Annotated in this window: 58 protein-coding genes (2 of these 58 only partly in view); 10 read left to right on the top strand and 48 right to left on the bottom strand. The window is 62.7% G+C overall.

The features are described 5' to 3' along the window. From fliM to HU750_RS11505, 35 genes are all read right to left on the bottom strand, one after another. A protein-coding gene (fliM, locus tag HU750_RS11675) for a flagellar motor switch protein FliM (RefSeq protein WP_027593022.1) crosses the window boundary here: on the bottom strand, positions 1–380 show its 5' portion. It extends 589 nt beyond the left edge of the window; only the first 380 of its 969 coding nucleotides appear in the window; the start codon lies at positions 378–380; its stop codon lies beyond the left edge, outside the window. A 9-nt stretch (positions 381–389) separates the two neighbouring features. Then, positions 390–887, bottom strand: a complete 498-nt coding sequence (gene fliL / locus HU750_RS11670; RefSeq protein WP_099454932.1) for a flagellar basal body-associated protein FliL — start codon at positions 885–887, stop codon at positions 390–392. Between the two features lie 392 nt (positions 888–1,279). Then, on the bottom strand, positions 1,280–2,545 hold the full coding sequence (locus HU750_RS11665; protein ID WP_186679655.1) for a flagellar hook-length control protein FliK: 1,266 nt from the start codon (positions 2,543–2,545) through the stop codon (positions 1,280–1,282). Positions 2,546–2,617: 72 nt separating this feature from the next. Next, positions 2,618–2,965, bottom strand: a complete 348-nt coding sequence (locus HU750_RS11660) for an Hpt domain-containing protein (protein ID WP_027593025.1) — start codon at positions 2,963–2,965, stop codon at positions 2,618–2,620. 60 nt (positions 2,966–3,025) lie between these two features. Continuing rightward, the gene (locus tag HU750_RS11655; protein ID WP_186679653.1) at positions 3,026–4,717 is read right to left on the bottom strand and encodes a fused response regulator/phosphatase; all 1,692 of its coding nucleotides are present in this window, start codon (positions 4,715–4,717) and stop codon (positions 3,026–3,028) included. 8 nt (positions 4,718–4,725) lie between these two features. Then, positions 4,726–5,031, bottom strand: a complete 306-nt coding sequence (locus tag HU750_RS11650; protein WP_186679650.1) for an STAS domain-containing protein — start codon at positions 5,029–5,031, stop codon at positions 4,726–4,728. 118 nt (positions 5,032–5,149) lie between these two features. Then, positions 5,150–5,602, bottom strand: a complete 453-nt coding sequence (gene fliJ / locus HU750_RS11645) for a flagellar export protein FliJ (RefSeq protein ID WP_186679647.1) — start codon at positions 5,600–5,602, stop codon at positions 5,150–5,152. Between the two features lie 6 nt (positions 5,603–5,608). Further along, positions 5,609–6,967 carry a flagellar protein export ATPase FliI gene (fliI, locus tag HU750_RS11640; RefSeq protein WP_186679643.1) on the bottom strand — a complete coding sequence of 453 codons (1,359 nt, stop codon included), beginning with the start codon at positions 6,965–6,967 and terminating at the stop codon, positions 5,609–5,611. Next, on the bottom strand, positions 6,957–7,727 hold the full coding sequence (gene fliH / locus HU750_RS11635; RefSeq protein ID WP_186679639.1) for a flagellar assembly protein FliH: 771 nt from the start codon (positions 7,725–7,727) through the stop codon (positions 6,957–6,959). The genes fliI and fliH overlap by 11 nt, the downstream gene beginning before the upstream one ends. A 160-nt stretch (positions 7,728–7,887) precedes the next feature. Next, a complete protein-coding gene (gene fliG, locus HU750_RS11630) occupies positions 7,888–8,907 on the bottom strand; it encodes a flagellar motor switch protein FliG (protein WP_027593031.1) in 1,020 nt (339 codons plus the stop codon). Further along, a complete protein-coding gene (gene fliF, locus HU750_RS11625) occupies positions 8,900–10,678 on the bottom strand; it encodes a flagellar basal-body MS-ring/collar protein FliF (protein ID WP_027593032.1) in 1,779 nt (592 codons plus the stop codon). The genes fliG and fliF overlap by 8 nt, the downstream gene beginning before the upstream one ends. Before the next feature lie 15 nt (positions 10,679–10,693). Beyond that, positions 10,694–11,026: a flagellar hook-basal body complex protein FliE gene (gene fliE / locus HU750_RS11620; RefSeq protein WP_027593033.1), complete on the bottom strand. Its 333-nt coding sequence runs from the start codon at positions 11,024–11,026 to the stop codon at positions 10,694–10,696. A gap of 247 nt (positions 11,027–11,273) precedes the next feature. Continuing rightward, on the bottom strand, positions 11,274–12,638 hold the full coding sequence (locus HU750_RS11615; RefSeq protein ID WP_186679636.1) for a sigma-54-dependent transcriptional regulator: 1,365 nt from the start codon (positions 12,636–12,638) through the stop codon (positions 11,274–11,276). Continuing rightward, on the bottom strand, positions 12,638–13,855 hold the full coding sequence (locus HU750_RS11610; protein WP_238348891.1) for a sensor histidine kinase: 1,218 nt from the start codon (positions 13,853–13,855) through the stop codon (positions 12,638–12,640). The genes HU750_RS11615 and HU750_RS11610 overlap by 1 nt, the downstream gene beginning before the upstream one ends. Before the next feature lie 244 nt (positions 13,856–14,099). Next, positions 14,100–15,575: a transcriptional regulator FleQ gene (gene fleQ / locus HU750_RS11605; RefSeq protein WP_099454940.1), complete on the bottom strand. Its 1,476-nt coding sequence runs from the start codon at positions 15,573–15,575 to the stop codon at positions 14,100–14,102. Positions 15,576–15,743: 168 nt separating this feature from the next. After that, positions 15,744–16,037: a flagellar protein FliT gene (fliT, locus tag HU750_RS11600; protein ID WP_027593037.1), complete on the bottom strand. Its 294-nt coding sequence runs from the start codon at positions 16,035–16,037 to the stop codon at positions 15,744–15,746. A 16-nt stretch (positions 16,038–16,053) separates the two neighbouring features. After that, entirely contained in the window at positions 16,054–16,449 is a 396-nt protein-coding gene (fliS, locus tag HU750_RS11595) for a flagellar export chaperone FliS (RefSeq protein WP_027593038.1), read from the bottom strand. 78 nt (positions 16,450–16,527) lie between these two features. Beyond that, positions 16,528–17,883, bottom strand: a complete 1,356-nt coding sequence (fliD, locus tag HU750_RS11590; RefSeq protein ID WP_027593039.1) for a flagellar filament capping protein FliD — start codon at positions 17,881–17,883, stop codon at positions 16,528–16,530. A gap of 79 nt (positions 17,884–17,962) precedes the next feature. Further along, complete coding sequence (locus tag HU750_RS11585; RefSeq protein ID WP_027593040.1) at positions 17,963–18,313, bottom strand: flagellar protein FlaG; 351 nt, start codon at positions 18,311–18,313, stop codon at positions 17,963–17,965. A gap of 76 nt (positions 18,314–18,389) precedes the next feature. Further along, positions 18,390–20,078 carry a flagellin N-terminal helical domain-containing protein gene (locus HU750_RS11580; RefSeq protein WP_186679634.1) on the bottom strand — a complete coding sequence of 563 codons (1,689 nt, stop codon included), beginning with the start codon at positions 20,076–20,078 and terminating at the stop codon, positions 18,390–18,392. Between the two features lie 406 nt (positions 20,079–20,484). Continuing rightward, positions 20,485–21,414, bottom strand: a complete 930-nt coding sequence (locus HU750_RS11575; protein ID WP_186679632.1) for a ketoacyl-ACP synthase III — start codon at positions 21,412–21,414, stop codon at positions 20,485–20,487. Between the two features lie 294 nt (positions 21,415–21,708). Next, positions 21,709–23,274 (bottom strand): flagellar hook-associated protein 3, encoded by a 1,566-nt coding sequence (locus HU750_RS11570; protein ID WP_099428636.1) that lies wholly within the window; start codon positions 23,272–23,274, stop codon positions 21,709–21,711. 13 nt (positions 23,275–23,287) lie between these two features. Beyond that, the gene (gene flgK / locus HU750_RS11565) at positions 23,288–25,330 is read right to left on the bottom strand and encodes a flagellar hook-associated protein FlgK (RefSeq protein WP_186679629.1); all 2,043 of its coding nucleotides are present in this window, start codon (positions 25,328–25,330) and stop codon (positions 23,288–23,290) included. 10 nt (positions 25,331–25,340) lie between these two features. After that, complete coding sequence (gene flgJ / locus HU750_RS11560) at positions 25,341–26,495, bottom strand: flagellar assembly peptidoglycan hydrolase FlgJ (RefSeq protein ID WP_085272499.1); 1,155 nt, start codon at positions 26,493–26,495, stop codon at positions 25,341–25,343. 11 nt (positions 26,496–26,506) lie between these two features. Next, entirely contained in the window at positions 26,507–27,616 is a 1,110-nt protein-coding gene (locus HU750_RS11555; protein WP_099455884.1) for a flagellar basal body P-ring protein FlgI, read from the bottom strand. 12 nt (positions 27,617–27,628) lie between these two features. Then, complete coding sequence (gene flgH / locus HU750_RS11550) at positions 27,629–28,324, bottom strand: flagellar basal body L-ring protein FlgH (protein WP_016488460.1); 696 nt, start codon at positions 28,322–28,324, stop codon at positions 27,629–27,631. Between the two features lie 48 nt (positions 28,325–28,372). Next, a complete protein-coding gene (gene flgG, locus HU750_RS11545) occupies positions 28,373–29,158 on the bottom strand; it encodes a flagellar basal-body rod protein FlgG (protein WP_099454947.1) in 786 nt (261 codons plus the stop codon). A gap of 46 nt (positions 29,159–29,204) precedes the next feature. Continuing rightward, positions 29,205–29,945: a flagellar basal-body rod protein FlgF gene (locus HU750_RS11540; protein ID WP_186679627.1), complete on the bottom strand. Its 741-nt coding sequence runs from the start codon at positions 29,943–29,945 to the stop codon at positions 29,205–29,207. Between the two features lie 159 nt (positions 29,946–30,104). Further along, complete coding sequence (locus HU750_RS11535; RefSeq protein WP_186679625.1) at positions 30,105–30,296, bottom strand: hypothetical protein; 192 nt, start codon at positions 30,294–30,296, stop codon at positions 30,105–30,107. 158 nt (positions 30,297–30,454) lie between these two features. After that, entirely contained in the window at positions 30,455–31,777 is a 1,323-nt protein-coding gene (gene flgE / locus HU750_RS11530) for a flagellar hook protein FlgE (protein WP_186679622.1), read from the bottom strand. A 27-nt stretch (positions 31,778–31,804) separates the two neighbouring features. Continuing rightward, complete coding sequence (flgD, locus tag HU750_RS11525; protein ID WP_186679620.1) at positions 31,805–32,506, bottom strand: flagellar hook assembly protein FlgD; 702 nt, start codon at positions 32,504–32,506, stop codon at positions 31,805–31,807. A 12-nt stretch (positions 32,507–32,518) separates the two neighbouring features. After that, positions 32,519–32,962, bottom strand: coding sequence for a flagellar basal body rod protein FlgC (gene flgC, locus HU750_RS11520; RefSeq protein ID WP_027593052.1), 444 nt, complete (start codon positions 32,960–32,962; stop codon positions 32,519–32,521). Between the two features lie 2 nt (positions 32,963–32,964). Continuing rightward, positions 32,965–33,372, bottom strand: a complete 408-nt coding sequence (gene flgB / locus HU750_RS11515; RefSeq protein WP_027593053.1) for a flagellar basal body rod protein FlgB — start codon at positions 33,370–33,372, stop codon at positions 32,965–32,967. 346 nt (positions 33,373–33,718) lie between these two features. Continuing rightward, entirely contained in the window at positions 33,719–34,546 is an 828-nt protein-coding gene (cheR, locus tag HU750_RS11510) for a protein-glutamate O-methyltransferase CheR (protein ID WP_027593054.1), read from the bottom strand. A 51-nt stretch (positions 34,547–34,597) separates the two neighbouring features. Then, positions 34,598–35,527 carry a chemotaxis protein CheV gene (locus HU750_RS11505; protein ID WP_027593055.1) on the bottom strand — a complete coding sequence of 310 codons (930 nt, stop codon included), beginning with the start codon at positions 35,525–35,527 and terminating at the stop codon, positions 34,598–34,600. A gap of 77 nt (positions 35,528–35,604) precedes the next feature. On the opposite strand from HU750_RS11505, the gene flgA reads away from it, so the two are divergent. From flgA to HU750_RS11475, 6 genes are all read left to right on the top strand, one after another. Then, a complete protein-coding gene (gene flgA / locus HU750_RS11500) occupies positions 35,605–36,357 on the top strand; it encodes a flagellar basal body P-ring formation chaperone FlgA (protein WP_027593056.1) in 753 nt (250 codons plus the stop codon). Between the two features lie 156 nt (positions 36,358–36,513). Further along, positions 36,514–36,828, top strand: coding sequence for a flagellar biosynthesis anti-sigma factor FlgM (flgM, locus tag HU750_RS11495; protein ID WP_186679619.1), 315 nt, complete (start codon positions 36,514–36,516; stop codon positions 36,826–36,828). Positions 36,829–36,878: 50 nt separating this feature from the next. Beyond that, complete coding sequence (locus HU750_RS11490; protein WP_027593058.1) at positions 36,879–37,346, top strand: flagellar protein FlgN; 468 nt, start codon at positions 36,879–36,881, stop codon at positions 37,344–37,346. Between the two features lie 79 nt (positions 37,347–37,425). Continuing rightward, the gene (locus HU750_RS11485) at positions 37,426–38,169 is read left to right on the top strand and encodes a flagellar brake protein (RefSeq protein ID WP_099454954.1); all 744 of its coding nucleotides are present in this window, start codon (positions 37,426–37,428) and stop codon (positions 38,167–38,169) included. A gap of 180 nt (positions 38,170–38,349) precedes the next feature. Continuing rightward, positions 38,350–38,946: a hypothetical protein gene (locus tag HU750_RS11480; RefSeq protein ID WP_186679611.1), complete on the top strand. Its 597-nt coding sequence runs from the start codon at positions 38,350–38,352 to the stop codon at positions 38,944–38,946. Between the two features lie 108 nt (positions 38,947–39,054). Further along, entirely contained in the window at positions 39,055–39,633 is a 579-nt protein-coding gene (locus HU750_RS11475; protein WP_186679608.1) for a hypothetical protein, read from the top strand. A gap of 59 nt (positions 39,634–39,692) precedes the next feature. On the opposite strand, the gene HU750_RS11470 is transcribed toward HU750_RS11475, so the two are convergent. The 10 genes from HU750_RS11470 to HU750_RS11425 all read right to left on the bottom strand — a co-directional run bounded on the left by HU750_RS11470 (position 39,693) and on the right by HU750_RS11425 (position 49,576). Next, entirely contained in the window at positions 39,693–41,033 is a 1,341-nt protein-coding gene (locus HU750_RS11470) for an MFS transporter (RefSeq protein WP_027593061.1), read from the bottom strand. 130 nt (positions 41,034–41,163) lie between these two features. Continuing rightward, entirely contained in the window at positions 41,164–42,405 is a 1,242-nt protein-coding gene (locus HU750_RS11465) for a glutamine synthetase family protein (protein WP_186679709.1), read from the bottom strand. A 234-nt stretch (positions 42,406–42,639) separates the two neighbouring features. Further along, positions 42,640–43,659: a UDP-N-acetylmuramate dehydrogenase gene (gene murB, locus HU750_RS11460; protein WP_186679605.1), complete on the bottom strand. Its 1,020-nt coding sequence runs from the start codon at positions 43,657–43,659 to the stop codon at positions 42,640–42,642. After that, a complete protein-coding gene (locus HU750_RS11455) occupies positions 43,656–44,120 on the bottom strand; it encodes a low molecular weight protein-tyrosine-phosphatase (RefSeq protein WP_186679594.1) in 465 nt (154 codons plus the stop codon). Before HU750_RS11455 ends, murB begins: the two co-directional genes overlap by 4 nt. Beyond that, complete coding sequence (gene kdsB / locus HU750_RS11450) at positions 44,120–44,884, bottom strand: 3-deoxy-manno-octulosonate cytidylyltransferase (RefSeq protein WP_099453299.1); 765 nt, start codon at positions 44,882–44,884, stop codon at positions 44,120–44,122. The genes HU750_RS11455 and kdsB overlap by 1 nt, the downstream gene beginning before the upstream one ends. Then, on the bottom strand, positions 44,881–45,066 hold the full coding sequence (locus tag HU750_RS11445; protein ID WP_003247142.1) for a Trm112 family protein: 186 nt from the start codon (positions 45,064–45,066) through the stop codon (positions 44,881–44,883). Before HU750_RS11445 ends, kdsB begins: the two co-directional genes overlap by 4 nt. Positions 45,067–45,109: 43 nt before the next feature. Then, entirely contained in the window at positions 45,110–46,120 is a 1,011-nt protein-coding gene (gene lpxK, locus HU750_RS11440; protein ID WP_186679593.1) for a tetraacyldisaccharide 4'-kinase, read from the bottom strand. After that, on the bottom strand, positions 46,120–46,554 hold the full coding sequence (gene pocB, locus HU750_RS11435) for a flagellar polar localization protein PocB (RefSeq protein ID WP_186679592.1): 435 nt from the start codon (positions 46,552–46,554) through the stop codon (positions 46,120–46,122). Before pocB ends, lpxK begins: the two co-directional genes overlap by 1 nt. After that, positions 46,551–47,186: a flagellar polar localization protein PocA gene (pocA, locus tag HU750_RS11430; protein ID WP_003247132.1), complete on the bottom strand. Its 636-nt coding sequence runs from the start codon at positions 47,184–47,186 to the stop codon at positions 46,551–46,553. Before pocA ends, pocB begins: the two co-directional genes overlap by 4 nt. A 173-nt stretch (positions 47,187–47,359) precedes the next feature. Next, the gene (locus HU750_RS11425; RefSeq protein ID WP_186679591.1) at positions 47,360–49,576 is read right to left on the bottom strand and encodes a DNA internalization-related competence protein ComEC/Rec2; all 2,217 of its coding nucleotides are present in this window, start codon (positions 49,574–49,576) and stop codon (positions 47,360–47,362) included. 141 nt (positions 49,577–49,717) lie between these two features. Here HU750_RS11425 and HU750_RS11420 point away from each other — a divergent pair, with 141 nt between their 5' ends. Beyond that, a complete protein-coding gene (locus HU750_RS11420; RefSeq protein ID WP_157767026.1) occupies positions 49,718–50,344 on the top strand; it encodes a DUF2062 domain-containing protein in 627 nt (208 codons plus the stop codon). On the opposite strand, the gene HU750_RS11415 is transcribed toward HU750_RS11420, so the two are convergent. The 3 genes from HU750_RS11415 to HU750_RS11405 all read right to left on the bottom strand — a co-directional run bounded on the left by HU750_RS11415 (position 50,228) and on the right by HU750_RS11405 (position 52,693). Further along, complete coding sequence (locus tag HU750_RS11415) at positions 50,228–51,007, bottom strand: ABC transporter permease (RefSeq protein ID WP_016500910.1); 780 nt, start codon at positions 51,005–51,007, stop codon at positions 50,228–50,230. The genes HU750_RS11420 and HU750_RS11415 overlap by 117 nt on opposite strands. Further along, entirely contained in the window at positions 51,004–51,936 is a 933-nt protein-coding gene (locus tag HU750_RS11410) for an ABC transporter ATP-binding protein (RefSeq protein ID WP_186679589.1), read from the bottom strand. Before HU750_RS11410 ends, HU750_RS11415 begins: the two co-directional genes overlap by 4 nt. 133 nt (positions 51,937–52,069) lie before the next feature. Continuing rightward, a complete protein-coding gene (locus HU750_RS11405; protein WP_186679588.1) occupies positions 52,070–52,693 on the bottom strand; it encodes a glutathione S-transferase in 624 nt (207 codons plus the stop codon). A 283-nt stretch (positions 52,694–52,976) separates the two neighbouring features. Here HU750_RS11405 and HU750_RS11400 point away from each other — a divergent pair, with 283 nt between their 5' ends. The 3 genes from HU750_RS11400 to HU750_RS11390 form a co-directional block, all read left to right on the top strand. Continuing rightward, positions 52,977–55,424, top strand: coding sequence for an acyl-CoA dehydrogenase (locus tag HU750_RS11400; RefSeq protein ID WP_186679587.1), 2,448 nt, complete (start codon positions 52,977–52,979; stop codon positions 55,422–55,424). A 68-nt stretch (positions 55,425–55,492) separates the two neighbouring features. Then, positions 55,493–55,903 carry a PA2817 family protein gene (locus tag HU750_RS11395; protein WP_186679585.1) on the top strand — a complete coding sequence of 137 codons (411 nt, stop codon included), beginning with the start codon at positions 55,493–55,495 and terminating at the stop codon, positions 55,901–55,903. Positions 55,904–56,117: 214 nt separating this feature from the next. After that, positions 56,118–56,392: the 5' portion of a fimbrial protein gene (locus HU750_RS11390; RefSeq protein WP_186679583.1), read on the top strand. It continues 271 nt past the right edge of the window; 275 of the gene's 546 nt are visible here — the first part of the coding sequence; it begins with the start codon at positions 56,118–56,120; the stop codon falls past the right edge of the window.

The raw sequence follows: 56,392 nt of genomic DNA, 5'->3' as shown, positions 1-56,392 counted from the left end.
ACCAGCTTGAACACCAGCTTGGCGTCGAGGATGAACAACGAGGTGCCGCGCAGTGGCTTGATCTTGACCAGGTTGAGGCTGGTCGGCACATACAGCGAATGCACGTACTCGCCGAACTTCATCACCTGCACGCCACCCACCGCCACGTCCGCCGAGCGGCGCAGCAGGTTGAACATGCTGATGCGGGTGTAGCGGGCAAAGCGTTCGTTGATCATTTCCAGGGTCGGCATACGACCGCGGACGATACGATCCTGGCTGGTCAGGTCGTAGCTTTTGATACTGCCTGGCTCGGAAGCGCTCTCGGTCTGCACCAGACCATCGTCGACACCGTGCAACAGCGCATCGATTTCATCCTGGGACAGCAGGTCCTGTACGGCCATTGCGGACTCCTACTGCAATACGAAATTGGTGAACAGCAACTGGTCGATGACCGGCTTGCCGACTTCCTTCTGGGCGACTTCCTGCACCACGGCGGTGGCTTTCTGGCGCAGCATCTCTTGCCCTACCGGGCTGCCGGCCAGGGTGTCGAAGCCCTGCCCGGAGAACATCATCACCAGGTTGTTGCGAATCACCGGCATGTGCACCTTGAGGGCATCCAGGTCAGCCTGGTTGCGCGCTTGCAGGGTGATGCTCAGTTGCATGTAGCGCTGGCGGCCGTTCTGGTTGAAGTTGACCACGAAGGCCGGGGTGAGCGCTTCGTAGATGGCCACAGGCTTGACGTTGGCGGCGGCCGGGTCGGTGGCCGGCGCGGAGTCGCTCTTGTGCATGATGAACCAGGTAGCGCCCACCGAAAGGCCGATCGCCAGCACCAGGCCCAGCACCAACAGCAGGATCAGCTTGAGTTTGCCTTTTGTGGCGGGGTCTTTTACTGCTTCGGTTTTCGCCATGCCAATAATCCGTCGTCCATCGGGGGTTCAAAGGAGGATGACGTGGCTTGAGCAAGTGTTATGCCAGGTTTTGGGTGGGGGATGGAATGAGGTTTGGGTGGGTTTGGCGTTAGGGGGGCAGCGCCTGGGAGATCGAGCGCCGCCCGCGCGGCGCATCGCGAGCAACGCTCGCTCCTACGCTTGTTTCGGGCCAATTATTCCTGGGGCATACGCGCGCGACCGCCTCTGACGCATGGCGCGATATCGCGTCGAACAAACAAGGCAGTCGCGCGCACCTGTCACAGGCGTTATTGGCCGAAAACAAACGTAGGAGCGAGCGTTGCTCGCGATGCGCCGCGCGGGCGGCGCTCGTTCTCAACGGCACCAACAACCTAAAGACAGGCACCCCGCCCTCACGCGTAATAATCAACCGCACTGTCGCCAATCACCACCTGCTGCTCAACCGGCCTGCTGCTATCGACCTGCTCGGAGCCGCCCTGCCCGGCCTGTTGCCGCGCCGCGACGCCCGACAGATTGCTGCCCTGCTCCTGCGCCTGCTGATGCTGTTGCCCGCGTGACTGGTCAGCAACGTTGACGTCTGGCTGCGCCAGGCCCTGCTGGGTAAACAGCTCGCGCAAGCGGTGCACCTGGCTGTCGAGGGCATCACGCACACCGGCGTGGCCGCTGATGAAGGTCACCTGGGTCGACTGATCCGCCGCTACATTGACGCGAATGTCCAGCCGCCCCAACTCGGCGGGCTCCAGCTGGATGTCTGCCGACTTGAGGTTCTGGCTGGACAGGTACATGACCCGATTCACCAGGCCTTCGGTCCAGGCGTTCTGGTTCATCGGCAAGGGTTGGTGCAAAGGGCTGGCATTCGCCGGCACGGCATTGGCGGTTTTCGCCGTGGCCGCCTGGGTCAGGCTGGCCAGGCGATCGGCGAAATCGTCGACGCGCGTGTCGCTGCTGGCGCTCTTGGTGTCCTTCAGGCCCTCTTCAAGCAGTGCACCGAAGGCCTTGTCGCCTGGCTCGCCCGCCTCACCCTCAGCGGTATCGACCAGATTCGCCAAGGTATTGACGGCTCCTCGGCCTTCATCCCCCTGAGCCTGCGAGGGGTCCACGGCGTGTGCCGAGGTGGTGCCTTTGGCCTGGGCGCTCTGTTCCAGTGCCAGGCGCAAGGTTGGCAGGTTGGCCAAGGGGTCGGCGTCGGGGTCGAACGCCTCTTCGGCGGCAGGCTCCTCCGTCAGCGCTGCGCTGGCTTGCGACTGTGCAGTGGCAGCCTGAAGCACGGGCGCCACGGCCTCAGCCTGGGCTTGAATCAGTTGCGCGCCAGGCTGCGCATCGGTGACCTGGCCGGCCACCAGGCTGGCGTCGCGCAACCCTGTGTCGGCGGGGTCTGAGGCCTGATCGTCGGCTGGCAATTTGTTGCCGTCATCGGCAACCGATGGCTTGTCGGCAGCATCTTTCTTGCCGCCGTGTGCCACTTCTGGCTTGTCCTTGGGCTTGGCCTGGGCGACCTTGTCGTCCTGCCCAAACGCTTTCTGCTTGGCCATGACCTGGTCGAAGCCACCGCCCGCGTCACCCAGCGCCTGCGAGGGCTTGTCCACCATCGAGCTGGTCGCTCGCGACGACTTGCCAACGGCGTTTGCTTGCAACAAAGGATTGGGTGCGACAGGCATTGAGCGGTCTCCGCGCCAGAAACTGAAAAGTCATCCGGGCAAAGACAGGCAAGACTCGCGCCAAGTCGCGCATCAGCCCGCCGAGATACGGTGCTCCTCACCGCGGTAGAAGCGCCGAACCTCTACATATTCCAGGTCGATACGGTTGATCAGGTCCTCGATGCCATACAGCGGTGGCTGGCGCACGCGGTCTTCCAGTTGCTGGCACAGGCCAGCCAGCGCGACAGCCCCCATGTTGCTGCTGCTGCCCTTGAAGCTATGGGCCGCTGAGCCCAGCTCATCGGCGTTTTTGGCAGCGTGCAACTCGCTCAAGCGCCGCTCGGAGTCATCCAGGAATGTCTGCACCAGATGCAGGTAGCCATCCTCCATGACCTCACGCAGGTCGTTGAGCACCTTGTGGTCGATATGAATCTCAGTCACTTGTTCACTCCTTGATCAAGCCAGATTATGCCCGAGCCAGCCCCAGGGTCACAGGCGGGCTCACCATACAAACTCTACCCGGGCGCAGCGGCCGCCTTCGCACCATTGCGCATTACTGCCCAGCCGCGTTACCAGCTGCAGGCCACGGCCACTCAGGCCCTGCTCCGAGGGCGGCTGCGACAGCACCCGCTGCACATCAAACCCTGCGCCGCTGTCACGCACCTCGATCATCAGACGCCCGCCATCGGCGAGGGGTTCAACCTTCAAGTCGATGCGCACAAAACCGTCAGCCAATGCCGCCAAGCGCCGGGCACGCTCCCGGTAGTAATCGGCAAAGCCCTGCACATCGCGCTTGAGCCGCGAATCCAGGCCCAACACCCCATGCTCCAAGGCATTGGAGAACAGCTCGCTGAGCACACTGTGCAGGTTGCCGGTGCGCGCGCGCAGCGGGTGAATTTCCTGCAACAGCTGCACCAGGTACGGCACCGGGTTGGACTGCTTCAGGCTTTCGCCGCGCAGTTCGAACCCAAGCGACCAATCCAGCGGGCTGGGGCGACCGCGTTCAGCGTAGATCATCGGCGCCGGCACCCGCTCATCGGCCGCGAACATGCGGATATCGCACAGGCTGATGTCGTCCCGAGGCTGCCCGCCGAAATGTTCCAAGGCCTGCATCACCTCATCAAACAAGTGGGCCGGGTCTCGGTTGCCAGCCAGCACCCCTTGCAGGCGCTCGACGCCAAACAAGCGTTCCTGGTCATCGGCCGTGTCCAGCACGCCGTCTGACAACAGCAGCAAGCGCTCCCCCGCCGCCAGCGGCAGCACTTGCGTGCTGTCGTCGAAGCGCTCAGGGGCAAGAATACCCAGCGGCAAATGCCGCGAAGCCAGCGCCGACAGCACCTCGCCGCCTGCAGACAAGCGATAGCCGTCTGGCATGCCGCCGTTCCACACCTCCACTGAGCCGCGCTGCACGCTCAGGTTGAGCATCACTGCACAGCAAAACATGTCCACCGGCAGGATGCGTTTGAGCTTGGCGTTCATTTCGCGCAGTGTCTGCGCCAGGCCATACCCCTTGGCTGTCATGCCGTAGAACACTTCTGCCAGGGGCATGGCGCCAACGGCGGCGGGCAGGCCGTGGCCGGTGAAATCCCCCAGCAGCACCTGCATGTCCCCCGAGGGCGTGAACGCGGCCAGTAGCAAGTCACCATTGAACAGTGCGTAGGGCGATTGCAGGTAGCGAATGTTGGGCGCAGCCAGGCAGCCCGCATGGGCCACCTTGTCGAATACCGCCTTGGCCACCCGCTGCTCGTTGAGCAGGTGGTGATGGTGGCGGGTGATTTCGTCGCGCTGGGCGAGCACAGTGGCCTGCAGCCTGCGCAGGCGGCCCATGGCGCGTATCTTGGCGGCGAGAATCACCGGGCTATAGGGCTTGGCCATGAAGTCATCGCCGCCGGCCTCCAGGCAGCGCACCAAGGCATCCTCCTCGTTCAACGAGGTGAGGAATATGATCGGCACCAACGCTTCTCCGGCCAGGGCCTTGATCTGCCGGGCCGCTTCGAAACCGTCCATCACCGGCATCAGCGCATCAAGCAGCACCAGGTGCGGGCGCCGTTCGACAAACAGCGCCACCGCCTGCTCGCCGTTTTCTGCGGTGAACACCTGATGCCCCTGGCGCCGGACGATTTGCGCCAGCAACAAGCGGTCGGCGGCCCCGTCTTCGGCGACCAGCACGGTCAACGCCTGTTCGGCAGCCATCACGCGGCTCAACTGATATCGAACAGTTTTTCGAAATTGGAGATGGCGAGGATCTTGCGCACATCGGAGCTGGCGTGCACCACACGCACGTCCGAATCGTCGCCGCCCGCGTGATCGCGCAGCAGCAACAACATGCCGAGCGCGGAGCTATCGAGGTAGGTGGTGTCTTTCAGGTCCACGACCACCGAGTCCGGCCGACCCGGCTGGCGCTCGTAGGCTTCGCGAAACTCCTGGTGCTTGCCGAAATCGAAACGACCCTTGACCGTGATCGTCAGCTTTTTCCCGTCCTGCGAAAAATCAGTCTCGACTGCCATGCTAGCGATTCCTTCGATGATGGCGGATGCAACCTTTTAAGGTTTAGCAGCCTGGGGTGGGAGTGCAAGCGAGACGGCCACCAGATCGCCCTCAGCGGCGCGCGCCGGCGATTAAAAATCAGGGGTGACTTTGTCTGGGCAAGCGCTGCGACAGCTCATCCAGCAAGCGCTGCTCGCGCTTGTCTTCGGCGCGCCGCGCTTCATCCAGGTAACGCTGTACCAACTTGCGCAACCCCTCGACTCGGGCATAGGCCTGCTGCCAAGTGCCGCGGGCGTTGTTCAGGTTGTTCTGGTGCCAGGTCAGGCTCTGGCGCTGCTGGGTCATAGCAGTTTCCAGTTGCCCGAGAAAACGCTGGTAATTGACCAGCCAGCTGCCATTGACGCCCTGCCCGCCGCGGTTGATCCACTGCAGCTGGTAGTCCTCGCGAAAACGCTCCAGCTCAGCCAACTTGACCTGCGCCTGGGTCACCAGTTGCTGAAAATGCCCAAGGCGCTGGGCGGCCTTGCGCTCGGCCTCTTCGGCCATGTCCACCACCGGCGCCAGGCGCGCGGCACGTCCGGGCAGTGCCATGGCCTATCAACCGCCCGCCGGAGGCGTGAATATCGCCCCCAGCTGATCGCGGCTCTGCGCCATGCCGACGTTTTCGTCCAGCGCTTGACGTAGAAAGTCCACCAAGCGGGACTGCAAGGCGATCGCCAGGTCGGTCTCCGGGTCGCCACCGGCCACATAGGCACCGACGCTGATCAGGTCGCGGCTCTGCGACAGGCGCGACCACAACTGCTTGAATTTTTGCGCCTGGCGCAGATGATCAGCATCGACCACCTGCGGCATTACCCGGCTGATCGACGCTTCGATGTCGATCGCGGGGTAGTGGCCTTCTTCGGCCAAGCGCCGGGACAACACGAAGTGGCCGTCGAGCACCCCCCGCGCCGAGTCGGCGATCGGGTCCTGCTGGTCGTCGCCCTCCGACAATACCGTGTAGAACGCAGTGATCGAGCCGCCACCCGGCTCGCCATTGCCCGCCCGCTCCACCAGCTTCGGCAGCTTGGCGAACACCGACGGCGGGTAACCTCGGGTGGCCGGCGGCTCACCGATCGCCAAGGCGATCTCACGCTGAGCCTGGGCAAAACGGGTCAGCGAATCCATCAGCAACAGGACATTCTTGCCCTTGTCGCGGAAGTATTCGGCAATGCGCGTGCAATACATGGCCGCGCGCAGGCGCATCAACGGCGCGTCATCGGCGGGCGAGGCGACCACTACCGAGCGCTTGAGGCCTTCTTCACCAAGGATGTGCTCGATGAATTCCTTCACCTCGCGGCCCCGCTCGCCGATCAGCCCAACGACGATGATCTCGGCTTCGGTGAAGCGCGTCATCATGCCCAGCAACACCGACTTGCCCACACCGGTACCGGCGAACAGGCCCAGGCGCTGGCCACGGCCGACGGTGAGCAGGCCATTGATGCTGCGGATGCCTACGTCCAGCGGCACGCTGATGGGGTCGCGGTTGAGCGGGTTGATCACCGGGCCATCCATTGGCACCCAGTCTTCGGCCTTCATGCCGCCTTTGCCATCGAGGGCGCGGCCGGCGCCATCCAGCACCCGCCCGAGCATGCTCATGCCCATGGGCAGGCGGCCGCCGTCGTCCAGCGGTACCACCCGCGCACCAGGAGCGATGCCGACGATACTGCCAACCGGCATGAGGAATACCTTGGACCCGGCAAAGCCCATGACTTCGGCCTCGACCTGCACCGGGTGATAGCTGTCGTCATTGATCACCAGGCAGCGGCTACCCACCGCAGCGCGCAACCCTTCGGCCTCGAGGGTGAGGCCAACCATGCGCAGCAGGCGGCCTTCGACGATCGGCTGCACCGGCAGCTCGATCGCCTCGGCGTAACTGCCCAGGCGTTTGCCGAAACTGGTGCGGTCAAGGCGCATCGGGGCGGTCCAGGTCGATCGACACATCGGCCGGCGCAGGGTGCAGGGAATGGTCGTGAAGCTGGTCGAACAGCTGCGCCACGGCCTTCTCGATGCGCGTTTCCATGCTGGCGTCGATACGGCTGTGGGCGGTCTCGATGCGGCAGCCACCCGGCAGCAAGGCTTCGTCTTCGAGCAGCCGCCAATTTTCTTCGTGGCGCTCGCGCAGGGACTTGGCGAGTTCGAAGTCCTGGGGGTTGAGGTGAATGCGGATGTTGTCCGCGCCCATTGGCAGCAGCTTGAGGGCTTCGCGCAGCACCTGGGTAATCTGGCTGGAATCGCTGCGCAGCTCGCGGCCGATCACCTGGCGGGTCATGTGCGCGACCAGGTGCACCAGGGTTTTCTCGATCTGTGTGTCTTGCTCGGCGATGGGCGCCATCAGGTTGACCATCAGCCGCTCGAGGCTGCCGACCTTGGCCGCCAGGGCCTGCTCAGCCTCTTGGCGCACCTTCAGCTGGGTGCTGTGAAAGCCCTCGCGCTCGCCGGTGGCAAAGCCTTCGTTGTAAGCGTCCTGGCGAATGGCTTCGAGTTCTTCGAGGGTCAGCGGCTGGACTTCTTCCAGCGGCACTTCCTCGACTTCTTCCTCGATGACTTCGGGTTCCGGTTCAGGCTCGGGTTGCGGCTCGGGTTCCGGGTCGAAGCTGGGCAGCGCCCAGACATCGACGCCCTCGAGGTCGCGGGCGCGGATCAGGTCGCTGGGGTGATGTTCTTTGCTGGACATGCTGTGATGTTCTCAAACCACGTTCAGCCAACGCGATCCCTGTGGGAGCGGGCTTGCCCGCGAATGCGTCGGCAGGGACAACCTCATCACCCGATCTGGCGCCTTCGCGGGCAAGCCCGCTCCCACAGTGGGCTGCGCCAGTCGGCAGAATCCGGCAACGTTAGATCATTTCCTCGGCACCCTTGCCGCCGAGCACGATCTCGCCGGCCTCGGCCATGCGTCGGGCGATGGTGAGGATTTCTTTCTGTGCCGTTTCCACGTCGCTGACCCGTACCGGCCCTTTGGCCTCCAGGTCGTCGCGCAGCAGTTCCGACGCACGTTTGGACATGTTCTTGAAGATCTTGTCCTTGACCCGCTCGTCGGCGCCTTTGAGCGACACCACCAGCACGTCCGAAGACACCTCGCGCAGCAGCGCCTGGATGCCACGGTCGTCGACATCGGCCAGGTTGTTGAAGACGAACATGAGGTCTTCGATCTGCTCCGAGAGGTCGTTGTCGACTTCGCGGATCGAGTCCATCAGCGCACCTTCCACCGAACTGTCGAGGAAGTTCATGATGTCAGCAGCCCGCTTGATACCGCCCAAGGTGGTCCGCGCAGCATTGGAGTTGCCCGAGAACTGCTTCTCGAGAATCTGGTTCAGCTCCTTCAGCGCCGCCGGTTGCACGGTGTTCAGCGACGACACGCGCAGGATGATGTCCAGGCGCACCTTGTGGTCGAAGTTGCTCAGCACTTCACCGGCCTGGTCAGGGTCCAGGTAGGCGACCACGATGGCTTGGATCTGCGGGTGCTCGTAGCGGATCACATCGGCCACGGCACGCGGCTCCATCCACTTGAGGCTGTCCAGGCCGCTGGTGTTGCCCCCCAGCAGGATGCGGTCGATCAGGCCGTTGGCCTTGTCCTCGCCCAAGGCCTGGTTGAGCATCTTGCGGATGTAACCGTCAGAGCCCACGCCCAGGCTGGTCTGGTCGCCGACGATGTCGACGAACTCGCTCATCACCTGCTCTACCTGGTCGCGGTGCACGTTGCCCATCTGCGCCATGGCCACGCCCACACGTTGCACTTCCTTAGGGCCCATGTGCCGCAGTACCTGGGCCGCATCGGTTTCACCCAGCGAGAGCAGGAGGATCGCCGCTTTGTCGACGCGGCTCAGCTTGGCGGTAACGGCTCGGTTATCACTCATCGGCGTTGATCCAGTCTTTCACGACCTGGGCCACGCGGCCCGGGTCTTCGGCCACCAGGCCTTTGATTGCGTTGAGCTGTGCCTCGTAGCCCTCGCTCGGGCTTGGCAACAGAATGCTTGTCGGGCCACCCAGACTGACGCGGTCGTTGGCCAGTTCGCCATCCAGACCGATCATGCCGCCCAGCTCCATGTCGCTGTCTGAGGCAGCCTGCTTGCCGCCCCCTGTGATGTTGTTGAGCACCGGGCGCAGCACGCCGAACACCAGCACCAGGATGAACACCACGCCCAGCACTTGCTTGACGATGTCCCAGAACCACGGCTGCTGATAGAAGGCGATGTCAGCGATTTCTTCGCCACGATCGGCGGCAAACGGCACGTTGATCACCGTCACGCTGTCGCCACGGCTGGCATCGAAGCCGACCGCGTCCTGCACCAGGCGGGTAAAGCGCGCCAGGTCCTCGGTACCCCAAGGGGCACGCGTGGTCTCGCCACTGGTGGGGTCGATCTTGAGCTGGTCGTCGACCACCACCGCCACCGACAGGCGGGTCATGCGGCCCTGCTGCTGACGGGTGTGGCTGATGGAGCGGTCCAGCTCGAAGTTCTTGGTGCTTTGCTGGCGTTTGTCTGCCGGGTACGGCGCAAGCATCGGCTGGCCGGTGGCCGGGTCCATGATCTGCTGGCCGTTGGCATCCACCAGCGGCTGGCCGGGCTGGATGGCGGCGGCCGGGGTGGCGGCTGCACCCGTGGTTTGCGGCGCAGACGCCGCACCCGGTGGCTGGTTGCTCAGCGCGCCGGGCACGCCTTGCGGGCCCTGGCTGCTGGCGCGCTGTTCGTCCACCGACTGTTCGCTGCGCAGCGCCGGCTGGTCGGGGTTGAACTGCTCGGAGGTCGATTCGACCGCACTGAAATCCAGGTCGGCGGAGACTTCGGCCTTGTAGCGATCGTTACCCAACACCGGCTGCAAGATATTGTGCACACGCTGGGTAAGCATGCTTTCCATGCGGCGGCTGTAGTCGAACTGCTTGCCCGCCATGGTCAGGGCGGTGTCCTGCAGCTGTTCGGAGAGCAGGTTGCCCTTCTGGTCGACGACAGTGACTTGCGACTTGTCCAGCTCTGGCACGCTGGTGGCGACCAGGTTGACAATCGCCATCACCTGCCCGGCTTCCAACCCACGGCCTGGGTACAACTCGACCAGTACCGAGGCGCTGGGCTTGCGTTCGTCACGCACGAACACCGAACTTTTCGGAATGGCCAGGTGCACGCGCGCAGCCTTGACGTTGTTCAGGCTGGAAACAGTACGGGCCAGTTCGCCTTCCAGGCTGCGGCGATAACGGGTGGCCTCCATGAACTGGCTGGTGCCCAGGCCCTGCTCCTTGTCGAGCAGCTCGAAACCGACGTTGCCATCGCTCGGCGCCACGCCTGCGGCCGCCAGCTTCAGGCGCGCACGGGAGAGGTCGTCGGCCTTGACCAGCAGCGCGCCGGAATTGGGCTCGACGTTGTAGGGAATGTCTGCGGCGGCCAGGGTTTCCATGACCTGCTTGGTGTCCATGCCCGACAGGCTGCCATACAGCGGCCGATAGTCCGGCTGTTGCGACCACAGCACCACGGCGAAGCCGATCGCCACGCTCGCCGCCAACCCGACCATGAGGCCGACCTGACGCAGCATGGGCATCTGCGAAATGTTTTCCAGAAACGCCATGCCGAACAGCGGCGGTTTGGCCGCTGGCTGGCCGCTCTTGGCGGGGGCGTTATCGACGACTGCTTCAGCCATGGGTTACGTCCGTCCTCAAACCGGCATCTGCATGATGTCTTGATACGCCTGGACCAGCTTGTTGCGTACCTGGGTGAGTGCCTGCATGGAGACGCTGGCCTTTTGCGAGGCGACCATGACATCGGTCAGGTCGACGCCGGTCTTGCCAATTTCGAAGGCGTTGGCCAGCTGGGTGGAAGCCTGCTGCGTCTCATGCACCTTGCCGATGGCCTGGCCGAGCATGTCGGCAAAGCTGCTCTGGCCCGGGGCCAGTTCGGGGGCAGCGGACACCTTGGGCAGCGACATGGCATCAGCCTGCATCGCGCGCATGTCCAGCATCAGACGATTGAATTCAACACCTTGGCTCATGACCTTCTCTCTCCGGCGGCCGCATTTTTTTGACACTCATGCGGCGGATAGCTCGTGTAAAGCAACAAAGGTGCCAGCCTTGCCACCCTGTCCATTTGGTTTAGCGCGATCCCTGCAAAGCAGGCTTGGTGATGTTTGCTATGGAGCTGAAATCCAGGGGCTGCTTCGCAGCCCATCGCAGGCAAGCCAGCTCCTACAGAAAAACCCATAACCTGTTGATTTAGCGGGTGCCTGTGGGTGCGATGCATCAGCCGAAGAGGCTGGCCTCGACGTCGAACCCGGCATCGCGCATCTGCGCCAGCTTGTAACGCAGGGTGCGCGGGCTGATGCCCAGGCGCTCGGCGGCTTCCTTGCGGCGGCCGCGTTCGGCGCGCAAGGTGTCGATGATGGTCTGGTACTCATGGCGGCGCAGGTCATCGCCCAGGCCACTGGCTTCGGCAACCACGGCTGCCACTGACGGCGCCGCGCCGGCCGACAATGGAATGGCGCCCGCCAGACAGAAATCCGCCGCTTCGATCACCCCGCCCTGCTGCAGGATCAAGGCGCGCTGCAAGGCGTTGTCCAGTTCGCGCACGTTGCCGGGCCAGGCATGCGCCTGCAGGCAGGCCCGCGCATCGGTAGACAGGCGCACGGGTGCGTGCTTCATCTTGCTGACATGGCGTGCCAGCAAACGCTCGGCCAGCGGCAGGATATCGCCCTTGCGCTCGCGCAGCGCGCACCAGGCCAGGGGGAACACCGACAGCCGGTAATACAGGTCTTCACGGAAGCGGCCAGCCGCCACTTCGCCTGCCAGGTCGCGGTTGGTGGTGGCCAGCACGCGGATATCCAGACTGATCGGCTTACGCCCACCTACCCGCTCCACCTCGCGCTCCTGCAGCACCCGCAACAGCTTGGCCTGCAAGGCCAGCGGCATCTCGGAAATCTCGTCGAGCAGCAAGGTGCCGCCCTCCGCCTGCTCGAACTTGCCGGCCTGGGCCGCGATGGCGCCGGTGAAGGCGCCTTTCTCGTGGCCGAACAGCGTGGCCTCGAGCATGTTGTCAGGGATGGCCGCGCAGTTGATCGCCACAAAAGGCTCGGCCGCCCGCGGGGACTGCTGGTGAATGTAGCGCGCCAGCACTTCCTTGCCGGTACCCGACTCGCCAGAGATCAACACGGTCGAGTCACTGCGCGCTACCCGCGCAGCCAGTTCGAGCAACTGCCGGCTGGCCGGCTCGCAGGCCACCGGCCCTTCTTCTTCCGCTGCACTGACACGGCCTGCGGCGTGGCGCTCCACCAGGCTCAACAGCGCCTTGGGCTCGAAGGGCTTGACCAGGTAATCGGCAGCGCCTTGGCGCATCGCCTCCACGGCACGTTCGACTGCGGCATGCGCCGTCATCAGCAGCACCGGCAGTTGTGGCTGCTGGCGGCGCAATTGCGCCAGCAGCTGATGCCCATCCATGCCGGGCATGTTCACGTCGCTGACCACCAGGCTGAACGCCTCGGCCAGCACTGCCTCCAGCGCCTCTTCGGCACTGCCCACGGCCCGGTAGTCGAAGCCGCCGATTTCCAGGGTGTCGCCAAGCGCCTGGCGCAAAACGCGGTCATCCTCGACCAGCAGCACCTTGATCGCCATCAGCCCGCCTCCGCCAGTTGCCCATCGATCAGCGGCAGTTCGACCCGCACGCAGGTGCCGCGCCCAACCTTCGAACGCAGGCTGAGGGTGCCCTGGTGCGCCCGCACCACAGCCTTGACCACGGCCAGGCCCAGCCCGGTGCCGGTGGCCTTGGTGGTCAAGAACGGCTCACCCAGGCGGCCCAGCAAATCGGCGTCGATACCGCTGCCGGCATCACTCACGCACAGGTGCAACACCTGCTCACGACGGAACACGTGCACCTTGAGCCGGGCCGGCTCTTCGCTGGCTTGCAGGGCATTCTCGATCAGGTTGAGCAAGGCGCCAACCAGGGTGTCGCGGTTGCACAGCAGCTCGCCCAGGTGGCTGTCGCACTGCCAGCGCACGGCATGCCCTTGCACGTGCGACTGCGCCGCCTGCTGCAGGGCCTGGAACAATGCTTTCGGGGTCACACGATCACCCAGCGGCAGCTCGCCGCGGGCGAACACCAGCATGTCGCGCACCTGGTGCTCCAGCTCGTGCAGGCGTTCCTTCAAGGTACCGGCGAAGCGCTGGCGGGTTTCGGCGCTCAGGTCTTGCTGGCTGTCGGCCAGGTGGCTGGCGTAGAGCATGGCCGCCGACAGTGGCGTGCGAATCTGATGGGCCAACGAGGCGACCATGCGCCCCAGCGACGACAAGCGCTCATGGCGCGCCAGCTGGTCTTGCAGGCGACGGGTTTCAGTCAGGTCGTTGAGCAGCACCAGTTGGCCGGGTTCGGCATCCAGCGAACGGGTGGCGATGGACAAGCGGCGGCCGTCGCGCAGCGACACTTCATGGCCGTCATCCTTGCGCGGGGCGAAGCTGCGGGCAATGACCTGGCGCCACAGCTCACCGATCAGCGGCTCGCCGAGCAGTTCGCAGGCGGCCGGGTTGGCTTCGCGCACCCTGCCCTGGCCGTCGATCACGATCACCCCGCCCGGCAACAAGTCCAGTAGGTTCTGCAGGCGATTGGCCAGGCGTTCCTTTTCGTTCAGCTCGTCCATGCGCTGGGCACTGACCACGGCCAGTTCGCCCTTGAGCTCACTGACGCGGGCTTCGAGCAGGCTGTAGGATTGGCTTAGCTGGCTGGAGACCTGATTGAACAAGGCGAAAGCCTGCTCGACACCCTGTCGGCTTTCCTGCTCGACCGGGGTATGCCCCTGCAGATCGGGGGCTCGGGAAACGTGGGCGGCCTGGGGCATCGTGCTCTCTCGCGTGGCTGACCGTCATAAAAACGGTGTGGTGCCAGCGGTGTAGCAATAGCCGTGCCGAAGATGGGGTTTTACCAAACTGCGATGCGTATTGTGCAACCTGTGTAGGAGCAGCCTTGTGATGCGAAGAGGCCGGCGCATGCACAGAGCCTTTCTGTGCTGCCACCGGCCTCTTCGCAGCACAAGGCTGCTCCTACAAGGGTTTACCGACTGCCTGAAACAGGCGCAAAGGGGGTCAATCCTCCGCCTGTTCCTCGCCACCCTGACGGCTCATGCCGTACTTGCGCATCTTCTCGACCAGCGTGGTACGGCGGATACGCAAACGTTCAGCCGCGCGCGCAACGATACCGTTGGCATCGTCCAGTGCCTGCTGGATCAGGCCCTGCTCCAGGCTGCCCAGGTAGTCCTTGAGGTCAAGGCCTTCGGGCGGCAGCATCGCGGGGTTGGCGAAGTTGGGTGCATGGCCGTTGATGGCCACGCGCTCTTCGAGATCACTGCGCAGGTGGTCGACCATCTGCTCGTCTTCATCATCGACGTAGCGGAATTTTTTCGGCAGTTCGGACACGCCGATCACCCCGTACGGGTGCATGATCGCCATGCGCTCGACCAGGTTGGCCAGCTCGCGCACGTTGCCCGGCCAGCCATGCCGGCACAGCGACATGATCGAGGCAGAGTTGAACCGGATCGAGCCGCGCTTCTCGTGCTCCATGCGCGAGATCAGCTCGTTCATCAGCAGCGGGATGTCTTCCACCCGCTCACGCAGGGGTGCCATCTCGATGGGGAAGACGTTCAGGCGGTAGTACAGGTCTTCGCGGAAGGTCCCATCCTCGATCATGCTTTCGAGGTTTTTGTGGGTCGCGGCGATGATGCGCACGTCGATGCTCTGGGTCTTGTTGCTGCCCACGCGCTCGAAGGTGCGTTCCTGCAACACGCGCAGCAGCTTGACCTGCATCGGCAGCGGCATGTCGCCGATCTCGTCGAGGAACAGGGTGCCGCCGTTGGCCAGCTCGAAACGCCCGGCACGGCTGGTGATGGCACCGGTAAAGGCGCCCTTCTCATGGCCGAACAGTTCGCTTTCCAGCAGCTCGGCCGGGATCGCGCCGCAGTTGACCGGCACGAACGGCGCATCGCGGCGCTTGGAGTGGTAGTGCAGGTTGCGCGCCACCACCTCTTTGCCGGTGCCCGACTCGCCGAGGATCAACACGCTGGCATCGGTGTCCGCCACTTGCTGCATCATCTGCCGCACATGCTGGATGGCGCGGCTGGTGCCGACCAAGCTGCGGAACAGGTTCGGCTCGCGCTGGCGCCCGCGCTCGCGTGCTTGGTCGTACATCTCGCGATAGACCTGGGCACGGTGCAGCGAATCGAGCAACTGGCTGTAGCTCGGCGGCATTTCGAGGTTGGAGAGGACCCGACGGCGAAGCTCTTCCGGCAACTCTGCAGAAGAAATTTCACCTAAAAGCAGCACCGGAAGGAACTCATCCCACCCGGCCACTGTCTTAAGGAGCCCAAGGAGATTGCCCGGAGCATTCACGGCACCGACAAGTACGCACAGCACTTCCCGGCTCGAAGACAACGATTCCACCGCCTGCTGCCAGTCCTGGCTCGAGCACGCGAGGTTTTCTTCGCCTAGAAAATTCAGGACCACCGCCAGATCGCGGCGGCGGGCGCTGTCGTCATCGATCAGAAGAATCTTGGTTTCACGCCACATGCAATAGCAACTTCCCTAGTCATATCGGCGCCCTGCGGGGCGTGCTCGACATCATTCCGACTGAATGGTCAGTGTTCGGACGTCTGAAATTCGAAAACAGCCACTAGTAAAGTCAAAAACTTAGAAGCAGTCAAATTTATGGCGCCGAGCTTTGCGTTCTGCTCAGCGTCAGCTGAACAGATGGTATACCTTTGTGGCCTGTTTCGCTTGATTGATATTGGACATTTGCTGGACTAAAGATTGACGTTCGTCACTTGCAACGTCGATTAGTTGGCGATAAACGTCCATCAGCGCTTCGAGGTTCACCCGAACCGCCGCCTCATCCTCCACCGCCCCTTGCAGTAATTCGTCCATCTGCGCCCTGCAGGCCAGGTCTAGCTCGCCAATGGCGGCCCAGTCGCGCGCTTGCAGTGCCTCGTTCAGGGCCTGACGGGTGTCTTCGATTCGCTGCAACGCGTTCATGTGGCCTCCTGGCGTGTCACTGCTCGGCTGTGGCGATGGCATCCCAACCGCTTTTCACGGTGATCATCAGCTGGGCGACTTCGTCGATGATGGCGGGGTCGCTGTCCAGGTTGGCCTGGATCAGACGGGTGGCCATGTAGGCATACAGGCTGTCGAGACGGTCCAGTTCGTCTGGGTTGTCGGTCTTTTCCTTGTCCAGCCCTTCACGCAGGCCACCGATGATGTCGATCGCCTTGCCCAGCATCACACCCTTCTGCGCCACGTCGCCGCGGCTGATCGCGCCCTTGGCCTGGGCCATACGGTCCAGCGAACCCTCCATCAGCATCTGCACCAGGCGGTGCGGGGTCGCTTCGGAGATCTGGGCGTGGGAATTGACCTTCTGGTACTGGCGAAGGGCTCTCATCGGGTGCATGGGGGATCCTCAGTGAACGGGGCAGAACAGTGGCCGTATACCTAGGTAATCGGCCCTGGCCTGGATTTCTTTAGGCGATCAATCGTCGCTGTTGGACTTGTTGAGCGCGTTTAGCGTGGTCATCACGCTGTCGCTGGTCGCCTTGAGCTTGGCCACCAGGGTGTCCATGGCGTTGTACTTCTTGGTCAGGGTGTCGGTCAGCGACTCAATACGGCGATCAAGCGCGGTCTGCGACTCTTCCAACTGCTTGAGCTGGGTGGTCAGGCTCGCCTGGCGCGACGCGAGGATACCCCCTGTCTTGGCGTACTCTTCAGTGGCCGCGGTCATGCGGCTGAGCAGGCCTTCCTTACCGACGAACAGGCCACTGATGTCAGCGCCCATCGTTTTGACTGCGGCATCCCACTTGTCGTTGTTGAGCTCAAGCAACCCCGTCTTCTGTACGGTATTGATGCCTAGCTGCGACAGCGTACGCAGGCCACCGGTACCCACACTGCGGGTGAGCTCGCTACGGATTGAGCTGACCAGCGAACGCATGGTCGCATCCCCTGTCAGCGATGCACCCGAGGCGCTGCTGTCGTCGGCGCCCGTGGTGACCTTGGTCTGCGCATTGATGGTCGTCATCAAGGCGTTATAAGCGGTCACGAAGGACTGCACCGAGGTTTTCAGGGTGTCGTTGTTGCTCGCCACCACAAGGCTCGACTTGCCTTCTTTGACCAGGGTGATGTCCACGCCACTGACCGCACCGGTTACGGTGTTGGAAGCCGATTCCAGCTCGAGGCCGTCGAGCTTGTACTTGGCATTCTGCGGCTCTGCAATGGTCGTCACACCGGTGGCCATGTCGGCGGTGCCACCCAAGGTCAGCTCGGTGCCATCACCCATTTTGGTCGACGAGAAGATCAGCCGCGAACCACTGGCGTCAGTGACGATGTTGGCCGTGATGCCCTTGGATTGCAGCTGATCGTTGATCGAGTCGCGCGCCTGCTGCAGCGTTGCACCCGCAGCGATGGAAACGTTGTGCGTGGCATTGCCCTGGCTAATGGTCAGGGTTTGCGACTCGCCCGAATCGTTGACGATGGTCGAGGTGTTCTTGTAAACCTGAGTCGAAATCTTGGATGCCGTTGCCAGCTGCGTCACTTCAAGCGAGTACGTACCCGACGACGCGCCATCACCCAATTTGATCTTGGCGATGGCTTCGTCAGACGACGACCCAGACAAACCATTGAAGCTCGCTGCGGTATTAAGCTTGGTCAGCGCCGCGCGGTACGTTTCCAGCGCACTTTTGATCGTACCGATGGCCGACAAGGTGGTGGTGGCGGTGGCGGTCTGATTATTGATCTGGGTTTGCTTGGGTGCTTTTTCTGCACCCGCCAACGCCGCAACAAGCTCGTCGATCTTTAGACCCGAACCCAGTCCGGTAATAGTAGAACTCGCCATCTTCACACTCCTTATCGGTGACCGTCGAAAATCCGACGAAAACGCGTCCGTGCGGCTTTACAACAAAAGCCGTGCCAACTCAGGCCTGGGTATCGAACAACAGGCTGTTGGCATCCTTCAGGTTTTCCGCCAGCTTCAGTGCCACTTCGGAGGGCAACTGGCGGATGACTTCGCCGCTCTGGCGGGCGATGACCTTGACGACCACCTGGCCGGTGGAGTCATCGATCGAAAAATCGAGTTGTCGCTCTGAAGCCTTGACGAAGTCCTGGATGGCATTGACTGCGGTCTCCAGGGTTTCTCGGGCTACAGGCTGGGATTCTGGCTTGGCAGGCTCGTTGGCCGCCAGCTCGTTCTCTTGCCGCTTGCTCGCTGTTGCTTCGGGAGCAGCGGAGGCGGGATAGGACAGGCCCAGTTTCACGCTCATATCCATTTCTGGCACCTCTTGTTCTCGGAAAGACGAAAGGGTACGTCACCGTACCCTTCGTCAAACTACTTAGCGATCAGGATCAGCCCAGCAGTTTCAGCACCGACGACGGCAGCTGGTTAGCCTGGGACAGGATCGCGGTGGACGCCTGTTGCAGGGTTTGCTGCTTGGTCAGCTCGGCGGTTTCCGAAGCGAAGTCGGCGTCCTGCACACGGCTGCGGGCAGCGGTGGAGTTTTCCGAGATGCTGTTCAGGTTGGCAACAGTGCTGTCGAAGCGGTTTTGCACAGCACCCAGCTGAGCGCGCTGGCTGTCGATCTGAGCGATAGCGGCATCCAGAGCCTGGATGGCTTTCTGCGAATCGGCAGCAGTGGTGATGCTCAGGTTGGAAACGGTGGTTTCCTGGGTGATGGCTACGGAGCTGTTGGTGGTAGCCAGGCCCAGAGCGTCCAGACCGGTACCTTGGCTGCCGTCGGCAACGGTGATGTTCTCTTTCGAGAACAGCTTCAGGGTGTTGTCGGCGTTCTTGCTGGCGGTGACGCCGGTGCTCGCGGTGTTGATCGCCGAGATGATGCCGTCCAGGGTATCGCCCTTGGTGAACTTGACTTCAGTGCCGTTCAGGGAGATGGAGGTATCAGCGACCAGCTTGGCTTCGGTAGTACCGGCAGACAGACCGATTTTAGCCAGCGCGCCTTGGCCAGCGGCACCAGTGCCGTTGGTCAGGTTAATAGCTTTGCCATCAGCGGAGGTGAGTTCCAGGCGACCCTGGCTCAGGGTTGCAGTAACACCTGTTTTGGCAGTTTCATTATTGATGGCGTCAAGGACGTCATCCATATCTTGGCCAGCGGTAGCGCCTACGGCAGTACCATTGATATTGAAGGAAATGTCGCTTTCCAAGCCAGCAGCAACGGTAGCGGTAGCAGCGAAACCAGCCAAGCTGGCACCTGTGCCTGCAGCAGCGGTAGCAGTAAAGGTAGAGGCGGAGCTAAGTACGATTTGGCCAGTGCCATTCAACGACGCAGTGACACCAGTAGAATCTTTTTGAGCGTTGATTTTATCTGCTGCAAGCTGCGCGGTGGTCTCGGCATCGGTGAGCTCGATCATGGTGCCGTTCAGCGTCAGCTCAGTGGTATCGCCAGTCGCGTTCGGAGCATAAGTAACAGCGCCCGCACGGAAGGTACTGGCACCAGTAGCCACAGCACCAGTAACGACTGCAGACAAGTCAGTAGCCTTACCATCAGTCTTAGCTTCGCTGAACGAACCTTTCAGGCCAGTCGAGCTGATGTCGGTCATGCCGAACGAGATGGTTTCGTTGGCGCTGGAACCGATCTGGAAGCTGACGTTCTGGAACGAACCGTCGAGGATTTTACGACCACCGAAGGTGGTGGTGTTGGCGATACGGGTCAGTTCGCCCGACAGCGCGGTGAATTCTTGTTGCAGGGAAGTACGGTCGTCATCGCTGTTCGAGCCGTTGGCGGACTGCAGGGACAGTTCGCGCATACGCTGCAGGATGCTGGTCGATTCTTGCATCGCGCCTTCAGCGGTCTGGGCGATGGAGATGCCGTCGTTGGCGTTTTTCACGGCAACGCTCAGGCCTTTGATTTGGCTGGTCAGACGGTTGCCGATCTGCAGGCCGGCGGCGTCGTCTTTGGCGCTGTTGATTTTCAGGCCGGAAGACAGGCGGGACATCGAAGTACCCAGCGCGTCGGAAGCACGGTTCAGGTTCTTCTGAACGCCCAAGGAGGTGATGTTAGTGTTAACGGTCAAAGCCATGACGAATTCCTCGTTGAATGGATACAGCGGCTTCCGGCCCTGGCAACCGCCGGGTGTGGCCTAGAGAACCTTCGTAATGGTTATCGTCGGGTGCGCGGGTTGCTTGAGGGGTTTTTCAAAAAAAAAATGGTGGCACGCTGCCAGCCCAGTGAAATCAGGGGGTTAAGGGCGAATTTTTGACGTCAAAAACTGTGCAGAAAAAACCTGATGGCACTGCCAACCTGTGGGAGCGGGCTTGCCCCGCGAAACAGGCAACGCGGTGGATGGCACCGGCTTTGCCGGTGTTCGCGGGGCAAGCCCGCTCCCACAGGGGGGAGTTGAGGCAATTGGAGCCCTGTTTTAAGGCAGGCACAAAAAAAGCGCCGGGCGGTGGCCGCCGGGCGCTTTTTTTTGAGGCTGCTGAAGGTCAGTCGCGATAGAGAATCGCCGAGCCCCACGACAGGCCCACACCGAACCCGCTGATCGCCACACGCTTCCAGTTACCGTCGAGCATGTGCTTTTGCAGCAGCAGCGGCACGCTGGACGACACGGTATTGCCGGTCTCGAGCATGTCCTTGACGAACTTCTCCGGGTTTTCTTCCTCGAAGCGGCGCGCCACGGCATCGACAATCGCCGCGCTGCCCTGGTGAATGCAGAAGGCGTCGATATCCTTCGAGGTCAGCCCGCTGGCGTCGAGCAGCTCATGCAGGTGCGCCGGCACTTTGATCAGGGCAAAGTTGAACACTTGGCGGCCGTTCATGAAGAACTTGCCGTCGTTGACCTTCAGGTGCTCCGCGCCAGAACCGTCGGTGCCAAAACGCGCCTGGCCCAGGTTCCACACTGCATCTTCGCCCATCCAGGTGGCCGTGGCGGCATCACCGAACAACATGGTGGTGTTGCGGTCTTCCGGGTCGACGATTTTCGAGTACGGGTCGGCGGTGATCAGCAGGCCATTCTTCAGCCCTGCCGCTTCCATGAAGCCCTTGATCGCATACAGGCCATACACGTAACCCGAGCAACCCAGCGACACGTCGAACGCCGCCACGCGGGTCGACAGGCCAAGCTTGCTCTGGACAATGGCGGCGGTGTGCGGCAGGCCTTCTTCGTCACCGTTCTGGGTGACCACGATCAACGCATCGATCGATTGCGGATCAAGGTCAGGGTTGGCGGCGAACAGGGCCTGGGCCGCTTCGACGCACAGGTCCGAGGTTTCTTGGTCTTCGGCCTTGCGCGGCAGGAAGGACGCGCCGATCTTGCCGAACATGAACTCTTCGTCCTTGCCGAACTTCGCACCCTGGACGTAGTTGTCCAGGCCAGCGGTGGGCACGTAACTCGCGATGCTTTTGATGCCAATCATTCTGGCTTCCCAATGAAAACAGCCAAAGACCACCACTCGATGAATTGAGGGCGCCAAATACCGGAGCGTCACCCCACAGGGGGCGAGCAAGGCCTGGCAGCCTCGCTCGAATGCAAACCGGTAACAAAATGCTGCAACAGCTGCTGCATAGAATACAGGGAAGATGACCGTTTTGACTCATTGGTCACATTGAAATGCTACGAAAGCCTGGCGGGGGGTGTGGAGACTGGAGGGTTTTGCGGGGGGATTGAGGGATTTGGGGGCGCTTTGCGCCCCCAAAATCTCACAGCAAGATCAAAGCTTGTTGAACAGGCTCAACTGCGAAATCCGCGCAAACGCCAGCTGCGAGGCCTCGAGCATCGCCTGTTGCAGGGTCAGCTGGATGGTCGCCGACGCCATGTCGGTATCGCCAATGGCGCTCTGGGTGGTCTTGTTGGCCAGGCCCAGGCTGATGTTCTCCTGCTCCTGGATCTCCAGCGAGTTACCGCGCGCACCAATCGAACCGCGGGTAATGTCGATACGCTCACGGGCACTGGCCAGGTTGGAAATCGCCGAGTCGGTGGCCGTCTTGAGCGCTGCCTGCGCCTCCGGGCTGTCGACCGGCTTGCCCAGCGCCGTACGCAATTGGCCGAGGCTGTCGAGCACGTTCTGCGTGCGGTGCGTGTTGGCCGTCACCGCGAACTGGTCACCTTCGCCGGGCGCACTGTCGAGCTGGAAGGTCACGCCCGCCACCGTAACCGCATTACCCGCCCCGACCGTACCCGAGGCCACTGGCTTGCTGTCGGCACTGTACGGCTGCGCATACAGCGAATACTCGGTCGCACTGGTGAACTTGATCACCGCACCATTGCTGGGGAAGGTGCTGCGATAGGCATCGGCATCGGTGATGCTGCTGCCGGTAACCTGCGCGGTCGATGGGTTACCCGCACTGCGCGTGGCATTCAGGGTGTCGGGCTTGGCTTCGAGGGTGAACACATGGCCCGCCACCGCCGCGTCGGCATCGTCACCTTCCTGCAGGTTCAGGTTGATCTCGAAATCGACACCGCGCAGCGAAATCATCTTGCCGCCTTCGGTGTTGACGTCGAACTTGCCGTTGCTCGCGGTTTCGCTGGTGATGTCCTTGCCGGTGGCATCCTTGACGCTGTACTCGGTGGCACTGGTGAAGGTGATGGTGTACGGCTGGCCGCCGGCGAACTGGTTGTTGTAGGTGTTCGCCGAGGTCATCAGGCCACCGGACAACAGCACCTTGCCGTCATCCGGGGTCGGCGCCTGCAGGCTCGACTGCGTACGGCTGTTGTTGGTCGCCTGGTCAAAGATGCTGAAACCGCTGTCATTGGTCGCCAGGCTCAAGGTATCGGAAACCTGCAGGCTAAGCTGGGTCTGGTCACCCTGGTAGCTGTAGGTACCGTCGCTATTGCGCACGTAGGGCGGCGTTGACGACTTGGAGCCGCCGAACATGTAGTCGCCATTGGCGTCGCGGGAATTGAGCAGGCCGAAGACGTTCGCCTCGATCTCTTTGATCTCGCTGGCGATCGATGCGCGGTCGGCATCGCTCTTGCCACCGTTACCCGCCTCCAGCGCCAGCTCGCTGGCACGCTGCAGGGCATCGTTGATGGTCGAGAGCACGCTCTCTTCCTGCAGCAGGGCATTCTTGACCGTGGTCATGTTGCCGTTGTACTGGTCCAGCAGCGCGCTTTGCTGCTGCAGCAACAGCAGGCGCGCGGCACCGACCGGGTCATCGCCCGCCGTCTGGATACGCGACTTGGACGTGATCTGCTCGGTGGTCTTGGCCGTGTCCGAGAAGTTCTTCGAGTAGGTGTTGGCGCTGGTCTCATAAAACTGAGCAGTAGAAATACGCACGGCCAGCTACTCCTTAAAGGGCGTTGATCAAGGTCGAAAAGGTTTCTTGCGCCGCCTTGATGATCTGCGACGACGCGGTGTAGTAATGCTGGAACTTCACCAGGCTGGCCGCCTCGTCATCGAGGTTGACCCCCGACACCGCACTGCGGCTTTCGGCGGCGGACTTGAACACGGCCTGGGTCGCGGTGGTGTCGATGGCGGCCTGGCTGGCCTTGGCCCCCACGCGCTCGACCAGCGAGGCATAGGCCGAGGTGAAACTGGTGCCACCGCCAGAGCCGGTGGCCACGGTCGATTTGGTCTGCAGCTCCAGCAGCGAGGTAGCGTTGCGGTTATCGGCCTTGCCGTCGGCATTGAACGACAGGGTGAAGCTGTCGTTGGCAGACGGGCTGCCGCCGATGGTGGTCTCGACATTGAAACTGCGCGGCTTGCCGTCGCCATCAAGGATCGGCTGGCCAGCGGCATCGAGCATTGGCACGGCGATGGACAATTTGTTGTCCTGGCCAGGCACCACACTGCCGGTGCCGATCTGCGTGCCCTTGGCATCGAACAGCTTGTAGCCCTGGGAACCGCCGTTGGCGGCGTCGAACACCACGCGCACCGGCATCGAGTCACGAATCGCCTGCTGCACCAGCGCTGTATCGGCACCGCCGTAGATGTCCAGCGAGTCGCCCAGCACCGGCTGGGTGATGGTGCCGGTGCCACCGTTGCCGCTGCCCGCCGTGGCGCTGATCGGCCCGGCAAAGGCCAGTTTGTTGGCATCGGTCATGATGGTCGAGATGTTGCCCGCCGCGGAGCGGGTCGGGATCACCTTGAAGCTGTCCCCCGCTGCCAGGCCACCGCCCTTGAGCGCCAGGCTGAAGCCGTCGATCACCGGGGCCGGGTCGGCGTTCAGGTCGAAGCTGCCCATGTCGGTGCCGTCGGAGCGGCGCACGCTGTACTGGTTGGCGCTGGTGAACTTCACTTCGTAGTCGTAGGTGGTCAGCGCGCCGCTGTCGGCAATGGTCACATCGAGGTTGCCGGACCCAGCACTGTTGCTCGACGAAGCCAGGCTGCGCTGGGCCAATGCACTGGCGCTGTTGATGCTGGAGAACAGCGCGCTACCGAATTGGGCGTTGGCATCCAGGCCTTGGCCCAGCTGGCTGTTGATACTGTCAGCAACCACCAGGGCCACACGGCCGAGCTCGTTCATCGACGGCATCAGCACGTCCTGGCGGTAGCGCAGCAGGCCGCCGATCGTGCCACCGGTCACCACCGAGGTCACGTCGGAGCTGAACGACTCGTAGTTGATGCGCAGGCTGGCTTGGCTTTTGTCAGCCACACCCGGCTGCACCGACAAGGTGTTGGCCTTGACCCCGGTGACCAGTGACTGGCCACTGCCCAAGTAGACGTCGTAGTTGCCGTCGCGCTCCTGCACCGTGACCCCGACCAGCTCGTTGAGCTGGCGCACGGCTTCGCTGCGCGCATCCAGCAGGCTGTTAGGGGTATTGCCGGTGGCGGTGGCCGCGACAATCTGCTTGTTGTACTCGGCGATGTTGCTGGTGAGCTTGTTGACCTGGCCTGCGAGCGTGCCGAGCTGAGAGTTGATCGTTTCGTTCTGCTGGGTCAGCTGCGTGCCCACCGCATTGAAGCGGTTGCTCAGGGTTTGCGCCTGGGTCAGCAGCAACTGCCGCGAGGCGACATCACCCGGTGTGGCCGAAGCGGTCTGCAACGCCGAGAAGAACGCGGTCAGCACCGAGCTGATGCCGGTATCACGGTCGGCCAGCAATTTGTCGACGCTGGTGATCTGGTCCTGGAACGCCAGCGAGTCGGCCTGCAACGAGGTCGCGGTCTGCAACTGATTGTCCAGGTAGGCGCTGTAGATCCGGCGCACATCCGACAGCGTGGTGCCCGTACCCAGAAAGCCCGCGCCCATATTGTGCGAGGGGCCCGCAACCTGAACCGCTTGCTGGCGCGAATAGCCACTGGTGGCGGCGTTGGCAATGTTGTTACTGGTTACCGACAGTGCCGCCTGGCTGGCACCCAGGCCACTCAGACCGATCGAAATCAGACTCGACATGTTTTAGTCCTTATAGATTCGTAGTTCTGCCAGCCATGGCGTATTGCGGGGTTGCTTGCATTTGCTGGGCGATGCTGATGATCTTCTTCGCATAGCCCGGGTCGGTCGCATAACCTGCTTTTTGCAGCTCTCTTGCAAACTGCTCAGGGTTATCGGCCGCGTCCAGCGCACCTTGATAGCGAGAATTGCCCTGTAACAGGTTCACCAGGTCATGGAAGCTGTCCTGGTAGGAATCGTACGAGCGGAACGCTGCGGTTTCCTTGACGAACTGGCCATCGCGGAACTCGCTGGTGATCGCCCTCGCCTGCTCGCCCTGCCAGTTGCCACTGGCCTTGATGCCGAACAAGTTGTGGCTGCTGCTGCCATCGGTGTTGCGCATGACCGACTTGCCCCAGCCCGTTTCCAGGGCCGCCTGGGCGACCAGGTAACGCGGGTCGATACCGATGCGCTTGGCGGCCTGCTCGGCCATCGGCAGCATGGTGGCGACAAAGGCGTCGCTGTCGGCGAAGGCCTTGTTCGGCGCCAGCGGCGGCTGGGCCACGGCACGCCCGACAATGCGCAGGCCGTTTTCTGGCACGGCGAAGGCCTTGGCCACTTGCTGGCCGTCACGGGCCGGCACACTGGCGGTGTTGGTGGTCGCAGCCGACGGCACGATGCCTGCCAGCAGGCGGTCGGTGAGCTTGCTTGGTAAGGCCAGGCGCCGCGCATTGAGGGCCGCGACGTCATTGCGCGTTGCACTGGCCTGGGCGGCATGCGCGGGTTCGGCCACCTTGTTGCCCCACAGCGCCGGGCCACTGCCCTCGCTGCGCGGAAACGGGCTGGTGGCACCAGCCGTGCTCTTGCTCTTGGTCAACTGGCGCACCAGTACGTCCTGCAGGCCGATACCGCCCCCCTCGCGGGACATGCTCACGGCCAACTGCTGGTCATACATGTCGCGGTATTGCTTGACCGTCTCGGTGTTCATCGGGTTGTCGTCGGCCAGCACATCGCTGGCCTTGCGCGAGGCCTTGAGCATTTCGCTGATGAACAGCGACTCGAATTCCTGGGCCACCTTGCGCACGTTGGCTTCGCTGTCGCGGTCGCCGTGCTTGAGCGAACTCAGGCGGTTGAGGTCGGTGTAGGCGCCGCTGTCGGCACTGCCAGACACCAGGCTTTTGCTGTTCATGCGCGGCGTCCTCAGATCACGATCAGGTCGGCCTGCAAGGCGCCGGCCTGTTTCAGGGCTTCAAGGATCGCCATCAGGTCGCCGGGTGCCGCGCCGACCTGGTTCACCGCGCGGACGATTTCATCCAGCGTGGTGCCCGGGCCGAACTTGAACATCGGCTTGGCTTCCTGCTCGGCGTTGACCCGCGAACGCGGCACCACGGCGGTCTGGCCGTTGGAGAACGCGCCCGGCTGGCTGACGATCGGGTCTTCGGTGATGGTCACGGTCAGGCTGCCGTGGGTGACCGCCGCCGGCGACACCTTGACGTTCTGGCCGATGACGATGGTGCCGGTACGCGAGTTGATGATGACTTTCGCCACGGCCTGGCCCGGGTCGATTTCGAGGTTTTCCAGAATCGACAGGTAGTCCACGCGCTGACTCGGGTCCATCGGCGCACTGACGCGTACCGACCCGCCATCCACGGCCTGAGCAACACCTGGGCCGAGCAGTTCATTGACCTTGTCGACGATACGCTTGGCCGTGGTGAAGTCCGGGCGGTTGAGGTTCAGGGTCAGGCTGTTGCCCTGGTTGAACCCGCTCGGCACCGCCCGCTCGACGCTGGCACCACCGGGAATGCGACCGGCCGACGGAACGTTGACGGTGATCTTCGAACCGTCACGGCCTTCTGCATCGAAGCCGCCCACCACCAGGTTGCCCTGGGCGATGGCGTACACGTTGCCGTCGATACCCTTGAGCGGGGTCAGCAGCAGGCTGCCGCCGCGCAGGCTCTTGGAGTTACCGATCGACGAGACGGTGATGTCTACCACCTGGCCCGGCTTGGCGAACGCCGGCAGTTCGGCATGCACCGACACCGCCGCAACGTTCTTCAACTGCACGTTGCCGGAACCGGCCGGCACCTTGATGCCGAACTGCGACAGCATGTTGTTGAAGGTCTGCAGGGTGAACGGCGTCTGGGTGGTCTGGTCACCCGTGCCGTTGAGCCCCACCACCAGGCCATAGCCGATCAACTGGTTGGAACGCACGCCAGAGATGCTGGCGATGTCCTTCAAGCGCTCGGCCTGGGCCGCGAAGGCGCAGGACAGTAGCAGGGTTGCGGCAATCAGCTGCCTCACGTTGAACATGGTCATCTGTACTCAGAAAGGCCAAAGCGGGCTGATGAAGAAGCGGTCCAGCCACCCGGGCTGGCTGGCATCGGCAAACGAGCCGGTGCCCGAATAGGTGATGCGCGCATCGGCCACGCGGGTGGACGGCACGGTGTTGTCGGTGGCGATGTCATCGGCGCGGATCATGCCGGCAATGCGCACCAGCTCTTCACCGGTGTTCAGGGTCAGCCACTTCTCGCCGCGCACGGCGATGATGCCGTTGGGCAGCACTTCGGCCACGGTCACGGTGATCGAGCCGGTCAGGGTGTTACCCTGGGTGGCCTTGCTGTCGCCCTTGGTGGCGCGCTCGCCGTTGTAACCGGCCTCCAGCGACAGGTCACCGCCGCCGAACGGGTTGTTGGTGTTGGGCGTGCTGCCGAACAGCGAGGTCAAGCCGATGTCGGCCTTGCTGTTCTTCTGGATCTGCGAACCGGCGTTCTTGCTGGCCGAGGTCTTCTCGTTAAGGGTGATGGTGATGATGTCACCGACCCGGAAGGCCTTGCGGTCGCTGTACAGGTTTTGCTCGAACCCGGCCTGGTAGATCGAACCGTTGTTGGCCGCCGCCGGCAACGGGGTGCGCGGCAACACCGGCGCATAGTACGGGTCGTTGGGCTTGGGCGTCGGCCCGACGCAACCTGCCAACAACACCGCTCCCCCCAGGGCGAAGACGGACAACAGACGATTCATGACGCTTACCTCACGGTGTATCTGGGCTACGGGGCCGGGATCAGGGGCTTACAGCTGCTGGGTGACGAACGACAGCATCTGGTCGGCGGTAGAGATGACTTTCGAGTTCATCTCGTAGGCACGCTGGGTGGTGATCATGTTCACCAGCTCTTCCACGGTGCTGACGTTGGAGTTCTCCAAGGTCTGCTGCAGGGTGGTGCCGAAGCCGTTCAGGCCTGGAGTGCCGACTTGCGGCGCGCCGCTGGCAGCGGTCTCCAGGAAGAGGTTGTTGCCCATTGCCTGAAGACCCGCAGGGTTGATGAAGTCGGCAGTCTGGAGGTTACCAATGACCTGAGCAGCCGGGTTACCGGCAGTGGTGATCGACACGGTACCGTCCTGGCCAACGGTGAACGTCTGTGCATCATTCGGCACGACGATCGCAGGCTCCAGCGCCAAGCCATCGGCATTGACGATCTGGCCATCGGAGTTCAGGTGGAAGGTGCCGTCACGGGTATAGGAAACAGTGCCATCCGGCTGCAGAATCTGGAAGAAGCCACGCCCATTGACCGCCATATCCAATGGATTCTCGGTGGTCTGCAAGCTGCCGGCGGTGAAGTTCTTCTGGGTGCCGACAATGCGCACACCGGTACCCACTTGCAGGCCCGAGGGCAGCTCGCTGTCTTGGGTCGACTGGGCGCCGGGTTGACGCTTGATCTGGTAGAGCAGGTCCTGGAATTCGGCGCGATCACGTTTGAAGCCGGTGGTCGAGACGTTGGCCAGGTTGTTGGAAATGACCGTCAGGTTGGTGTCCTGGGCGGACAGGCCGGTTTTAGCGACCCAAAGAGCCGGAAGCATGCTGTTCTCCTCGTGCGCCTGTTTTACGGCACCCGTTCAAATGTGATTAGCCGATTTGCAAAACCCGAGCCATGGCTTCGTCGCCTTCCTTGGCCGTGTTCATCATCTTGACGTGCAGTTCGAACTGACGGGACAACGCCAGGACCGATGTCATTTCCTCGACGGCGTTGACGTTGCTGCCTTCCAGGAAACCCGACACCACGCGCACGTTGACGTCGGCATCTGCCGGTTGGCCATTGGTGGTGTGGATCATGCCGTCCAGGCCCTTGGTCAGGCTTTTAATGTCGGGGTTGACCAGCTTGATGCGGTCGACTTCGGCCATCATGCGCGGGTCTTCGCCCATGGCGCGGATGCTGATGGTGCCGTCTTCACCCACTTCCACTTTTTGCTCTGGCGGAATGGCAATCGGGCCGCCGTTGCCGATCACCGGCATGCCGTTGCCGGCACGCAGCACGCCCAGGGCGTCGATGTTCAGGCTGCCGGTGCGCACGTAGGCTTCGCTGCCATCCGGTGCCTGTACAGCGATGAAACCCTTGCCGGTTACGGTCACGTCCAGCTCGCGGCCGGTCTCGACCATCGGGCCTTCGCTGAAGTCGGTGGCCGGGCGCTCGGTCATGGCAAAGGCGCGCGCCGGAAAGCTGTCGCCAAACACCGGCATCGAGCGCGCCTGCTCCAGGTCGCGCTGGAAGCCGTTGGTGGAAATGTTCGCCAGGTTGTTGGCATGGGCCTTCTGCGCCAGCGCGTTCTGGCTGGCGCCGGTCATGGCCACGTAAAGCATCTTGTCCACAGCATCTCCTATGCGCGTACCTGCCGCGCTGTCACTGAGCAGGGATAAGCAATAATCGAACCAGGTCCGCAAACCAATGAATTCAGGGGTTGCAGCGCGCCGAGAGGCAAAAACCGTCAGTTTGTCGGCGGATGTTTGCCGCGAGCGGCAAGGCAGTGTTCAGTACGTCCGGCAACCGGCGTTGTTGTAGGGGCCGGAAAAGCGCACCCAGCCTTCGCCTGGGTTGGTGGCCGAGCACATGAAACGGCCGGTGGTCAGGCTTTGCCATTGGTAGAAGGGGGCGGGGGCAGCGGCGAGCAAGGGGGCCATGGCGAGGACGGGGAGAATCGCTAGTAGCAGCAGCCTTTTCATGGGGTAAACCTTTGGGATTTTGGGGCCGCTTTGCGGCCCTTTCGCGACGCAAGGCCGCTCCTACAGGGATCGCGTCGACCTGTAGGAGCGGCCTTGCGTCGCGAAAGGGGCGCGAAGCGCCCCCTATTGCAGACAACACTCCACCAAACCAACCACCATCAGCTCATCTGGATGATGGTCTGCATGATGGTGCTTTGAGTGGAAATGGTCTTGGCGTTTGCCTGGTAGTTGCTCTGCGCCTTGATCAGGTTGACCAGCTCGCCGGTCAGGTCGACGTTCGAGTCTTCCAGCGCGCCGCCGGTGATCTGCCCCAGCGTCCCGGTATCCGGCTGGCCGACAACAGGCACGCCCGATGTGTAGGACTCTTTCCAGGCAGTGCCGCCCACCGGCGTCAGGCCTTGGAGGTTGGCGAAGTTGACCAGCGCGACCTGGCCGATCACCTTGTTCTCACCGTTGGTGAAGTTGGCGAACATGTTGCCGCTGGCATCGATGCTCAGGCCAGACAACTCACCCGTCGCAAAGCCATCCCCGCTCTTGGCGGTAGTCGCGGACGCGGCGTTGTATTGCGTGGTGGCGATCATGTCCAGCTTGACCCCGGAGGCATGCGCGTTGGCGCCGTTGGCCGCCCACACACCTGCAACTGTCTTCTGCGCCGGCACCCAGCCGTCCAAGTTGAAGGTCTTGTCGGCGTTGATGCTGAGCCCACCTGCCACTGCACCCTCGTTCATGAGCGCCGTGTCCAAGGTGCCGTCACTCTTGAATGGCAGCGTGTTTGCCAGCGGGGTGGTCGACGTCGGGTCGGCTGGGTTGCGGCCGTCGATGGTGGTGTACATGGTCCAGGAGTTAGTACCCTCATCCTTCATGAAGTACTGGTTCATCTGGTGCAGGTTGCCCTGGCTGTCATACACATCGGTGTTGAAGGTGTAGTTGTAGGTCTTGACGTTACCCGGGTCGAACGGCGACTCGGCCGGGGCGGTATCGCTGGACTTGAGGTTGAGCGTCTCCGTGATGCGCCCGGTAGGGTTGGGCGTCAGGTTGGACGTGTCGATCTTCAGGTCAGTCAGCGCGCCTGGGACGACATTGCCATTGCCATCTACACCATACCCTTGCAGCTTGGCGCCCGACGAGCTGATGACATTGCCTTCCTTGTCGCTGTAGAACATGCCGGCACGGGTGTAGATCTTCGAGCCATTGTCATTCAGGGCGAAGAAGCCGTTGCCGTCGATCGCCATGTCCAGGGCTTGGCCGGTGCCGTTGATATTGCCCGGCGTGAACATCTGCGACACCGATGCGGTTCTCACACCAGTGCCGACGACCGTCTTGCCGCCACTGGTGCCGCGAATGGAGTTGGAGTACTGATCCGCGAACTCGGCGCGCGAAGCTTTGAAGCCGGTAGTGGCGACGTTGGCAATGTTGTTGCCAGTGACGTTCAGGGCCTTGTTTGCTGCATTGAGGCCGCTAAGGCCGGTATTGAAAGACATGTGCTACTCCTGTCGTTAGCTTAGGCCCTAGATGCCAATGGTTTGAACTTTGGACAGCGCAACGCTGCCCAGCCCGGCGAGGTTGAGCGTCATTTCTGCGCCGTTGGTACCCATGGTCACACTGGTGACCGTGGCCGGCAGGTTGGTGGTCATGGCCGTGGACGTGCCATCGATACTGGCGGTCGCCTTGAAGGTGTAGGTACCCGCCTCCAACGGCTCGCCGTCGTCGTCCAGGCCATCCCAGGTGAAGTCGGCCTTGCCAGCAGCCTTGGAGCCCAGGTCCAGGGTGCGCACCAGCTTGTCGTCTTTGTCATAGATGCCGACAGACGTGGCGGTACTCGACGAGGTCAGGTTGACCGACCCTTTCATCTCTTTGCTGGTGTCGACCAAGGCCTTGTCGGTTTGGACGATCACATTGCGCCCAACCAGCGACGAGGCCTGCAGTGCCTGCGAAGACTGGAACGACCCGGCGATGTAGTTCACCGTGTCGTTCAGGGTCTGCATGCTTTCAAGGCTGCTGAACTGCGCCAGCTGCGCAACGAACTCGCCGTTTTCCTGCGGGTCGAGCGGGTTCTGGTTTTTCATCTGCGTTACCAGCAACTGCAGGAACGCATCCTTGCCCAGCGCACTGCCGGCAGCGCCGGTGCTGCTGTCGGTTTTGCTGGTCTGCTTTTGCAGCGAGGTCAGGTACGCGCTGCCGACGTCACTGGTGGAATTGGTCGTGGTCATGTCGGCTTCCTATCACTGACCCAAGGTCAAGACTTTCTGCATCATGCTTTTGGCGGTGTTCATCAGTTCGGCGTTGGTCTGGAACGCACGGCTGGCAGAGATCATGTCAGCCATCTCTTCAACCACGTTGACGTTCGGGTAGTAGACGTAGCCGTCCTTGTTCGCCGCGGGGTGGTTAGGCTCGTAGCGCGCCTCCAGATTGCTCTGGTCTTCGACGATGCCTTTGACCTGCACGCCCTGCCCCGCTTCGCCCTGGTCCTCGAACAGCGACTGGCTGGCGCCGCCCTGTGCGTTCTGGAAGGTGGTGGCGAACACCGGGTGGCGGGCGCGGTAGGTCTGGTCGATGCTCGACGACACGGTCTCGGCGTTGGCGATGTTCGAGGCCACGGTGTTGAGGCGGGTGTTCTGCGCGCTCATGCCGCTGCCGGCAATGTTGAAAACACTGGAAAGGGACATGGTTACTCTCCGCGCAGGGCCGAAACCAGCCCTTTGAATTTACTGTTGAGCAAGGTGAAGCTGGCCTGGAAACCGATGGCGTTTTCCGCGTAGTTCGATTGCTCGATCTGGGCATCCACGGTGTTCTGGTCGATCGACGGCTGCAACGGCGTGCGGTACTTGAGCGCCTCGTCGCTGAGGGCCAGGCCGTCGGCCTCGATGTGCCGGCTGTTGGTCCGGTCCAGGGCGAAGCGGCCGCTTTGCTGCTTTTCACTCTCGGCGGCGAGCACCGAAGAGAAGTCCATGTCACGCGCCTTGTAGTTGGGCGTGTCGGCGTTGGCGATGTTGTTGGCCAGCACTTCAGCGCGCTGGGCGCGGAAGCCCAGGGCCTTTTCGTGAATGCCAAGCGCCTTGTCGAAACTGATGCTCATGTCGGGGAAACCTTCGGAGGTTGACCGGAGTGTCGTTGGTCAAGGTATAGCAAGGGCTGTGCCAACCGGCTTAAAGGCCGGAAACACGGGGTTGCAAGGGGGATGCTGGCAGGCGGGATGCCAGAAAAGCGGCAAAGTGCTTCCGCTTGGGGAAAGAAAAGCGGCAATCACCGGGCGGCAAATGCGGCAAAACAAAATATTGACGTCAGACCATCACAGTTGAATCCAGGCCCGTGTAGGAGCAGCCTTGTGCTGTGAAGAGGCCGGTGCAAGTGCAGTAAATCTACTGTGGCTTCACCGGCCTCTTCGCAGCGCAAGGCTGCTCCTACAGGAATCGCGCTTGGCTTTACTTGGCCTGGTAGATGATCCCTGGGCTGCACTGCACCATCTGGTAATGGTCCGGCAACCCGTTCAGCGCCTCCGAGGCGCCGAGGAACAGGTACCCGCCAGGCTTGAGCGTGCTGTGGATGCGCAACAGGATGTCCTTCTTCACCTGGGCCGAAAAATAGATCAGCACGTTGCGGCAGAACACGATGTCGAACTTGCCCAGGCTCGCGTAGCTGTCGAGCAGGTTGAACGAGCGGAACTCGACGCGGCTGCGAATGGCCGGCTTGACCGCCCAACGCCCCGGCCCTTTGGGGTCGAAGTAGCGCTGCAGGCGCTCTTGCGACAGGCCGCGGGCGATGGCCAGGCTGTCGTACTCACCGGTTTTGCAGTTGTTCAGCATGGTCCCGGACAGGTCGGTGGCAACGATCTGCGCGCCCATCTTCAACTGGCCCAGGTTGCTGCGCTCGAACTCGTCGATGGCCATCGAGATCGAGTAAGGCTCCTGCCCCGACGAGCACGCCGCCGACCACATGCGCAGGCGCTGGCCTGGGTTGTTCTTGATGAACTCGGGGATGACCTTGTTCTTCAACACCTCGAAGGGGTAGCTATCGCGGAACCACAGGGTTTCGTTGGTCGTCATTGCGTCGACCACCTGTTCGCGCAAACCGCTGCGCGGCTGGGCCTGGATGCGCTGCACCAGCTCGCCCAGGCTCTTGATGCCCTGTTGCTCCATCAGCTTGTTGAGACGGCTGGAGACCAGGTACTGCTTATTCTCGCCCAGCAGGATGCCACAGGCTTTCTCCAGGAAGACCCGGAACTGTTCGAAATCCAAATTACCCGTAGACACTCTTGCCGCCTCTTTTCAATCGCTGGTGCAGGGAGCGGGCTCCCGGCTGCTTCAATGCGTTGCCTTGATCCGGTCGACCACGCGCTGGGCCAGGTCGTCCGGCTTGAACTTGGCCAGGAAATCATCGGCGCCGACTTTCTTGACCATCGCCTGGTTGAATACCCCGGAGAGCGAAGTATGCAGGACGATGTGCAATTTTTGCATGCGCGGATCGCTGCGGATCTCTGCGGTGAGCGTATAGCCGTCCATTTCTGGCATTTCAATGTCCGAGATCATCATCAGGAACTCTTCTTCCGGCCGCTTGCCCTCCTCCACCAACTGGCGCAGGTAATTGAGCGCCTGGCGGCCGTCGTTGAGCGCCACCACCTCGACACCGACGGTTTGCAGGCAGCGGCTGACCTGCTTGCGCGCCACCGACGAATCGTCGACGGTCAGCACCCGCAGCAGCACAGCCTTGTCCTGCACCTCGGCATCGACCACCCCGGCAGACACCTGCTCGGACGACGGCGCCACTTCGGCCAACACCTTCTCCACGTCGATGATCTCGACCATGCGGTTGTCCACACGGGTGACGGCGGTCAGGTAATGGTCGCGGCCGGTGCCCTTGGGTGGCGGGTGGATTTCTTCCCAGTTCATGTTGACGATGCGCTCGACCGAGTGCACCAGGAAGCCCTGGGTCTTGGTGTTGTATTCGGTGATGATCACAAAACTGTTGCACGTGTCTTCCTGCAGCGGCGCCAACCCGGTGGCCATCGACAGGTCGAGGATCGGGATGGTCGCCCCGCGAATGTTGGCCACGCCGCGCACCACCGGGTGTGACTTGGGCAGCAAGGTCAGCGCCGGGCACTGCAGCACCTCTCTGACCTTGAACACGTTGATGCCATAGAGCTGACCGCCATTGAGGCGAAACAGCAACAATTCCAGGCGATTCTGCCCCACCAGCTGAGTGCGCTGGTTGACCGAATCCATAACACCCGCCATGCCAGACTCCTTAACGTTTCAGCCTTTCGTTGCAACTCAGGTACCGAGTCGGCACGGGCTTTGCTTTTTTGAGCGCCATGTACACGAAAACGACATTTTTCCGACGATTGACGCACCTGCTGACTGGCTCGCTGGCCACGCTGTGCCTGCTGGCGCCCAGCGTTCGCACGCTGGCGGACGCTTTTACCTTGCCTGAACAGCTTATCGGTGTCACCCAAGGGTTTCTTGAATTCACCGTAGAAGATTATCTGGCCAGCACCCAAACCGCCGGCCGTTACGAAATCCAGGTCAGCACCCTCGACCCGCGCTTGCGCATGCCGCTATGCAGCCAGCCGCTGGACGCGTCGCTGGAAAGCCCCGCGCAGCCGCTGGGCCGGGTCACGGTGCGGGTCCGCTGCGACAGTGCCGCGCCGTGGACCGTGTTCGTGCCGGCAACGGTGCGGCTGTTCCGCGACGTGGTGGTGGTCACCCGCCCGCTCAAGCGTGACAACGTGGTAGGCGAAGGCGACGTGGCACTGCGCGAGCGCGATGTCGGCACCCTCGGCCAAGGTTTTCTCAGCGAACTGGACCAGGCGGTGGGCATGAAGATGCTGCGCCCCACAGTCATCGACCAGGTCCTTACCCCGCAGCACCTTGAGCAAGCCGAAGTGGTGCGCAAGGGCGACCAGGTGGTGATCATCGCCCGCAGCGGCAGCTTGAGCGTGCGCATGCCCGGCGAAGCGTTGAGCAAGGGCGGCCTGAGCGAACAGATCCGGGTGCGCAACCTGAATTCCAAACGGGTGATCAAGGCCAGGGTGACCGGCCCCGGCCAGGTCGAGGTGACAATGTAGCGGCATTGTGCTAGCGGTGTGGAACCGCTTTTCCTAAACTGTGTCAGAAAACGGGTTCGCGAGCTTGCTGACAGGCGGCTACGCAATTGGGCCTAAAGTTTCTTTCGGGTTGGCCGAAAACAAGGCAAGCGTCCAAATACCCAGGGGTTTCTGATCATGGTCATCGACTTCAGTCGTTTGAATAACTCTCCGTCCGTTTCGGGCGGCGTTCGCGGCAATGCTGCGGCCGGTACCGCCGAAAAGGCCGCTGCCAGCCCGGAAGCGCCAAAAGGCACCACCGCCAGCGGAGAGGCAGTACACCTCAGCCAAGAGGCACAGCAGTTGCAGAAGGTCAGCGATACGCTGCGCGACCAGCCCGTCGTCAACAGCGCCCGCGTGGCCCAGTTGAAACAGGCCATCGCCGATGGCAGCTACCAGGTCGATGCCGGCCGGGTTGCCAGCAAACTGCTCGATTTCGAAGCCCAGCGCTGACCGTTCGGCGCGCTGACTTCACGGACGCTTACTAAAGCCAAGAGTTAGCCATGCACGACACCACCTTGCTGCAACTGATCGAAGATGACATCGCCCCGATGCAGGAACTGCTCGAGCTTCTTCAAAAAGAAGCGATTGCCCTGCATGGCCGCGACATGACGCTGCTGGAACAGATCCTGGCCCGCAAGCAGTCATTGATCATCTTGCTCGAGCAGCATGGGCAGCGGCGCAGCCACTTGCTCACCAGCCTCGGCCTCAGCGCCGACCGCGCCGGTGTGCAGGCAGTGGCCGCGCAGTCACAGCATGGCGACGCGATGCTGCAACGGCTGGACATGCTCTCGCAACTGATGGACACCTGCCAGCAGGTCAACGAGACCAACGGCCGGATCATCCAGGTGCAGCAACACATCACCAACAATCAGGTCAGAATCCTCATGGGTGGCGATTCTCCGTCGCTCTACGACAGCCGCGGCAGCACCTCGCTGCTGGCCAAGCCGCGCGCCCTCAGCCAAGTGTGATACTTCTATCAAGCCACGTCACATACTGGCAAAATGCCGTTACTTGCGTGTGTCGTTTTTGCCTGGAGAGTGATTAGCCGTGTTCAATGAAGCCGATGCCCCGCAGCCGCCAAAGGTGCTCAGTACGCCTTTGGAGATCGCGGCCAACCTGCGACAGCTGCAAGAAAGCCATGACCCCCTGATCATCACCTTCCCTGATCGCAGCCAGCGCTTCCAGAGCTACGTGGTGCATGTCGACCGCGACAGCAATACCCTGGCACTGGACGAGATGATCCCCCGCGACGGCGAAAAATTCATCGAGAACGGCGAACCCTTCCGCGTCGAGGGCTTCCACGATGGCGTGCGCATCGCCTGGGAATGCAATGCCCCACTGACCATCAGTGAAGTCGACGGCCATCGCTGCTACCGCGGCGCGATGCCTGAAGAAATGACCTACCATCAGCGCCGCAACGCCTTCCGTGCTGCGCTGAAGCTGTCGCAGCTGGTCGACATCATCCTCGACGGCACCCACCTCAAAGGCAATGGCGCCCTGCGCGGCAAACTGCTGGACATCTCCGCTACCGGCTGCAAATTGCGTTTCGACGGCAACGTCGAGGATCGCCTGCAACTGGGCCAGGTGTACGAGCGTTTCAAGGCTGGCAACCCGCTGGGCCTGGTCGACACCATGGTCGAACTGCGCCACCTGCACTTCGAGGAGCGTATCAACACCACCTTCGCGGGCGTGCGCTTCCATAACCTCAGCGGCCAGGCGCAGCGCAAGATCGAGAGTTTCGTCTACCAGCTGCAGCGCGAAGCGCGACGGTTCGATAAAGACGATTATTGATTTCGCCGTCCAGTAGAAAAACGCCACCCTGCGGGTGGCGTTTTCATGTGTGCTAAGCCTGTGCATTCGAGTTACAGAGACAGGCCGCCGGCCCAGGACTGTTTCCCCATTATCAGCGAACCGCCGACTGCTTAACGTGTCTTGTGCCTGACATTAGGCACGACCAAGAGCGAGACACTGATGATTCACTCAAACTTTACTGCCGAACTGCATTGCCAACATGGCCGAGTGGGGGTTGCGGCAACAGGGTATTATGACAGTCCATTCTCACCGTTGTCGCAAGGGTGGCTGTGCCCAGATGAAAAGCAAGCCGACACCGCTTACCTGACCCCCGTCGTCTTCGACTTCACATTCATCGAGCAGAGAGGCGACCGCATTCATTACCACATCAACTGCTCAGACACCTTTGACTATGCCGGTGCACGACTGGCACAGGATAACAGCGGTTGGTTGTGCTTATACGGCATGAGTGTCGCAGGCAGAATCTGGAATGCATTGAACCCCGCCAACTTGTTCCCTCAGTCACAGCCAGAGTGGAAGTTCGAGCTCCTGCAGCCTTGGGACGGAGATATCGAAAGCGTCGAAGAGGTCGAATTTTATCTGCGAAACCGGCATGGTTACAGAATCGCACTGGTGGATAGCCACCATGTAGATACGAGCGCACCACGCTGGGCATTGGAAAAGCAGCCAAGAACGTACGAACACTGGTACCTACACGCTGGCACCAAGGACGGCGAAATCTTGAGGTTCTGCCTTCGTAACGTCAAACCTGCTTGACGCCCCATCGTACTAACCAGAAGGGATTCCCAGTTACCGTTGTTTGAGCAACTGCATAGTGTGGCTTACGCCGCGCCGACTTCAGGCGCTTTCAGGAGCCGGGACACTATGATTCGTTCTACATTCACCGCCGCGCTGCATTGTCAATATGGCCAGGTCGGGGTGGTCGATACGCCTTTATGGGCCCACCCGTTTTTTTCCGCTGACCAAGACGGCTGGCTGTGCACCGATTACAAGCGAGGCGACTCCGTCAGCTTCAGGCCGATCGAATTCACCTTTACCTTCATCGAGGCAGCGAATAACCGTCTTCATTACAAGATCAACTGCACGACTGGCGTGAAGTTTCTCAGCGGGCGGCTTGAGCAGAACTCAAATGGCTGGCTGGGCTTGTATGGGTATGCGTGGGGGGATGATCTTGCCAACTGTATTTTCCCACCCAGCCTGCTGGCCCGGCTGCCTGCCCTGCAGGACACGTGGAAAATGGAATTGCTCGGCCCCTGGGATGGCGACCTGGAGAGCGCCGAGAATGTCGAGTTCTACCTGCGCGACGAAAAGGGCCACAGAGTCGCGCAGGTTGAATCCAGGTATTCGAGAAATAGGCCACCCCTACGTCACTGGTTCCTGCACGCGGGCAACAAAGCGGGCGACATACTGAGATTCCACCTGCACGGCATCAAGGTTGAATGACTGCCGCGTGGCCCACCGATGAAGCGAGCAGCGCCCCCTTCATCGGTGCCCACACCGCATCACACCGACCTGTCGACCTCGACCTCAGGCTTGACCCCACGCTCACTCGCCGCCTGCTCTTCTTCGGTATCCTCGGCCGCCACCGGCGTCTGCATCACATCCTGCACGGTCTGCTCATCGACCCGCGGGTCGAGCGCCGCCGACAACGGCGAGCCGGCCGCCGGCATCGCCACGTGACCCAACGGAGCGTCCTGCACCTGGTGCAGCCCGGTGACCGCTTTCGGCCGAATGCGCCACACCAGCACCAGCGCGAAGAACACAAAGAAGGCATAGAGCATCTGCGCGCCCAGCACCTTCATCAAGACCCCCGCTGCCAGCGGCCCGATACAGGCACCCACACCATAGGTGACCAGCAGCATGGCCGTCAGCGAGACGCGGCGCTCGCTCTCCACATGGTCATTGGAAAACGCCACGGCCAACGGATACAGGCAAAACTGCAGCAACGAGATGACAAAGCCGATGCCGAACAGCAGCTCCAGCGGCACGCTGGGCAAGATTGCCAACGGCGCAGAGGCCAGCGCCAGCCCCACCGCAGCACTGCGGATCAGTACCGCGCGGTCGTAGCGATCGGACAACCAGCCCAATGGCCACTGCACCACCAGCCCGGCAAAGATGCAGCTACCCATGAACAGACCGATCTGCTCGGTGCTCAACCCCTGGCTGGAGGCGTACAGCGGCGCCAGGCCGTAGAACGAACCGACGATCAAGCCCGAGCCCAGCACCGTACTGAGTGACTGCGGCACGCGCTTGATGAAAAACTTCGGCTCCATCGGCGCCGGCCGCAAAGGCGCCGGGTGGATGCGCCGGGTCATTGCCACCGGCACCAGGCACAGGGCAAAGCACATGGCGACCAGCATCAGCAACTCAGGGCCGAGTTCAGGGTGCACCACCAGGATCAGCTGGCCGAGTACCAACCCGAGGTAGGAGGCGATCATGTAGCCACTGAACACCGCACCCCGGTGCTTGGCGTCGGCTTGTTCGTTGAGCCAGCTCTCGATGACCATGTACTGGCACATCATCCCCAAGCCGACCACCATCCGCAGCCCGACCCAGGCCGGTAGCCAGTTGGTCATGCCATGGCCAAGCACCGCGGCACAGACGATGCCGGCGCAGGTCGCATAGGCGCGGATGTGCCCTACCCGGCCGATCAGCCGGTGGCCGACCTTGCCGCCCACGGCCAGGCCAAAGTAGTTGGCGGCCATCAACGCACCGACCCACAAGCTGTCGACATGATCGGCTGCCAGGCGCAGCGCCAGGTAGGTACTGAGCAGGCCCGAGCCGATAAGCATCATCAAGGCAGCGAAATACAGCGACTGAAACGGCTTCCAGATGTTTCGCATACGTCCCGTCGGGCTCCCTGGTCAGGTGGCGTTGGCTTGCTGGCTAGCATAAAAGCAATTTTGCCGCGGCGCAGTCCCCTGCCGGCGAAATAGCCAACAGGGGACGCGTCCAGTAGTGGTTGTGTCGCGATCAGGCCTGTGCCGCCAACACACGCCGCTCCCAGGGTGTGATCTCGTCGTAGAAATCGCTCAGTTCCAGGGTCTTGGTGGCGACGTAGCCTTCGATGAACTCAGCCCCGAACAGTTCCCGCGCCAGTGCACTGCGCTTGAGCCGTTCCAGTGCAGCGTGCAGTGTGCATGGCAGGCTCAGGTGCTCTGGCACAGCGAACTCACCCTGAATCGCCGGGGCCGGCTGCAGGCGTTGCTCGATGCCATGCAGCCCGGCAGCCAGGCTGGCGGCGATGGCCAGGTAAGGGTTGGCGTCGGCGCCCGGCAGGCGGTTCTCGACACGCCGGGCCACCGGCGCACTGGCCGGGATGCGCAGCCCTGCGGCGCGGTTGTCCTCGGACCAACAGGCATTGTTGGGCGAGGCGTAGGGGTGACAAAGCCGCTGATACGAATTGACGTTGGGCGCGAACAGCGCGGTGAAGTCGGCCATGCACGCCTGCTGGCCGCCGATGAAGTGGTAGAAGGTCTCGGTCGGCTGCCCCTGGTCATCGCTGAACACATTTCGGCCGCTGTCGATGTCCACCAGGCTCTGGTGGATGTGCATGGAACTGCCCGGCGTATGCGCCAAGGGCTTGGCCATGCACACCACGCTCAGCCCATGCTTGAGCGCCACTTCCTTGAGCAGGTGTTTGAACAGGAACGTCTGGTCGGCCAGCAGCAGCGGGTCACCGTGCAAGAGGTTGATCTCGAACTGGCTGATGCCCATCTCGTGCATGAAGGTGTCACGCGGCAGGCCAAGCGCCGCCATGCAGCGGTAGACCTCATTGAAGAACGGCCGCAGGCCATTGTTGGAGCTGACACTGAACGCCGAATGGCCCAGCTCCCGGCGGCCATCCTTGCCCAGTGGCGGCAAGAACGGCTGCTGAGGGTCGGTGTTAGGCGCGAAAACAAAGAACTCGAGCTCTGTCGCCACCACCGGCGCCAGGCCCAACGCCGCATAGCGAGCGATGACCGCCTTGAGCTGACCACGGGTGGACAACGCTGAAGACGTGCCATCCAGTTCGTTGGCATCGCAGATTGCCAAGGCCCGGCCGTCTTCGCTCCAGGGCAGGCGGTGAATTTGAGCGGGCTCAGCCACCAGCGCCAGGTCGCCATCATCACTGCCGTAGAACTTAGCCGGCGGGTAGCCACCCATGATGCATTGCAGCAGTACACCGCGCGCCATCTGCAGGCGCCGGCCTTCGAGGAAGCCCTCGGCGGTCATCACCTTGCCGCGCGGTACACCATTGAGGTCGGGGGTGACGCATTCGATTTCATCGATGCCCTGGAGGTGCTCGGCGAGGGTGCTCGGGCCTGGGGTGGTCATGACGCTTGTCCTTGTTGTTATAGGCTGGCAACAACATAGGCTGGGGGTGTTTAAAATATCAAGCACCTGATTCTGGACGGCCCCCATTCTGTTGGAGCAGCGCAAGGCTGCTCCTTGTATCTACAGCACGCCTCAGTACAGGTTAGGCTCCATCTCCAGCTCAACCCCGAATCGTTCGTGGATATCTGCCTGAATCCGCCGCGCCAGGTCATGTAGCTGCGCCCCGCTCGCCTGGCCATAATTGACCAGCACCAACGACTGCAACCGATGCACGCCGGCATCGCCATCGCGATAGCCCTTCCAACCCGCCTGCTCGATCAACCACCCTGCCGCCAGCTTCATCTGGCCATCGGCCTGAAGATAAGCCACGACACCCGGGAACTGCCCCCGTATACGCTCGACAAGCGCGGCAGACACCACTGGGTTCTTGAAAAAGCTCCCGGCATTGCCCAACTCGGCTGGGTCCGGCAACTTCTCGCGGCGAATGCTACAGATGGCATCACTGATCGCCTGCGCACTCGGCTGCACTACGCCCCGCTCCACCAAGCGCTGACGCACGGGGCCATAGTCCAGGTGGGCTTGCAGTGTATGGGTCAGCATGAAGCGCACGCGCAAGATCAGCCAGCGCCCAGGGTTACGCTTGAACAGGCTGTCGCGGTAGCCAAAGGCGCATTCTTCCAGCCCAAAGTCACGCAGCTCGCCGGTCTGGCGGTCCAGCGCGGTCAAGCCGGCGAACACGTTCTTGATCTCGACGCCATAGGCGCCCACGTTCTGCATGGGCGCAGCGCCCACCGTGCCCGGGATCAGGCTGAGGTTCTCCAGCCCGCAAAAACCGTGTGCCAGCGTCCACTGCACGAACGGGTGCCAGGGCTCGCCCGCCTCGGCTTCGACCACAACGTGCTCACCGTCATCGCTGAGCACGCGGCGGCCACGGCTGGCCATGTGCAGCACCAACGCGTTGACATCACCGGTCAACAGCAGGTTGCTGCCACCGCCAAGGACCAGCACCGGCACGCCACGACGGTGCGCCTCGGCCAGCGCCTCACGCACCTCGTCATCGTCATGCACCTGGCTGAAATGCCGGGCCCTGACGTCAATGCCAAAGGTGTTGTAAGGCTTGAGCGAAACGTGCTCCTGCCACAGCGCTGTCATAACCGCCCCTTGATTTCCACGACCAACGCTTCACACGCTTCCTCGATCAGGTCCAGGACTTGCTCGAAACCCTCCGCGCCGCCGTAGTACGGGTCTGGCACTTCTTCCAGCTTCGCGCCATAGCGGCGCAGGAACAGGTCGAGCTCGCCGGGCGCAGATTGCGGGCGCAGGGCACGCAAATGGCTCAAGTTGCTCTCGTCCATGGCCAGGATCAGGTCGTACTCGGCAAAGTGGGCCACATTGACCTGCTGGGCGCGCTGCTGCGAAAGGTCGTAGCCCCGCGCCAGTGCGGCCTTGCAGGTGCGGCTGTCGGGCGCCTTGCCGACATGCCAGTCACCGGTACCGGCGGACGCCACGTGCACCTGCTCGGCAAGCCCCGCGGCCTGCAACTGATGGCGCAGCACGCCTTCGGCGGTAGGCGAGCGACAGATGTTGCCCAGGCAAACGAACAGGACGCGCATCAAGCCTCCAGCAAGCGCCGTACGCGCTCCAGGTCTTCAGGGGTATCGACACCCACCGCGGGTGCCTCGAGGGCGTCTTCGACATGAATGCGCACGCCATGCCATAAGGCACGCAATTGCTCCAAGGCTTCGGTTTGCTCGAGCCAGCACGGCCCCCAACCGACGAAGTCCTGAAGGAAGCCCACGCGGTAGGCATACATGCCGATGTGGCGACGATAAGGCACGCCTTCCGGCAGTTGCTCGCGGTTGGCGGCGAAGGCATCACGCGCCCAGGGCAGCGGCGCACGGCTGAAGCTCAGGGCCAGGCCGTTCTTGTCGCAGACCACCTTGACCGCATTAGGGTTGAACACCACCTGTGGCTCGTGGATCGGCTCGGCCAACGTGGCGATACCGGCTTCCGGGTGGGCCGCCAGGTTGGCCGCCACCTGGTCGATGATGACCGGCGGAATCAGCGGCTCGTCGCCCTGCACGTTGACCACGATGGCGTCGGCGGGCAGCCCGAGGTGTGCCGCCACTTCGGCCAGGCGGTCGGTACCGGATTCATGGTCGGCGCGAGTCAGCAGCACTTCGGCGCCAAATGCCTGGCAGGCCTCGACGATGCTGGCGTCATCCGTGGCGATGACCACACGGCTGGCCGCGCTCTTGCGCGCCTGTTCCCACACGTGCTGGACCATCGGCTTACCGGCGATCAGCGCCAGCGGCTTGCCCGGCAGGCGCGAAGAGCGCAGGCGGGCGGGGATCACTACCGTGTAGTCCAGGCTCATTTGTCCAGGCGCTCATCGTCGGTCAAGGTACGCGCTTCGCTTTCCAGCATCACCGGGATGCCGTCGCGAATCGGGTAAGCCAGGCCCGCGCCCTTGCTGATCAGCTCGGTCTTGTCGGCGCTGAGCTTGAGCGGGCCCTTGGTGATCGGGCAGGCCAGGATATCGAGCAGTTTGGTGTCCATGGAAGCTTCCTTGAGGCCAGGTGGCCGGAAATTGAAAAGGGGCTCAGGGCGTTGGGTGCCCAGGCAGCAGGCGCTGCAACTGGCTGTCGAACCAGGCGCTGAAGGCAGGCGACGGCTGCGCCTCGACGGCCAGGTACCACCAGTCGTCAGCGGCGAAGGCACGGCATTTGACCGCATCTTTCTCGGTCATCACCAACGGCAACGGCGGCGTGAACGACAGGCGCTCGGCGCTGAACTGCGCGTGGTCGGCGAACGGGTGCGGCACCGGCTGCCAGTTTAGCCCTTGCAGGGTATTGAAGAAACGTTGCGGGTTACCGATGCCCGCCACCGCATGCAGGCGCTGGCCAGGCGGGAACAGATCGAGGCCACGTCGCTCACCGCTGCGCACGTTGACCAGTGCCGAGGGCTGCAAGCTGAAGGCAAAGCCCGCGGGTGAGTCGGCGCTGGCACCGTTGAACAGCACCGCGTCGGCTTCTTGCAGGCGCTCGGCCGGCTCGCGCAGCGGCCCCGCGGGCAGGCAGCGGCCATTGCCCAGGCCACGGGCGGCGTCGATCAGCACCAGCTCCAAGTCTCGCGCCAGGCGGTAGTGCTGCATGCCGTCATCGCACAAAACCAGGTCAAGCGGCTCACTGGCCAGCAGCGCCTGCACCGCACGCGAGCGGTCGGGGTCGATCATCAGCGGTACGCCCGTGCGCTGGACGATCAACAGCGGCTCGTCACCAGCCTGGTCGGCAGCCTGGTCGGCCTCAACGCGCCAAGGCAGGTGGGCTGGCTTGGCGCCATAACCGCGGCTGACCACACCGACCTTGAGCCCCTGCCGGCGGCAATGCTCGATCAGCCAGAGGATCATCGGCGTCTTGCCAGTGCCACCCACGGTAATGTTGCCCACCACGATCACCGGCACCGGCGCGCGGTAGCTGGCGCTTTCGCCGCTGAGAAACCGCGCACGCTTGCGCGTCACCACGCGTCGGTACAGGGCTTCAAGCGGGCGCAGCAGCGCCAGGGCCGGGTGCCCGGCGTACCAGGCGGCGAGCAAACGGTCGGCAAAGGCCATCAAGGCGTCCCCTGGGCTGCCTCGACGGTGGTCATGCGCAACTGGCTGAAACCGAGCTTGCCGGCCGCATCCATCGCGGTCACCACGGCCTGGTGCGGTGTCTTGCCGTCGGCGCTGATCGCCAGCGGTAACGTGTGATCACCGCCCGACTCACGCTCGATGGCCTCGCTCAAGGTGGCCAGGTCGCTTTTGGGCAGCAGGTTGTTGTTGACCGAATACACGCCCTCGGCGCTGATGGTGACTTCCACCAGTTTGCGCTCATCGGCAGGCGGCTTCTCGGCGCTGGCGGCCTCGGGCAGTTCGACGCGCAGTTGCGTCTCGCGGGTGAAGGTGGTGGTGACCACGAAGAACAGCAACAGGACGAACACCACGTCGATCAGCGACGCCAGGTTGATGTCGACGTTTTCCCGCTGGCGGTTGCGCCGAAACTTCACGCCTTGCCTCCGGCCACTTCGACTTCACGGTCGCCCTGGATCACTTCCACCAGCTTGATCGCCTCTTGTTCCATGCCAACCACCAGCTCATCGATGCGACGCAGCAGGAAACGGTGGAAGAACACCGCCGGGATACCGACCATCAAGCCCGCTGCGGTGGTAACCAGGGCCTTGGAAATACCCCCGGCCAATACGGCAGCGTTGGCAGTCATCTGCGAGCCCATGAAGGCGCTGAAAATGTCGATCATGCCCAGCACGGTGCCCAGCAGGCCCAGCAACGGGGCCATCGCGGCAATGGTGCCAAGAGTGCTGATATAGCGCTCCAGCTCGTGGATGACGCGCGATGCGGCCTCCTCGATGCACTCTTTCATGATTTCGCGGCCATGGCGCGAGTTGGCAAGGCCTGCGGCAAGGATTTCGCCCAGCGGCGAATCGGCGCGCAGGGCCTTGAGCTTGTCACTGGTGAGTTGCTTGTCCTTGATCCACATCCAGACCTGGCCCAGCAGGTGTGGCGGGGTCACGCGACTGGCGCGCAGGGTCCACAGGCGCTCGACGACGATAGCCATGGCAACGATGGAACTCAGAATGATCGGCAGCATCATCCAACCACCGGACTTGACCAATTCCCACACAGTAAACGCCCCTTCGGAAAAAGGCCGCCACTCTACCATAGGACCGCCGGGGGCTCATCTGCCGAAGGTCAGGGAATTGGCCGGACCCAGTTGCCACCTTGGGGGCAGTCCAGATACAGCACCAAACCTGAAAGGAGTGCTGCACCTGTGGGATTGCCCGCGAAAAGGCCCGATCAGCCACTGCCCGCTTCACGCCAGAAGCGCCGCTGGGCCCGCACACCCTCAACGTCACCCTGCCCCCCCAGCACCAAGCGCAACGCGCCCTCCACCGCTGTGTCATGAATCGCCAGTCCATGCCGCCGATAGCGCTCGAGCACCTGGGCATGCGGATGCCCAAAACCATTGTTGCGCCCCCGCGAAATCAGCACCCCACGTGGCGCCGTGGCGCGGATGAATGCCTCGGTGGACGAACTGCGGCTGCCATGGTGCGGGGACTGCAGCCAATCGATACGGGGTGTTTCAGTGGATGCCAGCCAGGCCCGTTCGGCAGCGGCTTCCAAATCGCCTGCCAACAGCAAGCGCTCCCCTTGCGCCTCGACCAGCAGCACGCATGAGCGGTCGTTGCTGCTCTGCCCTTCAGCCCAATGCCACAGGGAAAAACGCACGCCATCCCACTCCCATTGCTCACCCGTGACACACGGCTGCAGCCCAAGGCCCTCCAGCCCCTCGCCACCGAGCACCCGCGTGACCGGGATGCCCTGCGCAATGGCCAGCGCGCCCCCGGCATGGTCGGCATGGGCGTGGCTGATCAGCATCGCATCCAAGTGGCTTACGCCCAGCTTGCGCAGGGTCGGCAGCACCACCCGCTCCCCCGCGTCGTACTCCCCTTTTGCTGGCCCCGCATCGTAGAGCAGGCTGTGATGGCGGGTACGCAGCAGCACCGCGAGCCCCTGGCCGACGTCCAACTGCCAGACTTCTACCTGCCCCAAGGGCACCGACTCGCGGGGCACCCATAACGCCAGCAGCATGAGCCCGCCCAACCCCCGCAAGGGCACGCCACGGGGTAGCAGCACCAGCAACGCCCCCAGGCACACCACCAACCAAGCCCACAGCGGCAAGGCCGGCGGCACCCACGCCGGGTGCCAGCTCGCGGCCAGGGCCAAGACGCTGAACAGCACCTCCAGCAAGCCCCCGGCGAGCCACAGCAACGCTTCGCCGACACCCACCACGGGCAACAGCAGCGTGCCCAGCAAAGCCAACGGCAACACAGCAAGGCTGACCCACGGCACCGCCAGCAAGTTGGCCAGGGGCGCACTCAGGCTCACTGGCAAGCCAGTGGCCAGCAGCACCGGCAGCAAGCCGATGGCGATCACCCACTGCGCACGCGTCCAGGCCTGCCAGGGCCGCCAGCCGCCCAAGCGGGCACTGAAGCAGTAGATCAAGGTCGCCACGGCGGCAAACGACAGCCAGAACCCCGGTAACAGCGCCGCCAAGGGTTCGAACAACAGCACCGCGACCAGCGCCAGCAACAATGGCAGCGTCGCGCCAAGGTGACGAAAGCGCAGACGCCAAAGCAACACTACCGCCAGCATCAGGCAGGCCCGCTGCACCGGCACACCGCCACCGGCAAGCCAGCCGTAGGCCAGCGCTGCGGTCATCGCCAGGCCGCAGGCCGAAGGCAGCCAGGGCAGCCGTGCGGGCCATAGGCCCCAGCGTGCCAGCCCGGCGACCAGGCCATAGAGCAAACCTGCCACCAGGCCGATGTGCTGCCCGGAAATCACCAGCAGGTGCACCGTGCCTGTGGCCTGCAGCGTCTGCCAGTCCTCGCGGGCCAGGCCCGCACCGTCGCCCAGCACCAAGGCCACCAACGCCGCTTGCCGGCCATTGGCCTCGACCGCCAACAACCGTTGCCGCAGTTCGTCTCGCCAGCTGCCCGCGACAGCGCTCAATACCTGCCCGGCCTTGACCGTGCCGGTAGCCCCCACCCGCCGAGCCAGCAATTGTGCCTCTCGATCAGGCCCATGGGGGTTGAGCAGCCCGGCAGGCCGCTGCAGGGTCACAGCCAACCGCCACTGTTCGCCCGCACGCACAGCCGGCCCGTTGAACCAGCTCAGCTGCAAGCGCCGCGGCAGTTCGCCACGCCTTGAGTGGGGCTGCTCCAGTTCGAAGCGCACGCCATGCGGGGTACTGCTCGGCAGCCCGACAACCTTGCCCTCCAGCCACAACGTGCGGCCATCCAGTTCAGGCGCGAGTCGATCATCCAGCGCTCGCTGGGCCGACCCGCACGCCCAGCACAGGCCCAACAGAAAACAGCCCACGGGCCAACACCGCGTGAACAGGCTGGCGACACCGCCGACAAACAGTAGGAGTAGCCATCCGACCGATGGCAATACGGAGAGAAAGCCCAGGCAGAGCAGCCCGAGCGCGAGCGCAAACATCCCTGTGCGCATGAGGTAGAGCTCCGCTGCGAAATGACCTTCTCAGGCATAGCGCAAATGCCGGCAAAGCTTGCTCAACAATTGTCACAAACTCTAAACGAGGCCGTTAAGGAATCAAGGCATACTGCCCCGATCAACGCCCCGGGAGCCTACATGCCGCGCCGACTTTTCAAACGCTACATGCCGGATCCGACCAGCATTCGGGAACACAAGTCCTTACGCTTTTTCGGCACGTTGCTGCACGACCCGAACCTCTGGCACCTGAACCGGCACTCGGTGGCCCGGGCCATGGGCGTGGGCCTATTCGCGGCGCTTATCCCCATCCCCATGCAGATGCTGCTGGCCGCTGCGCTGGCGATCCCAGTGCGCGGCAACCTGCCGATCGCGGTCAGCCTGGTGTGGCTGACCAACCCGTTGACCATGCCTCCGGTGTTCTTCGTTACCTACATGACCGGCGCCTGGCTGCTGCAGATCCCACCCCGCACCCTGCCCGACGACCTGACCTTCGAATGGATCACCGACCAGCTGTCGACCCTGTGGCAACCCTTCCTGCTCGGCTCGGTGGTGTGTGGGGTGGTGCTGGGCATCCTCGCCTACTTCACCACCTTGCTGTACTGGCGTTGGTGGGTGGGCCGGCAGTGGCGCCGGCGCAAACTCAAAGGCTCAGGCGCGCATGCCGCGGCCGCTGACCAGCAGGCGGATGCACAGGGTGTACAGCACTGCGGTAGCCACCAACATAAAGGTGATCGCCGTCCCGATACTGATATCCGACACCCCTAGGATGCCGTAGCGGAACGAGTTGACCATGTGCAGCACCGGGTTGGCCAGTGACACGGTCTGCCAGAACGGCGGCAGCAGGTTGATCGAGTAGAACACCCCGCCCAGGTAGGTCAGCGGCGTCAGCACGAAGGTAGGGATGATCGAGATATCGTCGAAGTTGCGCGCGAACACCGCGTTGACGAAGCCCAGTAACGAGAAGATGGTTGCCGTCAGCAGCACCACGACCACAGTCACACCCAGGTGATGCACCTGCAGGTCGGTGAAGAACATCGACAGGATGGTGACGATCACCCCGACCGCCAAACCCCGCAGCACGCCACCCAACACATACCCCACGAGAATGGTATGTGGCGACACCGGGGACACCATCAGCTCCTCGATGGAGCGCTGGAACTTGCTACCGAAGAAGCTCGACACCACGTTACCGTAGGAGTTGGTGATCACCGACATCATGATCAGCCCCGGCACGATGTACTGCATGTAGGTGAAGCCGCCCATGTCGCCGATCTGCCGGCCGATCAGGTTACCGAAGATGACAAAGTACAAAACCATGGTGATCGCTGGCGGCAGCAGGGTCTGCGGCCAGATACGCAGGAAGCGCCGCACTTCGCGGTAGACGATGGTGTTCAGGGCGACCCAGTTGGTGCGCAGTTCCACACTCATACGGCCACCTTCGACAGGTTTTTTTCCACCAGGGACACGAACAGCTCCTCAAGTCGATTGGTCTTGTTGCGCAGGCTTTGCACCTCGATGTTCTGCAGCGCCAGCTGGCCGAACAGCGCGGTGATGCCGATGTCTTTGTCCACCTGCACTTCCAGGGTATGCGGGGTGATCAGGCGGCACGGGTAACCTTGCAACGCAGGGGCTGACGGCAGGTCCTGCTTGAGGTCGAGGACAAAAGTCTCGACATGCAGCTTGCCCAGCAGCTGGCGCATGCTGGTGTTCTCGACGATGGTGCCGTGGTCGATGATGCCGATGTTACGGCACAGCTGCTCGGCCTCTTCCAGGTAGTGGGTGGTGAGGATGATGGTGATGCCCTTCTGGTTGAGCTCGGTGAGGAAGCTCCACATCGAGCGACGCAGCTCGATGTCCACGCCGGCAGTCGGCTCGTCGAGGATCAACAGGCGCGGCTCGTGGATCAGTGCCCGGGCGATCATCAGGCGGCGCTTCATGCCGCCGGACAGCGAGCGCGACTGCACATCACGCTTGTCCCACAGGCCCAGCTGGGTCAGGTACTGCTCGGCGCGCTCCTTGGCGAGCTTTGGCGGGATGCCGTAGTAGCCTGCCTGGGTGACGACGATGTCGAAGACCTTCTCGAACTGGTTGAAGTTGAACTCTTGCGGCACCACGCCCAGGCAGCGCTTGAGCGCCGAAGGCTCGCGGTCCAGGTCGTGGCCGAATACGTTCACCGTGCCGCTGGTCTTGTTGACCAGGGTCGAAAGAATACCGATGGTGGTGGATTTGCCGGCGCCGTTGGGGCCGAGCAAGGCGAAGAAGTCGCCTTCGGCAACGTCCAGGTCGATGCCCTTGAGGGCCTGGAAGCCATTACCGTAGGTCTTGGTCAGCTGTCGAATGGACAGGGCGGAACTCATAGCGGGCCATTTACCGAGAAAAAAGGTTCTGGACACGCCAGGCAAAGTCACTGGCGCAGTGAGTGCGGCCATGGTGCAAGGCCCGGCCACACAAGTACAGTCACATGTATTGATAATGACTATCGAAGCAGGTTCAGGTCAGCGCGGTCATCACCGCCGCCTGGTAGGCCGGGCGCTGCTTCAGGCGCGCGTACCAGGCCTCCAGGTGATACATGGCCGGGCGTTCGATGGGCATTTCGAACCAGGCGTAGATGAAGCTACCCAGTGGGATGTCGCCCATGCCGATCTGGTCACCGGACAGGTAAGGCTGCTGGGCCAGGGTTTCGTCGGCGATGGCCAGCAATTGCGCGCACTGTTTGTGCGCGGCGTTGATCGCGACCCAGTCGCGTTGGTCTTCCGGCGTGCGCAGCAGGCCCCAGAACAGCGGGCGGAAGGGGGTGGCGAAGGACGAGGTGGTCCAGTCCATCCACTTGTCGGCCAAGGCGCGCTGGCGCGGGTCTTCCAGGTACCAGCCCTGCTCGGCGCCGTACTCGGCGCACAGGTAGCGGACAATGGTGTTGGACTCCCACAGCGTCAGGTCGCCGTCTTCGAGCATCGGCACCAGGCCGTTGGGGTTGCGGGCGCGGTAATGCGGCTCGTTGACCACGCCGAAGGCGCCGCCGGCGTCGATAGATTCGAAATCAAGGCCCAGCTCGTGGGCGACCCACAGCGCCTTGCGCACATTGCTCGAATTCTTGCGGCCCCAGATCTTCAGCATGGCAACGTCCTTATGAATGCGGAGGTGGTCCAGTCTACTCCAGAGTCTTATTGCCTGTACTGGCCTCTTCGCGGGCACGCCCGCTTTCACAGGAAGCACCCCAACCTTCAAGCCACGGGTAACCCTGTGGAAGCGGGCTTGCCCGCGAAAGGGCCGGCACAGGCGAACAATGATCTGAAACTCCCACCGCCACACCCTGTCACTGTTCTGAACAGGCCGTTCACAGCGTTGCGTCTAAGCTGTCTGGGACGGCTCAAGCCCTTGGTTCCAAGGAGGACCGATTATGTTGCTGTTGTGGTTGGTGGTACTGGTGATCGGCGCGGCATACCTCACGCACCGGCGCCTGGCGCCCTTGCAGATACTGGGCATCATGGCGGCCTACGTGCTGCTGATGGGTATTTTCAGCAGCGCACCCGGCTGGCTGCTGGCCCTGCTGTGGGTCGTGCTGGCCGTGAAAATCGCCTTTGTGGCCCTGCCGCAATGGCGGCGCAAGGTGTTCACCGGCCCGGTGTTCAAGTGGTTCCAGCGTACCCTGCCGCCCATGTCGCAGACCGAGCGCGAAGCCATCGACGCCGGCACCGTCTGGTGGGATGGCGAACTGTTCAGCGGCCGCCCCGACTGGCGCACCTTGCTGGCCTACCCGGCACCGAAACTGACTGAAGAAGAACAGGCCTTCATAGATGGCCCCACTGAAGAACTGTGCGCCATGGTCAGCGACTGGCAGATCGGCCAGGACATGGACCTACCCCCTGAGGCCTGGGCGCACATCAAAGCGCAGGGCTTCTTCGCCCTGATCATCCCCAAGGAATACGGCGGCAAGGGCTTCTCGGCCTACGCCCACTCGCAGGTTGCAATGAAGCTGGCCACCCGCAGCGGCGACCTGGCCTCGACGGTGATGGTGCCCAACTCGCTGGGCCCGGCCGAACTGCTGCTGCACTACGGCACCGATGAACAACGCAGCCACTACCTGCCGCGCCTGGCACGCGGCGACGAGATCCCCTGCTTCGCCCTGACCGGCCCACTGGCGGGCTCGGATGCCGGCGCCATGCCGGATACCGGCATTATCTGCAAAGGCCAATGGCAAGGCGAAGAAGTCATCGGGCTGCGCCTGAACTGGGAAAAACGCTACATCACCCTCGGCCCGGTCGCCACCCTGCTCGGCCTGGCGTTCAAGGCCTACGACCCGGAGCACTTGCTGGGCGACGATGAGGACTTGGGTATCAGCCTGGCGTTGATTCCCACCGACACCCCGGGCGTGGAGATCGGCAAGCGCCACCTGCCGCTCGGCGCCGCCTTCATGAACGGCCCCAACAGTGGCAAGGACGTGTTCGTCCCGCTGGACATGCTGATCGGCGGGCAGGCCATGCTCGGCAAGGGCTGGATGATGCTGATGAACTGCCTGTCGGTGGGCCGCTCCATCTCGCTGCCAGCAGTGGGCACCGGTGCCGCCAAGTACACCAGCCTGGTGACGGGCCAGTACGCCAATATCCGCGAGCAATTCAACGTACCGCTGGCAGCCTTCGAAGGCATCCAGGAGTCCTTGGCGCGCATTGGCGGCAATGCCTGGCTGATGGACAGCGCCCGATTGCTGACCGCCAAAGCGGTGGATCTGGGTGAAAAGCCTTCGGTGCTGTCGGCGATCCTCAAATATCACCTGACCGAGCGCGGCCGCGAATGCATCCAACACGCCATGGACGTGCACGGCGGCAAGGGCATCATCATGGGCCCGAACAACTACCTGGGGCGTAATTGGCAGGGTGCGCCGATCTTCATCACCGTCGAGGGGGCCAACATCCTCTCGCGCAACCTGATGATCTTTGGCCAGGGCGCGATCCGCTGCCACCCGTTCGTGCTCAAGGAAATGGCACTGGCCGCCCGCGAAGACCGTGAGCAGGCGCTGGTCGAGTTCGATGAGCTGCTAATGAAGCACATCATGTTCGCTGCCGGTAACGCAGCCAGTACCCTGGTCTACGGCCTCGGGCTGGGTCGCCTGGAACACGTGCCAGGGGATGCTTTGAGCCAGGGCTACTTCCGCGCCCTCAATCGCCAGGCGGCGGCGTTCGCAATGATGGCCGACCTGTCGATGCTGTTGCTGGGCGGGGCGCTCAAGCGCCGCGAACGCCTCAGTGCCCGCCTCGGTGATGTGTTGAGCTACCTGTACCTCGCCAGCGCCGCGCTCAAGCGTTATCACGATCAAGGCTCGCCCGAGCACCTGCAGCCCTTGTTGCGCTGGGCCATGGAAGAAAGCCTGGGCCAAGCGGAGCGCGCACTGGACCGCCTGCTCGACAACTTTCCCAACCGCTTCGTCGGCTGTGCGCTGCGCGTGCTGGTGTTCCCCTTCGGCCGTCGTCATACCGGCCCCAGTGATGAACTGGACGCCGAAGTGGCGGAACTGATTGGCCGGCGCAGGGGTGACCCGGCACTGGAAGAACTGCTGGCCGGCTGCTACCGCCCACAGGCAGAAGACGACCCGGTCGCAGCGCTGCAGCGGGCCTGCGACCTGCTCGACGATACAGCGCCGCTAAGCAAGGCACTGCACCAGGCCATCAAGGAAGGGAAAGTCCGGCCGAGCCCCGGCCAGTCGGGCCTCGACGCCGCCGTCGAGGCAGGCGTGCTGCAACCCGGCGAAGGCCAACGCCTGCACGAAGCCGAACAGGCGCGGCGCAAGGTGATCGACGTCGACGCCTTCGACAAAGTGCAGCTACTCGTCGAACCCGGCAAGGTACGCTGACCCTTCGCGAGCACTTGGGGGCGGCGTATACTCCGCCCCCCGTTTCAGCCATACCGAGGACCCATTCCATGGCCAACCCCAACCTGGAATACCACCTGCAACTGCTCCAGCACCTGCGCACCATTCTGGCGGCGCTGGGCGAGGCAGAGCAGGTGCCGGAAGAAAGCCACGCCCTGTTCCTCGAACGCTTCGACGAACTGCTGACGCTGTTGCCGCAGGATCCACTGGAGAGCCAGTACCTGGGCCAAGACCTGATCTGCCAGGTGATCCAGCGCTATCCGCAGATCGCTCATCTGGTGCCACGTGATCTGCTGTGGTTCTTTGCCGGCGACTGCCTGCACTTCATGCCGGACGAAGAACTGGACCTTTACCAGCAACTGGAAGAGCGTCGCCATGAGGCTGAATCCAGCGGCGAGCCCTTCGATTGGAACCTGGAAAAACAACTGCTGAGCCAAGCCGCACCCGGCAACAGGCACTGATACATCTCATGCGTCTTGGCCTCGCCAAGGCGCATCTACAATTTCACATGTGCAAGACATGTAACAAAGTGAAAAGTCGCTCAGCGATCTAACTTATTCCTACAGCTTGATAAAACTCATGGCATTTAGAATCAGCGCCGAGGCAAAGACTGGCCAATAAACCCGTCAACACCTTGCACTGAAAACTAACTAAGCACCTCAATCAGGTTATGTCATGAAAAAGTCGTTAGCTACGCTATCGCTAGGCCTGCTTGCCGGCCTGGCAGGCAATTCCGCATTTGCTACCAGCGGATCGGTACTCTTCGAAGGCACTATCACGCCGGAAACTTGCCCCATCGAAATCGTCAATCCCGGTAACGGCAGTGTGAATGACCGTGTTGCCATGGGCGATATTCCCGTGGGTCGATTCACTGCCGCCAATATTGAAGTCCGTGGAGCATCTTTTGACATCCGCGTGCCGGACAAAGGTGCCTGCAGCATCACCGAAGA

The organism is Pseudomonas sp. SWRI50 (assembly GCF_014269095.1).
In the GTDB taxonomy this organism is placed as follows: domain Bacteria; phylum Pseudomonadota; class Gammaproteobacteria; order Pseudomonadales; family Pseudomonadaceae; genus Aquipseudomonas; species Aquipseudomonas kermanshahensis.
This window is presented reverse-complemented; position numbering and strand designations above follow the sequence as displayed.

Bases quoted from the DNA above. Each gene is read 5' to 3' on its own strand.
- HU750_RS11580 (WP_186679634.1), bottom strand. From the start codon at position 20,078: ATGGCTTTGACCGTTAACACTAACATCACCTCCTTGGGCGTTCAGAAG.
- flgK (WP_186679629.1), bottom strand. From the start codon at position 25,330: ATGTCGAGTCTGATTTCGATCGGTCTGAGTGGCCTGGGTGCCAGCCAG.
- flgD (WP_186679620.1), bottom strand. From the start codon at position 32,506: ATGACCACGACCAATTCCACCAGTGACGTCGGCAGCGCGTACCTGACC.
- HU750_RS11505 (WP_027593055.1), bottom strand. From the start codon at position 35,527: ATGGCGGGTGTTATGGATTCGGTCAACCAGCGCACTCAGCTGGTGGGG.
- HU750_RS11410 (WP_186679589.1), bottom strand. From the start codon at position 51,936: ATGAGTTCCGCCCTGTCCATTCGACAGCTGACCAAGACCTACGGTAAT.
- HU750_RS11555 (WP_099455884.1), bottom strand. From the start codon at position 27,616: ATGTTCAACGTGAGGCAGCTGATTGCCGCAACCCTGCTACTGTCCTGC.
- flgG (WP_099454947.1), bottom strand. From the start codon at position 29,158: ATGCTTCCGGCTCTTTGGGTCGCTAAAACCGGCCTGTCCGCCCAGGAC.
- flgH (WP_016488460.1), bottom strand. From the start codon at position 28,324: ATGAATCGTCTGTTGTCCGTCTTCGCCCTGGGGGGAGCGGTGTTGTTG.
- fliI (WP_186679643.1), bottom strand. From the start codon at position 6,967: ATGCGCCTTGACCGCACCAGTTTCGGCAAACGCCTGGGCAGTTACGCC.
- HU750_RS11655 (WP_186679653.1), bottom strand. From the start codon at position 4,717: ATGGCTGCCGAACAGGCGTTGACCGTGCTGGTCGCCGAAGACGGGGCC.
- flgB (WP_027593053.1), bottom strand. From the start codon at position 33,372: ATGAGCATCAGTTTCGACAAGGCGCTTGGCATTCACGAAAAGGCCCTG.
- fliD (WP_027593039.1), bottom strand. From the start codon at position 17,883: ATGGCGAGTTCTACTATTACCGGACTGGGTTCGGGTCTAAAGATCGAC.
- flgE (WP_186679622.1), bottom strand. From the start codon at position 31,777: ATGTCTTTCAATACCGGCCTTAGCGGCCTCAATGCAGCAAACAAGGCC.
- HU750_RS11470 (WP_027593061.1), bottom strand. From the start codon at position 41,033: ATGCGAAACATCTGGAAGCCGTTTCAGTCGCTGTATTTCGCTGCCTTG.
- fliL (WP_099454932.1), bottom strand. From the start codon at position 887: ATGGCGAAAACCGAAGCAGTAAAAGACCCCGCCACAAAAGGCAAACTC.
- flgJ (WP_085272499.1), bottom strand. From the start codon at position 26,495: ATGAACAGCAAAAGCCTGGTGTCTGGCAGTGCCGACAGCGGCGCCTAC.
- fleQ (WP_099454940.1), bottom strand. From the start codon at position 15,575: ATGTGGCGTGAAACCAAGATTCTTCTGATCGATGACGACAGCGCCCGC.
- lpxK (WP_186679593.1), bottom strand. From the start codon at position 46,120: ATGGCCTTTGCCGACCGTTTGCTCGCCGCCTGGTACGCCGGGCACCCG.
- HU750_RS11585 (WP_027593040.1), bottom strand. From the start codon at position 18,313: ATGGATATGAGCGTGAAACTGGGCCTGTCCTATCCCGCCTCCGCTGCT.
- fliT (WP_027593037.1), bottom strand. From the start codon at position 16,037: ATGAACGCGTTGCAGCGAATCGAAGACACCCGTCAGGCCCTGAACGAG.
- HU750_RS11535 (WP_186679625.1), bottom strand. From the start codon at position 30,296: ATGAAAAGGCTGCTGCTACTAGCGATTCTCCCCGTCCTCGCCATGGCC.
- HU750_RS11615 (WP_186679636.1), bottom strand. From the start codon at position 12,638: ATGGCGATCAAGGTGCTGCTGGTCGAGGATGACCGCGTTTTGCGCCAG.
- flgA (WP_027593056.1), top strand. From the start codon at position 35,605: ATGTACACGAAAACGACATTTTTCCGACGATTGACGCACCTGCTGACT.
- fliH (WP_186679639.1), bottom strand. From the start codon at position 7,727: ATGTCCAGCAAAGAACATCACCCCAGCGACCTGATCCGCGCCCGCGAC.
- HU750_RS11465 (WP_186679709.1), bottom strand. From the start codon at position 42,405: ATGACCGCCGAGGGCTTCCTCGAAGGCCGGCGCCTGCAGATGGCGCGC.
- HU750_RS11480 (WP_186679611.1), top strand. From the start codon at position 38,350: ATGATTCACTCAAACTTTACTGCCGAACTGCATTGCCAACATGGCCGA.
- fliJ (WP_186679647.1), bottom strand. From the start codon at position 5,602: ATGGCACTGCCCGGACGTGCCGCGCGCCTGGCGCCGGTGGTGGACATG.
- HU750_RS11490 (WP_027593058.1), top strand. From the start codon at position 36,879: ATGCACGACACCACCTTGCTGCAACTGATCGAAGATGACATCGCCCCG.
- fliS (WP_027593038.1), bottom strand. From the start codon at position 16,449: ATGCACCCGATGAGAGCCCTTCGCCAGTACCAGAAGGTCAATTCCCAC.
- flgM (WP_186679619.1), top strand. From the start codon at position 36,514: ATGGTCATCGACTTCAGTCGTTTGAATAACTCTCCGTCCGTTTCGGGC.
- HU750_RS11445 (WP_003247142.1), bottom strand. From the start codon at position 45,066: ATGGACACCAAACTGCTCGATATCCTGGCCTGCCCGATCACCAAGGGC.
- fliG (WP_027593031.1), bottom strand. From the start codon at position 8,907: ATGAGTGATAACCGAGCCGTTACCGCCAAGCTGAGCCGCGTCGACAAA.
- HU750_RS11610 (WP_238348891.1), bottom strand. From the start codon at position 13,855: ATGCCCCAGGCCGCCCACGTTTCCCGAGCCCCCGATCTGCAGGGGCAT.
- HU750_RS11665 (WP_186679655.1), bottom strand. From the start codon at position 2,545: ATGCCTGTCGCACCCAATCCTTTGTTGCAAGCAAACGCCGTTGGCAAG.
- HU750_RS11650 (WP_186679650.1), bottom strand. From the start codon at position 5,031: ATGGCAGTCGAGACTGATTTTTCGCAGGACGGGAAAAAGCTGACGATC.
- HU750_RS11455 (WP_186679594.1), bottom strand. From the start codon at position 44,120: ATGCGCGTCCTGTTCGTTTGCCTGGGCAACATCTGTCGCTCGCCTACC.
- HU750_RS11400 (WP_186679587.1), top strand. From the start codon at position 52,977: ATGTTGCTGTTGTGGTTGGTGGTACTGGTGATCGGCGCGGCATACCTC.
- HU750_RS11415 (WP_016500910.1), bottom strand. From the start codon at position 51,007: ATGAGTGTGGAACTGCGCACCAACTGGGTCGCCCTGAACACCATCGTC.
- fliF (WP_027593032.1), bottom strand. From the start codon at position 10,678: ATGGCTGAAGCAGTCGTCGATAACGCCCCCGCCAAGAGCGGCCAGCCA.
- HU750_RS11575 (WP_186679632.1), bottom strand. From the start codon at position 21,414: ATGATTGGCATCAAAAGCATCGCGAGTTACGTGCCCACCGCTGGCCTG.
- kdsB (WP_099453299.1), bottom strand. From the start codon at position 44,884: ATGAGCCTGGACTACACGGTAGTGATCCCCGCCCGCCTGCGCTCTTCG.
- flgC (WP_027593052.1), bottom strand. From the start codon at position 32,962: ATGTCCCTTTCCAGTGTTTTCAACATTGCCGGCAGCGGCATGAGCGCG.
- HU750_RS11405 (WP_186679588.1), bottom strand. From the start codon at position 52,693: ATGCTGAAGATCTGGGGCCGCAAGAATTCGAGCAATGTGCGCAAGGCG.
- fliE (WP_027593033.1), bottom strand. From the start codon at position 11,026: ATGAGCCAAGGTGTTGAATTCAATCGTCTGATGCTGGACATGCGCGCG.
- HU750_RS11395 (WP_186679585.1), top strand. From the start codon at position 55,493: ATGGCCAACCCCAACCTGGAATACCACCTGCAACTGCTCCAGCACCTG.
- HU750_RS11475 (WP_186679608.1), top strand. From the start codon at position 39,055: ATGATTCGTTCTACATTCACCGCCGCGCTGCATTGTCAATATGGCCAG.
- HU750_RS11425 (WP_186679591.1), bottom strand. From the start codon at position 49,576: ATGCGCACAGGGATGTTTGCGCTCGCGCTCGGGCTGCTCTGCCTGGGC.
- murB (WP_186679605.1), bottom strand. From the start codon at position 43,659: ATGACAGCGCTGTGGCAGGAGCACGTTTCGCTCAAGCCTTACAACACC.
- HU750_RS11420 (WP_157767026.1), top strand. From the start codon at position 49,718: ATGCCGCGCCGACTTTTCAAACGCTACATGCCGGATCCGACCAGCATT.